The 55,939-nt window shown below is 63.5% G+C and carries 55 protein-coding genes and 1 pseudogene (2 of these 56 only partly in view); 41 read left to right on the top strand and 15 right to left on the bottom strand.

Features of this window, described 5'->3' with window-relative positions; genetic code table 11:
• The 7 genes from mscM to frdD form a co-directional block, all read left to right on the top strand.
• Positions 1–1,519, top strand: partial view of a miniconductance mechanosensitive channel MscM gene (gene mscM, locus AB5Y53_RS16700; protein ID WP_139700416.1) — the final stretch only. Its footprint begins 1,757 nt before the window's first position; only the last 1,519 of its 3,276 coding nucleotides appear in the window; its start codon lies off the left edge, out of view; it ends in the stop codon at positions 1,517–1,519.
• A 29-nt stretch (positions 1,520–1,548) separates the two neighbouring features.
• Positions 1,549–2,226 carry a glycerophosphodiester phosphodiesterase gene (locus tag AB5Y53_RS16695; RefSeq protein ID WP_368182621.1) on the top strand — a complete coding sequence of 226 codons (678 nt, stop codon included), beginning with the start codon at positions 1,549–1,551 and terminating at the stop codon, positions 2,224–2,226.
• 156 nt (positions 2,227–2,382) lie between these two features.
• Complete coding sequence (locus tag AB5Y53_RS16690) at positions 2,383–4,260, top strand: methyl-accepting chemotaxis protein (RefSeq protein ID WP_368182619.1); 1,878 nt, start codon at positions 2,383–2,385, stop codon at positions 4,258–4,260.
• Positions 4,261–4,774: 514 nt separating this feature from the next.
• Positions 4,775–6,559 (top strand): fumarate reductase (quinol) flavoprotein subunit, encoded by a 1,785-nt coding sequence (gene frdA / locus AB5Y53_RS16685; RefSeq protein ID WP_010673806.1) that lies wholly within the window; start codon positions 4,775–4,777, stop codon positions 6,557–6,559.
• Positions 6,552–7,286, top strand: a complete 735-nt coding sequence (locus AB5Y53_RS16680; RefSeq protein WP_042065016.1) for a succinate dehydrogenase/fumarate reductase iron-sulfur subunit — start codon at positions 6,552–6,554, stop codon at positions 7,284–7,286. The genes frdA and AB5Y53_RS16680 overlap by 8 nt, the downstream gene beginning before the upstream one ends.
• Positions 7,287–7,302: 16 nt before the next feature.
• Positions 7,303–7,701 (top strand): fumarate reductase, encoded by a 399-nt coding sequence (locus tag AB5Y53_RS16675; protein WP_049636550.1) that lies wholly within the window; start codon positions 7,303–7,305, stop codon positions 7,699–7,701.
• Between the two features lie 112 nt (positions 7,702–7,813).
• The gene (frdD, locus tag AB5Y53_RS16670; RefSeq protein WP_010673803.1) at positions 7,814–8,170 is read left to right on the top strand and encodes a fumarate reductase subunit FrdD; all 357 of its coding nucleotides are present in this window, start codon (positions 7,814–7,816) and stop codon (positions 8,168–8,170) included.
• A 109-nt stretch (positions 8,171–8,279) separates the two neighbouring features.
• Here frdD and AB5Y53_RS16665 read toward each other — a convergent pair whose 3' ends face one another.
• The gene (locus AB5Y53_RS16665) at positions 8,280–8,978 is read right to left on the bottom strand and encodes a hydrolase (RefSeq protein WP_368182617.1); all 699 of its coding nucleotides are present in this window, start codon (positions 8,976–8,978) and stop codon (positions 8,280–8,282) included.
• 93 nt (positions 8,979–9,071) lie between these two features.
• Between AB5Y53_RS16665 and AB5Y53_RS16660 the strand changes: the two genes are divergently transcribed.
• Entirely contained in the window at positions 9,072–9,713 is a 642-nt protein-coding gene (locus tag AB5Y53_RS16660) for a TetR/AcrR family transcriptional regulator (RefSeq protein WP_368182615.1), read from the top strand.
• Between the two features lie 10 nt (positions 9,714–9,723).
• On the opposite strand, the gene AB5Y53_RS16655 is transcribed toward AB5Y53_RS16660, so the two are convergent.
• On the bottom strand, positions 9,724–10,944 hold the full coding sequence (locus AB5Y53_RS16655) for a winged helix-turn-helix domain-containing protein (RefSeq protein WP_368182613.1): 1,221 nt from the start codon (positions 10,942–10,944) through the stop codon (positions 9,724–9,726).
• Positions 10,945–11,018: 74 nt separating this feature from the next.
• On the bottom strand, positions 11,019–11,660 hold the full coding sequence (locus AB5Y53_RS16650; protein ID WP_368182611.1) for a class I SAM-dependent methyltransferase: 642 nt from the start codon (positions 11,658–11,660) through the stop codon (positions 11,019–11,021).
• A 186-nt stretch (positions 11,661–11,846) separates the two neighbouring features.
• Between AB5Y53_RS16650 and AB5Y53_RS16645 the strand changes: the two genes are divergently transcribed.
• From AB5Y53_RS16645 to AB5Y53_RS16615, 7 genes are all read left to right on the top strand, one after another.
• Entirely contained in the window at positions 11,847–12,512 is a 666-nt protein-coding gene (locus AB5Y53_RS16645) for a thermostable hemolysin (protein ID WP_041215639.1), read from the top strand.
• Complete coding sequence (locus AB5Y53_RS16640) at positions 12,509–13,990, top strand: AMP-binding protein (RefSeq protein ID WP_368182609.1); 1,482 nt, start codon at positions 12,509–12,511, stop codon at positions 13,988–13,990. The genes AB5Y53_RS16645 and AB5Y53_RS16640 overlap by 4 nt, the downstream gene beginning before the upstream one ends.
• Positions 13,987–14,643, top strand: coding sequence for a TenA family transcriptional regulator (locus AB5Y53_RS16635; RefSeq protein WP_039039563.1), 657 nt, complete (start codon positions 13,987–13,989; stop codon positions 14,641–14,643). Before AB5Y53_RS16640 ends, AB5Y53_RS16635 begins: the two co-directional genes overlap by 4 nt.
• Positions 14,640–15,488 (top strand): SDR family oxidoreductase, encoded by an 849-nt coding sequence (locus AB5Y53_RS16630; protein WP_368182607.1) that lies wholly within the window; start codon positions 14,640–14,642, stop codon positions 15,486–15,488. The genes AB5Y53_RS16635 and AB5Y53_RS16630 overlap by 4 nt, the downstream gene beginning before the upstream one ends.
• 1 nt (position 15,489) lies before the next feature.
• Positions 15,490–16,137 (top strand): tetratricopeptide repeat protein, encoded by a 648-nt coding sequence (locus tag AB5Y53_RS16625; protein ID WP_109422251.1) that lies wholly within the window; start codon positions 15,490–15,492, stop codon positions 16,135–16,137.
• An 81-nt stretch (positions 16,138–16,218) separates the two neighbouring features.
• On the top strand, positions 16,219–16,911 hold the full coding sequence (locus AB5Y53_RS16620; RefSeq protein ID WP_368182605.1) for a response regulator: 693 nt from the start codon (positions 16,219–16,221) through the stop codon (positions 16,909–16,911).
• On the top strand, positions 16,908–18,347 hold the full coding sequence (locus tag AB5Y53_RS16615) for an ATP-binding protein (RefSeq protein ID WP_182954761.1): 1,440 nt from the start codon (positions 16,908–16,910) through the stop codon (positions 18,345–18,347). Before AB5Y53_RS16620 ends, AB5Y53_RS16615 begins: the two co-directional genes overlap by 4 nt.
• Positions 18,348–18,414: 67 nt before the next feature.
• On the opposite strand, the gene AB5Y53_RS16610 is transcribed toward AB5Y53_RS16615, so the two are convergent.
• Positions 18,415–18,894, bottom strand: coding sequence for an ATP-dependent zinc protease (locus tag AB5Y53_RS16610; RefSeq protein WP_368182886.1), 480 nt, complete (start codon positions 18,892–18,894; stop codon positions 18,415–18,417).
• 391 nt (positions 18,895–19,285) lie between these two features.
• On the opposite strand from AB5Y53_RS16610, the gene AB5Y53_RS16605 reads away from it, so the two are divergent.
• The 3 genes from AB5Y53_RS16605 (at position 19,286) to efp (ending at position 22,233) form a co-directional block, all read left to right on the top strand.
• Complete coding sequence (locus AB5Y53_RS16605) at positions 19,286–20,329, top strand: GMP reductase (protein ID WP_010673790.1); 1,044 nt, start codon at positions 19,286–19,288, stop codon at positions 20,327–20,329.
• A 95-nt stretch (positions 20,330–20,424) separates the two neighbouring features.
• On the top strand, positions 20,425–21,621 hold the full coding sequence (gene earP / locus AB5Y53_RS16600) for an elongation factor P maturation arginine rhamnosyltransferase EarP (RefSeq protein ID WP_368182603.1): 1,197 nt from the start codon (positions 20,425–20,427) through the stop codon (positions 21,619–21,621).
• A gap of 45 nt (positions 21,622–21,666) precedes the next feature.
• Complete coding sequence (gene efp / locus AB5Y53_RS16595; RefSeq protein WP_010673788.1) at positions 21,667–22,233, top strand: elongation factor P; 567 nt, start codon at positions 21,667–21,669, stop codon at positions 22,231–22,233.
• Between the two features lie 94 nt (positions 22,234–22,327).
• On the opposite strand, the gene AB5Y53_RS16590 is transcribed toward efp, so the two are convergent.
• Genes AB5Y53_RS16590 through AB5Y53_RS16575 form a run of 4 tightly spaced genes read right to left on the bottom strand, consistent with a single transcriptional unit; the run spans position 22,328 to position 25,649 of the window.
• On the bottom strand, positions 22,328–22,999 hold the full coding sequence (locus AB5Y53_RS16590) for a methionine ABC transporter permease (RefSeq protein WP_368182601.1): 672 nt from the start codon (positions 22,997–22,999) through the stop codon (positions 22,328–22,330).
• On the bottom strand, positions 22,984–23,778 hold the full coding sequence (locus AB5Y53_RS16585) for a methionine ABC transporter ATP-binding protein (RefSeq protein ID WP_010673786.1): 795 nt from the start codon (positions 23,776–23,778) through the stop codon (positions 22,984–22,986). The genes AB5Y53_RS16590 and AB5Y53_RS16585 overlap by 16 nt, the downstream gene beginning before the upstream one ends.
• A complete protein-coding gene (locus AB5Y53_RS16580; RefSeq protein WP_368182600.1) occupies positions 23,775–24,587 on the bottom strand; it encodes a MetQ/NlpA family ABC transporter substrate-binding protein in 813 nt (270 codons plus the stop codon). The genes AB5Y53_RS16585 and AB5Y53_RS16580 overlap by 4 nt, the downstream gene beginning before the upstream one ends.
• Before the next feature lie 21 nt (positions 24,588–24,608).
• A complete protein-coding gene (locus AB5Y53_RS16575; RefSeq protein WP_368182598.1) occupies positions 24,609–25,649 on the bottom strand; it encodes an isopenicillin N synthase family dioxygenase in 1,041 nt (346 codons plus the stop codon).
• Between the two features lie 309 nt (positions 25,650–25,958).
• On the opposite strand from AB5Y53_RS16575, the gene AB5Y53_RS16570 reads away from it, so the two are divergent.
• The gene (locus AB5Y53_RS16570) at positions 25,959–26,729 is read left to right on the top strand and encodes a DUF3530 family protein (protein ID WP_039041094.1); all 771 of its coding nucleotides are present in this window, start codon (positions 25,959–25,961) and stop codon (positions 26,727–26,729) included.
• Positions 26,730–26,850: 121 nt separating this feature from the next.
• A complete protein-coding gene (locus AB5Y53_RS16565) occupies positions 26,851–27,807 on the top strand; it encodes a D-2-hydroxyacid dehydrogenase (protein WP_368182597.1) in 957 nt (318 codons plus the stop codon).
• Positions 27,808–27,894: 87 nt separating this feature from the next.
• Here the strand turns inward: AB5Y53_RS16565 and AB5Y53_RS16560 are convergent, their stop codons facing one another.
• Together AB5Y53_RS16560 and AB5Y53_RS16555 are read right to left on the bottom strand one after the other, a co-directional pair.
• Positions 27,895–28,368 (bottom strand): YMGG-like glycine zipper-containing protein, encoded by a 474-nt coding sequence (locus AB5Y53_RS16560; protein WP_039041096.1) that lies wholly within the window; start codon positions 28,366–28,368, stop codon positions 27,895–27,897.
• Between the two features lie 240 nt (positions 28,369–28,608).
• Positions 28,609–30,153: a diguanylate cyclase gene (locus AB5Y53_RS16555; RefSeq protein ID WP_368182595.1), complete on the bottom strand. Its 1,545-nt coding sequence runs from the start codon at positions 30,151–30,153 to the stop codon at positions 28,609–28,611.
• Between the two features lie 290 nt (positions 30,154–30,443).
• On the opposite strand from AB5Y53_RS16555, the gene AB5Y53_RS16550 reads away from it, so the two are divergent.
• Together AB5Y53_RS16550 and AB5Y53_RS16545 are read left to right on the top strand one after the other, a co-directional pair.
• On the top strand, positions 30,444–31,046 hold the full coding sequence (locus AB5Y53_RS16550; RefSeq protein ID WP_368182594.1) for a nitroreductase family protein: 603 nt from the start codon (positions 30,444–30,446) through the stop codon (positions 31,044–31,046).
• 107 nt (positions 31,047–31,153) lie between these two features.
• Positions 31,154–32,614: a diguanylate cyclase gene (locus AB5Y53_RS16545; RefSeq protein WP_368182592.1), complete on the top strand. Its 1,461-nt coding sequence runs from the start codon at positions 31,154–31,156 to the stop codon at positions 32,612–32,614.
• A 21-nt stretch (positions 32,615–32,635) separates the two neighbouring features.
• Here AB5Y53_RS16545 and AB5Y53_RS16540 read toward each other — a convergent pair whose 3' ends face one another.
• Positions 32,636–33,307, bottom strand: coding sequence for an HAD-IA family hydrolase (locus AB5Y53_RS16540; protein ID WP_368182590.1), 672 nt, complete (start codon positions 33,305–33,307; stop codon positions 32,636–32,638).
• On the bottom strand, positions 33,304–33,528 hold the full coding sequence (locus AB5Y53_RS16535) for a hypothetical protein (protein ID WP_010673776.1): 225 nt from the start codon (positions 33,526–33,528) through the stop codon (positions 33,304–33,306). Before AB5Y53_RS16535 ends, AB5Y53_RS16540 begins: the two co-directional genes overlap by 4 nt.
• 114 nt (positions 33,529–33,642) lie before the next feature.
• Between AB5Y53_RS16535 and AB5Y53_RS16530 the strand changes: the two genes are divergently transcribed.
• Positions 33,643–34,524 (top strand): LysR family transcriptional regulator, encoded by an 882-nt coding sequence (locus tag AB5Y53_RS16530; protein ID WP_368182589.1) that lies wholly within the window; start codon positions 33,643–33,645, stop codon positions 34,522–34,524.
• 36 nt (positions 34,525–34,560) lie between these two features.
• Here AB5Y53_RS16530 and AB5Y53_RS16525 read toward each other — a convergent pair whose 3' ends face one another.
• Positions 34,561–35,136 carry a cysteine hydrolase family protein gene (locus tag AB5Y53_RS16525; RefSeq protein ID WP_042014506.1) on the bottom strand — a complete coding sequence of 192 codons (576 nt, stop codon included), beginning with the start codon at positions 35,134–35,136 and terminating at the stop codon, positions 34,561–34,563.
• 140 nt (positions 35,137–35,276) lie between these two features.
• Positions 35,277–36,440 carry an FAD-dependent monooxygenase gene (locus AB5Y53_RS16520; RefSeq protein WP_180911435.1) on the bottom strand — a complete coding sequence of 388 codons (1,164 nt, stop codon included), beginning with the start codon at positions 36,438–36,440 and terminating at the stop codon, positions 35,277–35,279.
• A gap of 224 nt (positions 36,441–36,664) precedes the next feature.
• Between AB5Y53_RS16520 and miaB the strand changes: the two genes are divergently transcribed.
• The 5 genes from miaB (at position 36,665) to lnt (ending at position 42,355) form a co-directional block, all read left to right on the top strand.
• Complete coding sequence (gene miaB / locus AB5Y53_RS16515) at positions 36,665–38,098, top strand: tRNA (N6-isopentenyl adenosine(37)-C2)-methylthiotransferase MiaB (RefSeq protein ID WP_201968651.1); 1,434 nt, start codon at positions 36,665–36,667, stop codon at positions 38,096–38,098.
• A gap of 50 nt (positions 38,099–38,148) precedes the next feature.
• Positions 38,149–39,207, top strand: a complete 1,059-nt coding sequence (locus AB5Y53_RS16510; RefSeq protein WP_010673771.1) for a PhoH family protein — start codon at positions 38,149–38,151, stop codon at positions 39,205–39,207.
• Positions 39,204–39,668: an rRNA maturation RNase YbeY gene (gene ybeY / locus AB5Y53_RS16505; protein WP_039041101.1), complete on the top strand. Its 465-nt coding sequence runs from the start codon at positions 39,204–39,206 to the stop codon at positions 39,666–39,668. Before AB5Y53_RS16510 ends, ybeY begins: the two co-directional genes overlap by 4 nt.
• Positions 39,669–39,763: 95 nt before the next feature.
• Positions 39,764–40,645, top strand: coding sequence for a CNNM family magnesium/cobalt transport protein CorC (gene corC / locus AB5Y53_RS16500; RefSeq protein ID WP_368182587.1), 882 nt, complete (start codon positions 39,764–39,766; stop codon positions 40,643–40,645).
• A gap of 180 nt (positions 40,646–40,825) precedes the next feature.
• On the top strand, positions 40,826–42,355 hold the full coding sequence (lnt, locus tag AB5Y53_RS16495) for an apolipoprotein N-acyltransferase (RefSeq protein WP_042014505.1): 1,530 nt from the start codon (positions 40,826–40,828) through the stop codon (positions 42,353–42,355).
• Positions 42,356–42,440: 85 nt separating this feature from the next.
• Here the strand turns inward: lnt and AB5Y53_RS16490 are convergent, their stop codons facing one another.
• Positions 42,441–42,929, bottom strand: coding sequence for a zinc ribbon-containing protein (locus AB5Y53_RS16490; protein WP_041215952.1), 489 nt, complete (start codon positions 42,927–42,929; stop codon positions 42,441–42,443).
• Between the two features lie 249 nt (positions 42,930–43,178).
• Here AB5Y53_RS16490 and leuS point away from each other — a divergent pair, with 249 nt between their 5' ends.
• The 13 genes and pseudogenes from leuS to ybeD all read left to right on the top strand — a co-directional run.
• Positions 43,179–45,755, top strand: coding sequence for a leucine--tRNA ligase (leuS, locus tag AB5Y53_RS16485; RefSeq protein ID WP_368182586.1), 2,577 nt, complete (start codon positions 43,179–43,181; stop codon positions 45,753–45,755).
• A 112-nt stretch (positions 45,756–45,867) separates the two neighbouring features.
• Entirely contained in the window at positions 45,868–46,350 is a 483-nt protein-coding gene (gene lptE / locus AB5Y53_RS16480) for an LPS assembly lipoprotein LptE (protein ID WP_043153202.1), read from the top strand.
• A 27-nt stretch (positions 46,351–46,377) separates the two neighbouring features.
• Positions 46,378–46,485, top strand: a pseudogene (locus AB5Y53_RS16475) (DNA polymerase III subunit delta); the annotation flags it as partial.
• A gap of 35 nt (positions 46,486–46,520) precedes the next feature.
• Entirely contained in the window at positions 46,521–47,555 is a 1,035-nt protein-coding gene (gene holA, locus AB5Y53_RS16470; protein ID WP_039041105.1) for a DNA polymerase III subunit delta, read from the top strand.
• Positions 47,549–48,202, top strand: coding sequence for a nicotinate-nucleotide adenylyltransferase (nadD, locus tag AB5Y53_RS16465; RefSeq protein ID WP_104455452.1), 654 nt, complete (start codon positions 47,549–47,551; stop codon positions 48,200–48,202). The genes holA and nadD overlap by 7 nt, the downstream gene beginning before the upstream one ends.
• Before the next feature lie 212 nt (positions 48,203–48,414).
• Positions 48,415–48,756, top strand: coding sequence for a ribosome silencing factor (gene rsfS / locus AB5Y53_RS16460; protein WP_010673762.1), 342 nt, complete (start codon positions 48,415–48,417; stop codon positions 48,754–48,756).
• A 21-nt stretch (positions 48,757–48,777) separates the two neighbouring features.
• Positions 48,778–49,245, top strand: a complete 468-nt coding sequence (gene rlmH, locus AB5Y53_RS16455; RefSeq protein WP_005298242.1) for a 23S rRNA (pseudouridine(1915)-N(3))-methyltransferase RlmH — start codon at positions 48,778–48,780, stop codon at positions 49,243–49,245.
• A gap of 64 nt (positions 49,246–49,309) precedes the next feature.
• Positions 49,310–51,223 carry a penicillin-binding protein 2 gene (mrdA, locus tag AB5Y53_RS16450; RefSeq protein ID WP_010673761.1) on the top strand — a complete coding sequence of 638 codons (1,914 nt, stop codon included), beginning with the start codon at positions 49,310–49,312 and terminating at the stop codon, positions 51,221–51,223.
• Complete coding sequence (rodA, locus tag AB5Y53_RS16445; RefSeq protein WP_010673760.1) at positions 51,220–52,323, top strand: rod shape-determining protein RodA; 1,104 nt, start codon at positions 51,220–51,222, stop codon at positions 52,321–52,323. Before mrdA ends, rodA begins: the two co-directional genes overlap by 4 nt.
• Positions 52,323–53,321, top strand: coding sequence for a lytic murein transglycosylase B (gene mltB, locus AB5Y53_RS16440; RefSeq protein ID WP_368182584.1), 999 nt, complete (start codon positions 52,323–52,325; stop codon positions 53,319–53,321). Before rodA ends, mltB begins: the two co-directional genes overlap by 1 nt.
• Entirely contained in the window at positions 53,263–54,186 is a 924-nt protein-coding gene (locus tag AB5Y53_RS16435) for a septal ring lytic transglycosylase RlpA family protein (RefSeq protein WP_368182582.1), read from the top strand. The genes mltB and AB5Y53_RS16435 overlap by 59 nt, the downstream gene beginning before the upstream one ends.
• Before the next feature lie 165 nt (positions 54,187–54,351).
• A complete protein-coding gene (locus AB5Y53_RS16430; RefSeq protein ID WP_010673757.1) occupies positions 54,352–55,581 on the top strand; it encodes a D-alanyl-D-alanine carboxypeptidase family protein in 1,230 nt (409 codons plus the stop codon).
• Positions 55,582–55,860: 279 nt separating this feature from the next.
• A protein-coding gene (gene ybeD, locus AB5Y53_RS16425; RefSeq protein WP_010673756.1) for a DUF493 family protein YbeD crosses the window boundary here: on the top strand, positions 55,861–55,939 show its start. It continues 185 nt past the right edge of the window; only the first 79 of its 264 coding nucleotides appear in the window; it begins with the start codon at positions 55,861–55,863; the stop codon falls past the right edge of the window.

Here is a 55,939-nt window from a genome sequence, read left to right as displayed (position 1 = left end):
GAAGGGGATCCTCATCCTCCACTTCCGCTGGCAGAAGGAGCGGGTGCAGCGAGTATGGGGACAATTTCGTACCCTGCTGCTGGTGCTGATCCCGAGCTTCTTCGTGCAGGGCATGGCGAGCAGCTATCAGGAGCACGCCTTCTACGACTCCCTGGGACGCCTCGCCTTCATCATCGGGGCCCTCTGGCTGCTGCTCTTCTTTGCCCGCCTCAACCGGGAAAAACTGCCCCTCACCTGGGGTCAGGCAGACATGACCAAGCCCCATCTGCTGCACCACTTCATCTGGAACAGCCTGATGCTGGCCCCGCTGCTGGCGGTGCTGGGCGCCCTGTTCGGCTACTTCTACACCTCCCGCACCCTGCTGCGCCAGCTGGAGCTGAGCCTGCTGGCGGGGCTCGGCTGCCTGCTCGTCTACTATCTGGCCCACCGCTGGATGCTGATCCAGCGCCGCCGACTCGCCTTCGATCGCGCCAAGCAGAAGCGGGCCGAGATCCTGGCGCAGCGGGAGCGGGAAGAGGACGATCTCAGCTCCGAGATCCCCGATGTGGTGGAGGAGCCCGAACTGGATCTGGATACCATCAGCGCCCAGTCCCTCGGCCTGGTGCGCACCCTGCTGATGCTGGGCTTCACCATGCTGGTGGTGGTGCAATGGTCGGATCTCAACTCGGCATTCAGCTTCCTCAGCAGCATCGAGGTGTGGCAGGTGAGCAGCAAGGTGGCCGGCATCGAGCAGCTCTCCGCCATCACCCTGCAGGATCTGATGCTGACCGTCTTCGCGTTTATCCTGACGGTGGTCACCGCCCGCAACCTGCCAGGGCTGATGGAGCTCACCCTGCTCCAGCACCTGAGCCTCTCCCCCGGCACCGGCTTCGCCCTCACCACGGTGAGCAAGTACCTGGTGCTGCTGATTGGCGCCCTCACCGGCTTCTCCATGCTCGGCATCGACTGGTCCAAAACCCAGTGGCTGGTGGCAGCACTCTCTGTGGGGCTGGGCTTCGGCTTGCAGGAGATCTTCGCCAACTTCGTCTCCGGTCTCATCATCCTGTTCGAAAAACCGATCCGCCTGGGTGACACCGTCACCATCCGGGATCTCACCGGCACCGTCACCAAGATCAAGACCCGCGCCACCACCATAGTGGACTGGGACAGGAAGGAAATCATCGTCCCCAACAAGGCCTTCATCACCGAGCAGTTCATCAACTGGTCCCTGTCCGATGCCATCACCCGGGTCCGCTTGCGCATTCGGATCGGCCTGACCCAGAATCCCAAGCAGGTACAGCAACTGCTGGAGCAGAGCGTGCGCGAATCCACCCTGGTGCTGGATACGCCCGCCCCGGAGGTGTTCCTCATCGAGTTCACCGACTCGGCCCTCATCTACGAGATCCGGCTCTACGTCAACAACATGGATCACAGGATGCCCATTACGCACGAGGTGCATTCCCTGATCCTGGAGAAACTCGGCCAGGTCGGCATGCATCTGCCACATCAGCAGATCGACATCCGGATGAGCCGGGGATGAAGCCCCCAAAGACGACAACAGGAGCCATCATGCAGATCATTGCCCATCGCGGTGCCAGCGGCCTGGCCCCGGAGAATACCCTCAAGGCGATGAGCCTGGCGCTGGATCTGGGTGCCAAAGCCATCGAGCTGGACGTGCAGTGGGCCGACGGAGAGCTCTGGGTCTTCCACGACCGGCGACTGGATCGCTGCACTAACGGCCAGGGTGTGCTGACCGGGCAATCCCGGGAGTACCTGGCGAGCCTGGATGCGGGGGACGGGGAGCGGATCCCGACCCTGTGGCAGGTGATGGCACTGGTGGCGGGGCGCTGCGAACTGCACATCGAGCTCAAGGGCGCCCACACCGCCGAGCCGGTGGCCGCCCTGACCAGGCGGGCCGAGGCCGAGCTTGGCTTTACCCAGGCGCACTGGATCGTTTCCTCCTTTCATCATCGCGAGCTGTTACGCTTCAAGGGACTGCGACCGGAAATCAGGATCGGCGCCCTCACGGCCAGCCTGCCCCTCGACGGCGCCGCCTTCGCCGAGACGCTGGGGGCCTGGTCACTGAACTGCGACGTGGATTTCGTCGACGAGACCCTGGTGGCGGATGCCCATCGCCGGGGGCTCAAGATCCTGGTCTATACAGTCGACGAAGTGAGTGATGGGAGCGCCCTCGCCAGCATGGGTGTCGATGGTATCTTCACCAACCGGCCAGATCGATTCAGCTGAGTATCGGCGCGGCCTGGCAGGCCACAAGGAGGTGAAAAGAATTGAAAAAATGCGGTGCACCGGGATACATAAAGTCCATAGCCAGCCGATACAGAGTTGGCTCATAACAATAACAAACACCATGGATCTCTGACTGACGCTCACAAGGATGTAAACATGAACCTATCCATCAAGAACAAGCTGGTCCTCTCCATCGGGGCCATCATTCTGGTCATCACCGGCCTGCAGGTCTGGTACAACACCTCCCAGTTGCGCAGTGAAACCCAGCGGCTGATCTGGAGCTTCATCGACGACAGCTCGGTCGCCAACGTCAAGGGGATCTCCCGCTGGCTCGACGCCCGCATCAATCTCGTCACCGCCACCAAGGAAGCCTTCGCCAAGGAAGACGAGCCCCTCAGCCACCTGGCCCAGTCCATGAATGCGGGCAACTTCGATCTCGTCTACGTGGGCACCAAGGATGGCCGGATGATCCAGAGCAAGCCGACCGATCTGCCGGCCGGCTATGATCCGCGCCAGCGCCCCTGGTACAAGGACGCCATGGCCGCCGGCAAGCTCGCCATCACGGCCCCCTATGCCGACATCACCACCGGCCAGCTCATCATCACCATCGCCGAGCCCTTCAGTCGCGGCAACACCGACGGCGTCATCGCCGGTGACGTCTCCATCGACGGTCTGGTGAAAGACGTGCTCGCCATGAACTCGGAAGGCACCTATGCCATTCTGGTGGACAGCAACGGCACCATCATCGCCCACCCGGACAAGGATCTGACCCTCAAACCCGCCACCGCCATCTCCCCGGAGCTGACGGCAGCCAAGGTCAACGAGCTAGCCCATGACAACACCATCTCCGAGATGGATATCAGCGGCAAGGCGAGCGTGTTCGACCTCACCGAGATCCCCAACACCAACTGGTATTTCGGCATCGTGGTGGACGAAGCGGTCGCCTACCAGTCCGTCTCCCGCATGGTCACCTCCGCCCTCATTCAGGGATTGCTGACCATCCTCATCGTGGCGAGCTTCTCCTATGTCGCCATCAACGGCTCCCTGGCGCCGCTGAAAACCCTGGGCGAGGCAATTGCCGATCTCTCCCGCGGCAACGGCGATCTCACCCGTCGCATCAAGATCGAGCGTGAAGACGAGGTCGGTACCGTCGCCAAGCACGTCAACACCTTCATCGAGCGCATCCACGTCATGGTGCAGGACATCTCCAACTCCTCCACCCAGCTCAACCAGCAGGCCAGGTCTTCCCACGACATGGCGGAGAAATCCAACCAGGGGCTGGCCCGCCAGCAAAACGAGATCTCCCAGATTGCGACCGCAGTGCACGAGATGTCCGCCACCGCCGTCGAAGTGGCCAGCAACGCCGAGCAGACCGCGGAAGCGGCCCGCAGCTCCTCCAGCAGTTGCGAGCACGGCAAGCAGGTGATTGCCCGCAACCAGCGCTCCATCACGGATCTCGCCACCCAGGTCAAGCAGGCCTCCGGCATCATTCAGGAACTGGAGAAGAACGCCCAGGAGATCAACACCATCCTCTCCACCATCCAGGGTATCGCCGAGCAGACCAACCTGCTGGCGCTCAACGCCGCCATCGAGGCCGCCCGGGCTGGCGAGCAGGGACGCGGCTTTGCCGTGGTGGCCGACGAGGTGCGGGTGCTTTCCCAGCGCACCCACAGCTCCACCGTCGAGATCCGCAGCATGATCGAGACCCTGCAGCGCAACACCCAGGGCGCCGTCAGTACCATGCACGAGGGTCAGTTGCTGGCCCAGAACAGCGTGGAAGATGCCAACGATGCGACCCAGGCGCTGGAGCAGATCACCACCTCCATCAACCAGATCTCCGACATGGCGACCCAGATCTCCAGCGCCGCCGAGGAACAGCGTGCCGTCACCGACGAAGTGAGCCGCAACATCCAGGCGGTCAAGGATGTCTCGGACGAGCTGGCAGTGGATGCAGACAGCTCCCGCAATCTGTCGGCCCAGCTTAAAAATATTTCAGGTGAATTGAATAATCAGGTCGGCATGTTCCGCATCTGATCGACCATGGGAAGAAAGGGGCCGTTCAGGCCCCTTTTTTATAAACCCTTTTTGTTTCAACGGTTATAATCCCCTTTCGAGACCCTCAACCCTGTGATCGACATCTCCTTTTGCCCATGTGTGGGAGACGGGCGCAGTCTGCCATGGCTATATTCACATTACTTTTTTGATGCCTAATCTCGATATGTCATCGTGATAATAGTTATCATTAAACTGTTTTGATAAAAAACTTAAAAACTTTATGGGTAATACCCAAAAAGAGAGGCATTTCTCATTTTTTTGAAAGAAAACTACGTATAATCTTGGAGTTAAAATCACCAGAGTAGCGAGTACGGCTGATCCAGATCACTGATGGATGGCGATAATGACGGCATTTTCATCCAAGGAATGGGGTGGTTTTAATAAAAACCACCGTTGCCAAGCACTAAAACAAAGCAGTTTGACTTGCATCAAGCCTGAATTTTTTTCATAGAGCAAAATCGTGCCCAGCAAATCTATCCCTAAGGAGGCAGATGTGGATATTATCAAGACCGATGTTGCCATCATCGGTGCCGGTGGCGGTGGCCTGCGTGCCGCAATCGCCATTGCAGAAGCCCACCCGGAGCTGGAAATCGCCCTGATTTCCAAGGTCTATCCGATGCGCAGCCACACAGTGGCCGCCGAAGGTGGCGCCGCAGGCGTCGTCCGCGATGACGACTCCCTGGAAAACCACTTCAACGACACCGTCTCCGGTGGTGACTGGTTGTGTGAGCAGGACGTAGTCGAGTACTTCGTCAACAACGCCACCAACGAGATGATCCAGCTGGAGCACTGGGGTTGCCCCTGGAGCCGCAAACCGGACGGCAAGGCCAACGTGCGCCGTTTCGGCGGGATGAAGATCCCCCGCACCTGGTTCGCCGCCGACAAGTCCGGCTTCCACATCCTGCACACCCTGTTCCAGACCTCCATCAAGTACCCGACCATCAAGCGCTTCGACGAGCACTTCTGTCTGGATCTCATCGTGGAAGATGGCCGTGTCCAGGGTGTCGTCACCTTTGACATCCAGAACGGCATCACCCGCTTCATCCAGGCCAAGTCCGTGGTGCTGGCCACCGGCGGCGCAGGTCGTGTCTATCGCTACAACACCAACGGCGGCATCGTCACCGGTGACGGCATGGCCCTGGCCTACCGCCACGGCGTACCGCTGCGGGACATGGAGTTCGTCCAGTATCACCCGACCGGTCTGCCGGGCACCGGCATCCTGATGACCGAAGGTTGTCGTGGTGAGGGTGGCATCCTGCTCAACAAGGATGGCTATCGCTACCTGCAAGATTACGGTCTGGGCCCGGAAACCCCGGTCGGCCAGCCGAAGAACAAGCACATGGAGCTGGGTCCGCGCGACCGTCTCTCCCAGGCCTTCTGGCAGGAGCAGCAAAAAGGCCGCGTGATCCAGGGCCCCATGGGCGACGTGGTTCACCTCGACCTGCGCCACCTTGGCGAGAAGTACCTGAAAGAGCGTCTGCCCTTCATCTGCGAACTGGCCAAGGCCTATGTGGGTGTGGATCCGGTAAAAGAGCCGATTCCGGTACGTCCGACCGCCCACTACACCATGGGTGGCATCGAAACCGACGGCAAGTGCGCCACTCGTCTGGCCGGTCTCTATGCCGCTGGCGAATGTGCCTCCGTCGGTCTGCACGGCGCCAACCGTCTGGGTTCCAACTCCCTGTCTGAGATCGTGGTCTTCGGCAAGGTGGCCGGTGAGCAGGCAGCCGAGTTTGCCGCCACCCAGCAACACGGCAACACCCAGGCGCTGGTCGCCAAGGCCGAGGCGCTCATCAAGCAGCACCTCTCCCTGCTCGACATTGACGGCACCGAAAACCCGGCGGATATCCGCAACGAACTGGGCATGTCCATGGAAGCCGGTGTCGGTATCTACCGTACCGAAGAGCTGATGCAGGGTACCATCGACAAGATCAACGAGCTGAAAGCCCGTTACAAGAAGATCAAGATCAACGACAAGTCCTCGGTCTTCAACACCGACCTGCTGTACGCCATCGAGCTGGGCTACATGCTGGACGTGGCGGAAGCCATGGCGCACTCCGCCATCAACCGCAAAGAGTCCCGCGGTTCCCACCAGCGTTTGGACGGTTACGAGGAGCGCGATGACGTCAACTTCCTCAAGCACACTCTCTCCTTCTACAACGGCGAAGGGGCCCCGACCATCGACTATTCCGATGTGAAGATCACTAAATCCCAACCGGCCAAGCGCGTGTACGGTTCCGAGGGTGAGAAACAAGACGAGGCTAAGAAGAATGGCTGAGATGATCGAAATTGAAATCCTGCGCTACCGTCCCGAGCAGGATAACGAGCCCTGGATGCAGACCTTCCAGGTGCCCTACCTCAAAGAGATGTCCCTGCTGGATGCGCTGCAATACATCAAGGATCATCTGGACTCCACCTTGAGCTTCCGCTGGTCCTGCCGGATGGCGATCTGCGGCTCCTGCGGCATGATGGTCAACGGCATTCCGAAACTCGGTTGCAAGACCTTCCTGCGCGACTACCTGCCTGGCAAGATGACTATCGAGCCGCTCAACAACTTCCCCATCGAGCGCGATCTGGTGGTCGACATGTCCGACTTCATCGAGAAGCTGGAGAGCATCAAGCCCTACATCATCCCGTCTGAGCCGCGCAGCCTGTGCGATGGCGAGTACACCCAGACGCCGGCTGACATGGCGAAGTATCACCAGTTCTCCATGTGCATCAACTGCGGTCTGTGCTACGCGGCCTGCCCGCAATATGGCATCAACAAGAAGTTCACCGGTCCGGCGGCCCTGGCACTGGCCTATCGCTACAACGCCGACAACCGCGACAGCGCGTCCAGGGAGCGGATGAAGATCATCAGCCAGGACGAGGGCGTCTGGGGCTGTACCTTCGTGGGCTACTGCTCCGAAGTGTGCCCGAAAGGCGTGGATCCGGCCGCCGCCATCCAGCTTGGCAAGGTCGAGAGCGCCAAGGACTACATGATCGCCATGTTCAAGCCGGATTGAGACCAGGAGTGAGACCATGAACAACACCCAGAGCAAACGTAAGCCTTACGTGCGCGAAATGAAGAAAGACTGGTGGCTGAAGAATGCCTTCTACACCGGTTACATGATCCGCGAAGGCACCAGCATCTTCGTCTCCATCTACGCCGTCGTGCTGATGTGGGGTCTGCTGCGCCTGGTACAGGGTCAGGAGGCATTCAATGGCTGGCTGGAATCCCTGCAGAGCCCCATTGCCATCCTGTTCCACGTCATCGCCCTGGCAGCCTGCCTGTTCCACGCCAAGACCTGGTTCGCCCTGGCCCCGAAAGCCATGCGCATCTTCCGTGGCGAAGACCTGGTGCCGGAGAAGCCGATCGTCATCGCCCAGTATGTGGCGCTGGCGGCGGTATCCCTGCTTGTCCTGATCATCGTGGCCTGAGGAGAAAACCATAAGACGTTCTGACGAACCCGGTTATTGGTGTCTGTTTGGTACCGGGCTCTCACTCAGAAACGTTGGCCACGATCACTCAATCATGATTTGAGGAAAAAATATGAGACGTTCTGACGAGCCAATTTACTGGGGTCTGTTTGGTGCGGGTGGCATGGTGGTTGCCATGCTGCTGCCGGTCATTGTCCTCATCACAGGTCTGCTGGTGCCCATGGGCATCATGGATGTGGAGACCATGAGTTACGAGCGCGTGCTGGCATTCGCCAGCTCCTGGTGGGGTGCCTGCATCCTGCTGGTGATCATCGCCCTGCCCGTCTGGCACGGCATGCACCGCATCTACCACGGCCTGCATGATCTGGGGATCCACACCACCAAGCTGCACCACTATGTGTTCTATGGCTTCGCCTTCCTGGTGTCCGCCATCACCGTCGGCCTGCTGATGGTGCTGGTGCTCCAGTAAGCACATCCTGACTGCATGACAAACCGGGCCCAGTGCCCGGTTTTTTTATGACCATCTTCCGCGGCTCATCTCCATCCGGCAGCTGGCCTGCGCACTCGTTCGGCATCCGTCACCAGAGCCTCGGTGCCGGCTCACGACCGTTTTCCGCGTAGTAGAGCGACGGCAGAAACTGCGCCAGATAGCTGAATTCGCTGTAGCAGTGGCGCATCAGGTTGAAGCCTATCTCGTCCGGCACCTCGTCAAACGGATTGGCGCAGGCCTTGCCCAGCAGAAAACGACTGCGCAGCACACAGCCATAGGGGGTATCGCGCGCCAGGTGCAGCATCTCGCCATCCAGCGGCGCACCGTTGTCATCCAGCGCTACCTCGTCGCCAAAGCCGATACGGGCGCAGATGGCGGCAGAGAGAGCCTGCGTCTCCCGCGCCTCGTGTAGCGATTGCGGGGCGAACACCTCTTCGGCGCCGTGGAACTTGAGGCGAGCTGCCACCGGCGGCAGCTCGGCAAGCCACTCTACCGCCTCTATGCTGGCTCCCACGAAGCGCTCCCCTTTTTTCCAGTGATGATCCCAGCCCCGGTGCTCGACGTGGTCGTGGGGGTGCCACCACCTGATGTGCTGGGTCGTCTCGAAGAAGGTGAACCACCAATCCAGCATGCGCCCCTTGCAGCCGTGCAGATCGGTGCGGATGGCGACCGTCAGCAGGCCGTCGGTGCTGCGGGTCAGACCCATTTCCAGGCGAAGGGGTTGCGGACTGAGCAACTCATTGATGTCATTGACGCCCCAGGGGGCAAACAGGGCAGAAGGATGCATGATATGACTCCCATAAATTTAGGAAACGATGTTCGTTTCTTAAATTACGCTATGCCTGTATGCTTAGTCTGTCAATGCTTTCCAGGAGCCCATATGTCGCACCAGAACGATGAAGAAACACGCTCACGAGGCCGTCCGGTCACCCCGGAAGCCGACCTTCGCGCCGCCCTCGCCGAGGCGACGCTGACCTTATTGCTCAAGGGAGGCTACAGCGCTGCGACCGTGGATGCGGTGGCCAAAGAGGCGGGGGTTGCCAAGAAGACCCTCTACCGCTTCGCCGCCAATCGCGACGAGCTAATAGCGCAGGCGGTGCGCAGCTGGACCGATGCCTTCCAGCCGGCCTTCGAGCAGGATGCCGCTCATCCAGGCGCGCTGGGGGAGATGCTGGAGCTGGGCTTGCAGGCCATAGCGGGACAGGTGCTGAGCGCACCGGCGGTGGGCATGTTCCGGCTGCTGCAGCATGAGTTCGCGGGGCGGGATGCCCTGCTGACGGCCTATCAGGAGAACGGTATTGCCCGTGGCAGAGCGACGCTGGCGGTGTGGCTACAGCGCCAGCAGCAACTGGGCTGGCTGCGGGAGCTGGACACCGGCCAAACCAGCGATCTGTTGCTGGCGATGACCATGGCGGAGCCGCTGCGCCAGATGGCGCTCGGCTTGCTGGCGCCGGGCAGCGACATTCGCGCGCGCATCGCCGCGGCCGTTGCGCTGGTGCTGCCCGGCTTGATGCGAGGGTAGGCGTCCTTCCTCAGCGTGCCACCTCCTGCCATTGAGCCTGCAAGGGCGCAGGGATGGCGCCGTAGCGCAGGGTCGGGGTCTGGTGCCACTCCGCCAGCTTATGGATGGCCTTGCCCAGATCCTGGGCCAGGGTCCGGGTCACCCTGATCCCGTCTTCCAGATAGAGGCTCTTGACCTCAAACACCCCCTCCTTGCGATGGGCCTTGGCGTCCATCCTGCCCACCAGCTTGCCGCGATGCAGCAACGGCAGCACGAAATAACCGTACTGGCGCTTGGGGGCCGGGGTATAGCACTCGATGCGATAGTCAAAGCCAAACAACTCGCTGGCCCGCTTGCGATCCCACACCAGCGGGTCAAAGGGCGAGAGCACGGCGGTGTGGCTCGCCTTGAGGGTGCCCGCCTGGGCCCGGACCAGCTCATCGGCCAGGGAGGCATGAACGAAGGCTCCGTGCTGCCACCCCTCCACTCGTACCGGCAACAGCTCCCCCTCGTCCGTCAGTTGGTGGAGCAGGGCGTCGTATTTCCCCCGTTTAAGGCGATAGTAATCCGCCACCCAGCCGGTCTTGACCAGCCCCAGCGCCCGGCAACTGGCTCGCACCATGTCCCGCCGGGCGAGATCAGGACTCGGCAGATCCCGCTCGTCATTCCACTCCGGCATGACCCGCTCGGCGAGATCGTAAACCCGCTGGAAATTGCGCCGTTCGCGCACCATCAGCTGACCTGCGGTAAACAGCACCTCCAGATGGCGCTTCTCCGGCTTCCAGTCCCACCAGCCGTTGCCCTTGCCCCCCTTGCGCTCGAAGTCTGCCGCCCGCACCGGGCCATCCTGGCGAATGCGCTCCACTATCTGCGCTATCTCGCCGCCGTGGGTCTTGAGCCACTGGGCGGAGAACTTCCAGCCCATGGCGGCGGGATCCAGCATGCGATGGCGCAGCAGCCGGTAATCTTCCCGGGGGACGAAACAGGCCTCATGAGCCCAGTATTCGAAGAGGTCACCATCGGCCAGCAGTTGTTCCAGCCAGCGCGGATCGTAGTGACCGAGACGGCTGAACAGCACCAGATAGGGGCTGCGGGCCACCACGGAGATGGTGTCTATCTGCAGCAACGCCATGCGGCGAATGCAGGCGAGCAGGTCGGCGGGGGTTGCTCTGGCGCGGCGCGGGGTCAGCAGCCCCTGGGCCGCCAGTTGCAGGTGGCGAGCGTCTTGCAATGAGAGGTGGGGGATCGACATGGAGATAGGGGCATCCGTTCCTGGGTATCAGGCCACCAGCATGCCCAACTCATGGCCAAATGAAAACGCCCGGCTCAGGGTTTGGTGAACACCGCCACATCCGCGTGGGGAAACTCGACCTCTGCCTGCCAGCGGACCGCCAGGGCACGGAACGAGGCCTCGGCGAAGAAGACGATGTGGGTGGGATCGTGGCGATAGCGCCAGGTCTTGAAGCGCTCGTCCCCCAGCACCCGCTGGGTCTGCAACACCAGCACCCCGCCGGGCTTGAGGCAGTCCCAGAGCGTGTCCAGCACGGCGCGGGGGGTGGCGATGTGCTCTATCACCTCGGTGCTGGTGATGAAGTCGTATTGCCTTGTCAGGCACTCTGGGTCGTCGGCATAGAACTTGTCGTAGCCCGCCATCTCGAAGCCCGCCTCCCGCCCCATGGCGATGAGGGCGGGCCCGGGGCCGCAGCCAAAATCGAGGCCGCTGGCAGGAGGCGACACCCGGGCCAGCACCTCGCCAAAGGCACGCATCAGAAAGGCCCGGTAGCGGGGATCGTCCACCCGGTTGTCGTGCCCGTCATAGACCGCCTTCTCGGCCCCCTCGTCCAGGTGGTCCGCCTCGTCCATCCAGACCAGCTCGCACGCTAGGCAGCGGTAATAGCCCTTGCCCGCCACCGGCAGGGCATGGCGCCGAGGGGAGAGACACAGGGGACAGTGAACAGGGGATGACATGGCAGCTCCTCGGGTGGCGACAGCGGGGCAGATTGCCTGCCACGCCCGCTGCTGGCAACTGTTTTGTCTGGAGCCCCCATCGACCCCCGTTCACCCCCGCCAGTTTTTTTCGTCTTTTTTTGCGCCTTAAGGGTTTCTTAAGTTTGCCCTTTTACTCTCATCCCATCGCAAGAGAAGGAGCCAACCATGACCATCGAGATCCAAGCCCCCTACCGGTTGATCCTGGCCGAATCCCCGCAGCAGGTCATGGCGCTGCAAACCTATATCCAGGCCGCCTACACCCTCGAGTTCAACGCCCGCATTCCCCATTTTCTGCCCTGCCTGCTCGGGCTCTACCGGGCAGATGGCGTGCTGGTCGGTGCCTGCGGCCTTAACCAGGCCTGCCATGGCGAACACGAGCAACCGCTCTATCTGGAGCAATATCTGGAGCAGCCTGTCGAAGCCGCCATCGAGACCCGTCTCGGGGTACGTCCGGCCCGCCACCGCATCATCGAAGTGGGCAATCTTGCTTGCAGCGAACCGGGTCACGCCCGCCTGATGTTTGCCGCGCTGTGTCGTCTGCTGTGTGACAACGCCCTGGACTACGTGGTGTTCACCGGCACAGCCAAGCTGCGCAACAGCTTTACCCGCCTGCGTCTCAACCCGGTGGAGCTGGCACTCGCAGAGGCCCATCAGGTGGGGGAGGATGCCAGCGCCTGGGGCGAATACTACCGCTGCCAGCCCAAGGTGATGGCAGGCGACATCAACCAGGGGCGCGAGGTGCTCGCACAGAGCAGCCTGCTGCTCAACCTGCTGGGGCCCATGCCCCGCCTTTTTAACCATGCCGACATCGACAGGAGGTGCGCGCAATGACGCTGTTCGACACCATCGCCCACCATGCCAGCCAGACCCCGCACCAGCCTGCGCTGCTAGGCAGCCAGGGTGAGCTGGATTACCAGAGCCTGTGGCAGCAGATCCAGCAACTGGCTGGAGTGCTGCAAGGGGCCGGCATCCGCCGCCTGGCCCTGCAACTCGACAACGGCCTGCCCTGGGCGCTGATCGATCTCGCCTGCACCTGGGCCGGCATCGTGGTCATCCCGGTTCCCCACTTCTTCAGTCCGGCGCAGCAGACGTGGCTGCTGGAAAGCAGCGGAGCAGACGCCCTGGTCGGCCCGGAGCACCAGGGGTGGCAAGCCGGCTCGCCCCTCGTGCTCATGGCAAGCAGACCCGATGAGCAGGCCGTGCCCCTGTGGCGCCGCATCCCGGCCCGCCTCCCCGAGCTGCCGGCGGGCACCGCCAAGATCACCTATACCTCGGGCACCACGGGGCAACCCAAGGGCGTCTGCCTGTCGCTGGAACAGATGACGGCGGTCTGCGGATCCCTTGCCCTGCGGGTGGCCCCTGCCCGGGTTGAGAAACACCTGACCCTGCTGCCCCTCACCACCTTGCTGGAGAACCTGACCGGCTTGTATGTACCGCTGCTGACCGGCGCCTGCAGCCGCATCCCTTCCCTGGGGGAACTCGGCTTCTCGGGCTCCAGCAAGCTGGATCCTGCGGCCCTGGCCCATGCACTGCTGCGCTGGCCCAGCCACAGCCTGGTGCTGGTACCCGAGTTGCTGCGCCTGCTGCTGGCCCTGTGCCTCAATACCCCTGCCCTGGCGACACAGCTCGGCACCCTGCGCTTCGTCGCCGTGGGCGGCGGCAAGGTCGCCCCCGAACTCATCGCTCACGCCCGTGCGGCGGGGCTGCCGGTCTATGAGGGATACGGTCTCTCCGAATGCGGCTCCGTGGTCGCCCTGAACGGCCCCCACGGGGATCGTCCCGGCAGCGTCGGCCTGCCCCTGCCCCACTGCCAGGTGACGATCGCCGTAGACGGCGAAGTCATGGTCAGCGGCAGCGCCATGCTGGGCTACCTGGGGGAAGAGGGCGAGACGGGCAGCCAAATCGCCACAGGGGATCTGGGTCGGATCGACGAGGAGGGCTATCTCCATATCACGGGGCGCAAGAAGAACGTGCAGATCACCGCCTTTGGCCGCAACTTCTCCCCGGAGTGGGTGGAAGCCCAGGCCCAGCTCTGCCCGGCCATCGCCCGCATCGTCATCTTCGGTGATGGTCAGCCCGCCAACGTGGCCCTTATCCAGCCGCTGCCGGGCAGCCAGTCCCAATTGCCAGAGCAGATTGCCCGGCTCAACCAGCAGTTGCCCGATTACGCCCGCATCCATCACTGGTTGCCGGTCGCCCTGGATCAGCTCCCTGGCCTGCTGACGGCCAACGGGCGCCCCCGTCGCAACGAGATTTATCACCATTTTTCCCGGCAGATCAGCCAATGCCTCACAGGAGAGACCTCATGAGCTTCTACCAGACCCTGCAACAAGCCACCGCCTGCGAGCGCGAACGCCTGTTCAACGCCCCCATCATCGAGGCCTGCCGCCGCGGCGACATCAGCCGTGACACCTACCTCGCCTTCCTGGCACAGGCCTACTACCACGTGCGCCACACGGTGCCGCTCCTGATGGCCACCGGCGGCAAGCTGGGGCAGGAGTACGAATGGGTGCGTGGCGCCATCAGGGAGTACATCGACGAGGAGTACGGCCATCAGGAGTGGATCCTGAACGACATCCGTGCCTGCGGCGGTGATGCCGAGGCGGTGCGCCACGGCCAGCCGGGCCTGCCCATCGAGTTGATGGTGGCCTTCCTCTACGACCAGATCCAGCGCGGCAACCCCATGGGCTTCTTCGGCATGGTGCAGGTGCTGGAAGGCACCAGCGTTGCCATCGCCCTGACCGTCGCCGACCAGCTCAAGAGCGGTCTGGGTCTGCCGCCCCAGGCCATGAGCTACCTGAGCTCCCACGGGGCCCTGGACCAGGAGCACCTCAAGTTCTTCGAATCCCTGATGAACCGGGTGGAAGATGCCGCCGATCAGGCCGCCATCATTCACGCCGCCAAGGTGGTCTACCGCCTCTATGGCGACATGCTCTATCAGCTCACGGGATCATGCCAATGAAGCTTGAAGGCAAACGCATACTGCTGACTGGCGCCAGTGGCGGCATTGGTGAAGCCCTGGCCCATGAACTGGCGGCCCAGGGTGCCCATCTGCTGCTGCACGGTCGTCGGGCCAGCGCCCTGGAGCGCCTGCGCCGGGAGCTGCCTCATCCGGATCGCCACCAGACGGTGACGGCCGATCTCGGCTCTCCCCATGAGCGGGCGCAGCTGCTGCAACATCCGGCCCTGGACGAGGGGCTGGACGTGCTCATCAACAGTGCGGGCTGCAACCAGTTCGCCTGGCTGGAAGATCAGAGCAGCGAGCAGGTGACACGCCAGTTGCTGCTCAACGTCGAGGCGCCCATCCAGCTCACCCGGGCCCTGCTGCCCCGGCTGCGCAAGCCCGCCATCATCATGAACATCGGCTCCAGCCTCGGGGCCATCGGTTTTGCCGGCTACAGCGTCTATTGCGCCAGCAAGTTCGCCATGCGCGGCTTCAGCGAGTCCCTGGGGCGGGAGCTGGAGGGAACCGGCATCAAGGTGCTGCACTTTGCCCCCCGCGCCACCCGCACCCACCTCAACTCCGAGGCGGCCTATGCCATGAATGCCGAGCTCGGCACCCGGACCGACAGCCCACAGGACGTGGCCGAGGAGGCCGTCATCGCCCTGTGCAACGAAACCCGCCGCCGCTGGCTCGGCTGGCCGGAAAAGCTCTTTGTGCGGCTCAACGGCCTGCTGCCCGCCTTGGTGGACATGGCCCTGGCCAAGCAGCGCCCGATCATCGAGCGCCACGCCCGCCGCACCGCCTCCCCTACCCCCGATCACAGGAGCGATCCCGCCTGTGCGACAAACGAGAAGGAACATTGAGATGAAGCACGCCACTTTCCGTCCCAGATTTGGTCACGGCCCCCTGTTGCTCGCCCTGGGAGGCCTGTTGGCAAGCGGTCTGGCCCAGGCCGCCGATGCCCTGCCCACCATTCAGCAGGAGTGGGCCCACTGCCAGTACCAGCAGACCGGCAACGCCAAGGAGAGCTGCCTGGAGAGCCTGAGTGCCAAGGCCGATGAGGCGAGTGCCAAGGAGGCATTTCGCACCGATCTGCTGATCTGGTCCGCCATCGTCAAGAGCACCTGGGCGGGGGCCAAGGGCGGCCTCGGCGCCCTTGGTCTGGTGAAGGAGGCCAAGGCCAAGCTCGAGATCGCCATCAAGCAGGATCCCAAGGCGCTGGAAGGCTCGGCCTACACCAGCCTGGGTTCCCTCTACTACCAGGTACCGGGCTGGCCGGTGGGCTTTGGTGACGACGAAAAGGCGGAGAAGCTGCTCAAGCAGGCGCTGGCCATCAATCCCACCGGCATCGACCCCAACTTCTTCTACGGCGACTTCCTGCTGGATCAGGGTGACAAGGCACAGGCGAAGGTCTATCTGGACAAGGCCCTGGCCGCCCCGGCGCGCCCTGGCCGCGAGGTGGCGGACGAGGGCCGCAGAATGGAAATTCGCGAGCGTCTCGCCAAGCTGTAAACACAAGCAGCACAGTGTGCTATTTCAACTCTGCCCACCAGCTTGCATACTGGTGGGCAGTGTCGTTTGAGGGAGAGAACAATGCGGATCCTGTTGGTGGAAGATGATGTGATGCTGGGAGACGGCATGGTGGATGCCCTGCGCAGCAGCGGCTACACGGTGGACTGGCTCCAGCAGGGGATGCCGGCCCTCTCGGCGCTCAAGAGCGAGGAGTTTGCCGCCCTTGTCCTGGATCTCAACCTGCCGGACATCGACGGCATCAGCCTGCTGCGCAAGTTGCGCCGGGAGGGGCAGATCCTGCCCGTGCTCATCCTGACCGCCCGTGATGCCCTGGACGACCGGGTGCTGGGGCTGGATGCAGGCTCCGACGACTACATGGTCAAACCCTTCGCCCTGCAGGAGCTCAACGCCCGGCTGCGCGCCCTGGTGCGGCGCAGCAAGGGGCAGGCCCAGGCGGTGCTGGAGTACGGGGAGCTGCAGCTCTTCCCCGCGTCACAGCAGGTCACCTATCGGGGCGAGCCGGTCAAGCTCACCCCCCACGAGTACAAGCTGTTGCAGGAGCTCATCACTCAAAGCGGCCGGGTATTGAGCCGGGATCAACTGCAACAGAGCCTCTACGGCTGGGACGAGGGGGCAGAGAGCAACGCGGTGGAGGTGCACATTCACCATCTGCGCAAGAAATTCTTCCCCGAGCTCATCCGCAACATTCGCGGCGTCGGTTACATCGTGCCCCAGCTCGACGTCCAGGGCGCAAGAGGAGCCTCCGCCCCATGAGCCGTGTCCGTTCCATCCGCCGTTTCCTGCTCTCCGGCATCCTGGCCCTGGTCAGCCTCAGCCTCGCCATCAGCGGCCTTATCGGCTACCTGCAGGCCAACCACGAGATGGAAGAGCTGTTTGATGCCCGTCTCGCCCAGTCCGCCCGCATCACCAACCAGTTGCTCAGCCGCTATCTCAAGCAGAGCGGCGAGCTGCCGCGCAACGGCACCGTGTACCAGGAGTGGGTGCAGGCCGTCCCCGAGACGCCCCACATCGAGAAGGGCGGCTTCTTCCAGTTCGGCCAGGACAACGAATTCACCCCCTATGGCCATGAATTCGAACACAACCTCTACTTCCAGTTGCTGAGCGAGCAGGGCGCCGTGCTGCTGCGCTCGCCCAATGCCCCGGCCCAACCGTTGACCACCCTGGAGCGGGGCTTCAACAGCGAGACCAAGGATCACCACGAGTGGCGCACCTTTACCCTCTACAACGAAGGTGAACAGACCTGGCTCATCGTGGCGGAGCGGGATGACGAACGCAGCGAGCTGGCCAGCAAGATGGCCACCCTCACCATGCTGCCCCTCTTCATCACCCTGCCCTTCCTGCTCGGTCTGCTGTGGTGGCTGATCACCCGGGGGCTGTCACCGCTGCACCAGCTGGCGCAAGCCATCGGCGAGCGTCATCCCGCCAACCTGAGCCCCCTCAATCTTGCCATCAAGGCCGAGGAGCTGACGCCGCTGGTGGGGGAGATCAACCGGCTGATGCACGCCCTCGCTGACACCCTTGATCGGGAGAAACAGTTCACCAACGAGGCCGCCCACGAGCTGCGCACGCCCCTCGCGGTGCTGCGCATCCACAGCGAGAACGCCATGACGGCCGAGGATGATCAGAGCCGGGAGCAGGCCCTGCGCAAGATGCTCCTGGCCCTCGATCGCAGCGACCGGCTGATCCGCCAGTTGCTGACCCAGGCCCGCATCGACAACCAGCAGAGCCCGGCCCTCACCGCCCTCCCCCTGTTCCCCCTGTTGCAGAGCACCCTGGCGACCCTGGCCCCCATCGCCCTGAAAAAGGATCAACAGCTGTCCCTGGAGGGCGCCGAACAGGTGCAGGTAATGGGACAGGCGATGTTGCTGGAGCTGATGTTCGGCAACCTCATCGACAATGCGCTGCGCTACACCCAGGTGGGCGGCGAGGTCGCCGTGGTGGTGAGCCAGGTGGGCAACCGGATCCGGGTGGATGTGCGGGACAACGGCCCCGGCATCCCCACCGCCGCCCTCTCCCGGTTGTGCGAGCGCTTCTTCCGGGTCAATCCCCAGCAGGGGGATGGCGTGGGCCTTGGCATGGCCATCGTCTCGCGCATCGCCCAGCTTCACGGAGCGGATCTCGACATTCACAACCGGCCTGAAGGGGGGCTCGAAGTGAGCGTGCTGCTGCCCGCCTCGCGCCAGGCATGACGGGTCAGCCTTTGCGCACGCCATGAAAAACGGGGGCCAGGCCCCCGTTTTTCATGGCAGCCCCACCCTAGTCGCAGGTGGGCTGTACCGTGAAGGTCCGGCTCGAATCCACCGGTCCCAGCTCCGCCAGCAGACGGCGTCCCAGCAGCACCGGGTAGAGCATCTTGCTGCGATCCCGCAGGGTGAACCACTCCTTGTAGACCTGGTCCCCGACGCAGACGGACATGGTCACCGTCGGGCGCTCCTCCATGCCGCCCGCCCCGCGCACCGTCACGCTGCGCTCCACCGGTCGCTCCACGCTCCGGCGCACCACCTTGTCGGTATTGGCATCGGTCAGCACCAGGTTGAAGCGCACCCAGGGCTTGCCATCCTTCTTGAAATGCTTCAGGTCGCGGGCATCCAGCGACGAAGTGAGGGCACCGGTATCGAGCTTCATCTTGACCGCCACTCCGTAGGGCATCAGCACCCCCTTCTCGATCCAGCCATAGCTGGTCTGGGCCGCCATCGCGCTGCCGCACAGCGCCCACATCATGGCCGCCGCCACCATTCTCTTGCCCATTTTGCTCTCTCGCCTTGTCAGTCTTGCGCCCAGATGTATCACAGCCAACTGCCGGGTCAACCGGATTCTGGCGTGCAGGGGAGCGGGCTCTGGACGCGGTGCCAACAGGCGACAATCCATGCCGGGCACGGCGCGTGAGTGGGGAATGCAGCAGGAAAACGAGGGGAGAACAGGGTGCTGGATGACGCTGGCGGCCATCCTCAGGTTGTGACGCCAAAGGCTACCACAGCGGTGCGTGAATTATCAGTCTTGTTCTGACGGGATTTTTGCCTACACTGCTGTAAACCGGAGGGCCTGAAAACCACCGGTTTTTTTGCGCCTGCCGAAAAGTTGCCACTGCAAAGTGAGCTCTCACACAAGGCTCAATAAGGAATTCGCAATGCGTATCGAAGAAGACTTGAAGCTCGGTTTCAAGGATGTCCTGTTTCGCCCCAAGCGCTCTACTCTCAAGAGCCGTTCCCAAGTCAGCCTGACCCGCCAGTTCACCTTCAAGCACACCCAGACCCGATGGCAGGGCGTGCCCGTCATCGCCGCCAACATGGATACCGTCGGCAGCTTCGCCATGGCGCGTACCCTGGCCAGCTTCGAGATGATGACGGCGGTGCACAAGCACTACAGCCTTGCGCAGTGGCAAACCTTCGTCAATGAGACCGACCCGGCCCTGCTGGGCCACGTAATGGTCTCCACCGGCACCTCGGAGGAGGACTTCACCAAGACCCGCCAGATCCTCGCGATGTCCAGCGCCCTGCGCTTCATCTGCGTGGACGTGGCCAACGGCTACTCCCAGCACTTCGTCGAGTTTCTGCGCAAGATCCGCGAGGCCTGCCCGAACCACGTCATCCTGGCGGGCAACGTGGTGACCGGCGAGATGGTGGAGGAGCTGATCCTCTCCGGCGCCGACATCGTCAAGGTGGGCATAGGCCCGGGCTCGGTCTGCACCACCCGGGTCAAGACCGGGGTCGGCTACCCGCAGCTCTCCGCCATCATCGAGTGTGCCGATGCGGCCCACGGCCTGGGTGGCCAGATCGTCGGTGACGGCGGCTGCACCTGCCCGGGGGATGTGGCCAAGGCGTTTGGCGGCGGTGCCGACTTTGTGATGCTGGGGGGCATGCTGGCCGCTCACGAAGAGTGCGGCGGTGAAATCGTCGAGGTCGATGGCGAGCCCTTCATGAAGTTCTACGGCATGAGCTCGGCCAGCGCCATGGACAAGCACGCCGGCGGCGTCGCCGAGTATCGCGCCTCCGAAGGCAAAACCGTGCTTCTGCCCTACCGCGGCCCGGTGGAGAACACGGTGCGCGACATCCTGGGGGGCGTGCGATCCACCTGCACCTACGTCGGCGCCAGCCAGCTGAAAGAGCTCACCAAACGCACCACCTTCATCCGGGTGCGCGAGCAGGAGAACAACGTCTACGGCAAGGAGTAACCTGCCACAGACCCCGTCACGCGCTGACGGTTAGAAGCCGACCAACCGGTGTGCTACCCTGCGCACCGGTTTTTTTGCATCTGGGATCCTGCGCCATGACAAGCCCTCTCCCCCCCTTCGACTGGGACATCTTCTGCTGCGTCGTCGACAACTTCGGTGACATCGGCGTCACCTGGCGACTCGCCCGCCAGCTCAAACAGGAAGGCGCGCTCCCGGCGCAGAAGAGTGAGGTGCAGGTGCGGCTCTGGGTGGACGATCTGGCTAGCTTCGCCCGCATCTGCCCGGCGCTCGACCCCGCACAGGACGGTCAGTGGGTCGATGGCATCTATGTCCAGCACTGGCACGAGCGCCTCCCCGCCGACATGACCCCGGCCAGGGTGGTCATCGAGGCGTTTGCCTGCGAGCTGCCCGCCCCCTTTATCGAACGCATGGCCGAGCAGACCACGCCCCCCTGCTGGATCAACCTGGAGTACCTCTCGGCCGAGAGCTGGGTCGAGGATTGCCATGGCCTCGCCTCGCCCCAGCAGGTCGGCAGCCGGCGCCTCGACAAGTACTTCTTCTTCCCGGGTTTCACGCAGAAAACGGGCGGCCTCTTGTGCGAGCGAGGCCTCATCGTCGAGCGCGAGCGCTGGCAACAGGATGAAGCGGGACTGACTGCCTACTGGGCCAGCCTCGGCCTGCCACCCCAACGAGAAGACGAGCTGCGGGTCAGCCTCTTCACCTACGAGAGCGAGGCGCTCAGGAGCCTGGTCGAGGGCTGGCGCCAGAGCGTCACCCCCGTCACCCTGCTGCTGCCGCTGGGGCGCTCCCTCGACGACGTGCTCATCGGCGCAGGGCTGGCAGAGGCCATTCCCGGTGCCCGGGCCGGAGATCTGCTCCAGGCGGGCAACCTCACCATCAAGCTGCTGCCGATGACCGATCAGAGGGGTTACGATCGCCTGCTGTGGAGCTGCGATCTCAACCTGGTGCGCGGGGAGGACTCCTTCGTGCGGGCCCAGTGGGCGGGGCGCCCCTTCCTCTGGCATATCTACCAGCAGGAAGAGGATGCCCACATGGTCAAGCTGGACGGTTTTCTCGACCACTACCTCTCCCCCTTGCCAGCGCCGGCCGGTCAGTGGCTGCGCCGCTTCAACCATGCCCTCAACCGGGGGGAACACACCGGTGAACTCTGGGCACAATGGCCGCAATACGCGGCCATATGGCAGCAACATGGGCGCACCTGGCCACAGAGGCTGCTGGCGGACGGGGATCTCGTCACGAGGTTGGTGAAATTTTTAGAAAGCCGTATATAATCTGGCAGTTTTTATCCGTCCGTTTCACGAACAGGAATTTTTTACATGAAAACCGCACAGGAAATCCGCGCTGGTAACGTAGTCATGATCGGCACCGAGCCGATGGTGGTCCAGAAGGCTGAATTCAACAAATCCGGCCGTAACTCCGCCGTGGTCAAGATGAAGCTGAAGGGTCTGCTGAACGGCAGCGCCACCGAGACCGTCTTCAAGGCCGACGACAAGCTGGAAGTCGTTCAGCTGGAGCGTAAAGAGTGCACCTACTCCTACTACTCCGACCCGCTGTATGTCTTCATGGACACCGAGTACAACCAGTACGACGTCGAGAAAGACAACCTGGGTGATGCCCTGAACTACCTGGTAGACGGCATGGAAGACCTCTGCGAAGTGACTTTCTACAACGAGAAAGCCATCTCCGTAGAACTGCCGACCACCATCGTGCGTGAAGTCGAGTACACCGAGCCGGCCGCCCGTGGCGACACCTCCGGTAAAGTGACCAAGCCTGCCCGCCTGAAGGGCACCTCCTACGAGCTGGCCGTTGCCGCCTTCGTGGAGATCGGTGACAAGATCGAAATCGACACCCGTACCGGTGAATTCAAGCGTCGCGTCAACTAAGTTGACCCCTTGATGTGATTGCAAAAAAAGCGAGCCCAGGCTCGCTTTTTTATTGGCTGGTACCTCACGGCCGGCCTGATGAGAAGCCGTGACCCTAGCGGCGATGGGCCAGTGCCCGCACCAGCCTGTCCCCCACCCCCTGTACCAGTTGCACCAGCAGCAGCAACATGACCACTGTCCCTGCCATCACCTTGTCATCAAAGCGCTGGTAGCCGTAGCGGATCGCCAGATCCCCGAGCCCGCCGCCACCGACCACCCCTGCCATGGAGGAGAAGCCAATGAGCATCACCACCGTCAGGGTGAGTCCGGCCAGCAGCGCCGGCAAGGCCTCGGGCAGCAGCGCCTTGACGACCACGTGCCAGCCGCTGCCCCCCATGGCGAGCACGGCTTCGACGCGCCCCTTGTCCACCTCATCGAGGGCGCTCTCCACCACCCGGGCAAAGAAGGGGAAGGCCCCCAGGGTGATGGGGACGATGGCGGCGGTGCTGCCCAGTGAGGTGCCGACCACCAGCCGGGTCAGGGGGATCAGGGCGATCAGGAGCACCACGAAGGGGAGCGACCGCCCGATGTTGATACCGATCCCCAGCACCATGTTGAGACGGTGCAAGGGCAGCACGCCCCCGGGACGGGTCACCACCAGCAGCACCCCGGTCGGCAACCCCAGCAGCAGGGTGAACACGGCCGCCACTCCCACCATGTAGAGTGTTTCGAGCGACCCCTGATACATCAGTTCGAGCAAGGCATCGGCACTCAGGCGACTCTGCATAAACGCACCTCCTCTGTGACTCCGTGACGCGCCATGAAACGCCGCAGGATCTCGGGATCCGGCAACAGGGCCTGCCGCACGCGGGAGTCGGGGTTGGCCAGCAGGGTGCCCAGAGCGCCGCTTTCCACCAGCTGACCCCGTTCAAGCAATGCCGCGTGATCGCAGATGGCCCTGACCACCTCCAGCTCGTGGGTGATGAGCACTATGGTGATCCCGAGGCGGCGGTTGATGTCGGCAAGCAGCGCCAGCACCGACTCCGTGGTCTCCGGATCCAGGGCACTGGTCGCCTCGTCACAGAGCAAGTGGCGCGGATTGGCGGCCAGGGCGCGGGCGATGCCCACTCGTTGCTTCTGCCCCCCCGACAACTGGGAGGGAAAGGCGCGACGGTGCTCGCCAAGCCCCACCAGTTCCAGCAGCTCGCTGACCCGGGCAGCCCGCTCCCGGCGCGCCACACCGGCGATTTCCAGCGGGACTGCCACGTTCTCCTCCACGCTGCGGGCGTGCAGCAGATTGAAGTGCTGGAAAATCATGCCGGTCCCCTGACGGTGGCGGCGCAAGGCCGCCCCCTCCAGGGCCGTGATGTCGCGGCCATCGAACAGGATGCGGCCCCGGCTTGGCCGCTCCAGCAGATTGAGGCAACGAATGAGTGTGCTCTTGCCCGCGCCGCTGCGCCCGAGAATGCCGTAGATGGCCCCATCCGGGATCTCGAGCGACACCCCCTCCAGAGCGGGTTGCCCGTGCCCCGGGTACTGCTTGCCGAGCCCCTCCAGCACTATCATGACTGCCGCCCGGCCACCGGGATCACCGACCCCTTGTAGCTCTTGCGAATGAAGTCGGCGATCGCCCTGGACTCCAGATCCCGCGCCAACTGGCGGATCCGCGGATCATCCTTGAGCGCCGGGGTGGTCACCAGGATGTTGGCGTAGGGATTGTTCTGGGCGCTCTCCAGCCCCAGGGCATCGCGAGCAGGCTCCAGCCCCGCCTCCAGGGCATAGTTGCCATTGATCACCGCCAGCTCCACGTCGTCGAGGGAGCGCGGCAGCTGCGGCGCCTCGATCTCCAGGATCTTGAGCGCCTTGGGGTTGGTGGCGATGTCGTGCACCGTCGCCAGATCCCGCGCCGGATCTTCATGGCCAGCCTTGAGGGTGATGAGCCCCTCGTGCTGCAACAGATAGAGGGCCCGGCTCAGGTTGGTGACATTGTTGGGCAGAGCGATCACCGCCTTTTCCGGTACCTCCCTCAGGTGCTTGAACTTCTTCGAATAGATGCCAAGAGGCTCCACGTGTACGGTCGCGGCCACCACCAGCTCGGTGCCGAGCGCCTTCTCCTGATCCCGCAGGTAAGGGACGTGCTGGAAGTAGTTGGCATCCACATCACCCGCCACCAACAGGGCATTGGCATTGATGCCGCCGCTAAGCTCGATCACCTGCAGATCCAGCGAAGGGTCCTGGCGTTTCACCTCGCCGAGGATATCCGCATGGGGCAGTGGATCCGCGGCAACCCGCAGCGCCTGGGCTGCCTGGGCGGAGAGAGAGAGTCCGAGGGCCAATACCAGGCCGCTCAGGGAAAACAGTCCGTGCTTGTTCATCTTGTGCTCCTTGCCATGCAATCAATGGGTGGTTTCGCCGACCGCCAGCGCCCGGGGCGCCGGCAACAGATCGGCATGGTGGCGCAATGCCACATCAGGGTGGGAACGCAGCCGCCCCTTGAGGTAGTTCCAGCCCACCTCCCGCAGCAGCGGATTGTGCGGGTCGGTGGCAGGCCCCCTGGCTTCACGGGCCAGAGCCTCGGGCAGCGGATAGACGGGCACCACGGCGTCGAGCTGGGCCCCCAGGAAGAAGGCGATGGAGAGACGCTCCTGCCCCGGCGCCGACGGCACCACCCGGTGCACGGTCGCCCGCAGGTAGCCGTTGCTGGCGAGCTCCAGCAGCTCACCGATGTTGACCACGAAGGTGCCGGGGAGCGGGAGCGCGTCGATCCAGTGATCCGGCGCCACCTCCACCTGCAGGCCGGGCTGGTCATCCTGCAGCAGGAAGCTCAGGAAGCCCGAATCCTTGTGGGGACCGACCCCCTGGGTGGCGCCCCGCTCACCGGGATAGCGGATCAGCTTGATATGTTCGTTGGGACGCTCTCCGTGCAAGGCATCGAAGGCATCTGGCGACAGTGCGAGCGCCTCGGCAAAAGCCCCGAGCAGGGTACGGGACATGCGGGTCATCTGCCCACGCCAGCGCGTCAGCACGGGTTGCAGTGTCGGCAGCGCCTCCGGCCACTGATTCGGCCCCTGCAACCGCCACCAGGGCGGGTCGCCCGCCGCGCGCAGCAAGGCAGGGCGATCGGCACCGATATCAAACTGCTCTCGCCAGTCGGGTTGACCCCGGGTCAGCTCTGCCCCCGGTCGGTTGTAGCCACGAAAATGGGGAGAGTGGATCATGGCGACCTGCAGCTTGGCCGCCAGAGGCAGCGCAAAGAAGGCCCGCGACAGCTGCTGTACCTCCTGTTGCAGCTCGGGATCGATGCCGTGGCCGGTCAGGTAGAAAAATCCCGTCTCTCTCGCGGCATCGCGCAACGATGCCAGAAAATCGGCCCGAGCGTCGGGCGAGGCATCCAGCTGCCTCAGGTCGAGGATGGGCAAGTGAACCAAGGTGCTCATGGCGATAACGCTCCCTGTCGATGGAAAGTGAGGGTGAATCTCTCGTTCTGACGAGACAGGGGGGAGAATTCTCCGCCTGCGGCCAGTGACGACATGCCCCGGCCCCCTGTCTGCCTGCCCTTACTGAACCATGTATGGGTCACAGGATGGAACAATCAAAACCGGGAATGCTTTGCCATTTGGAACAATCCTGGCCCCGTGTCCGGCCCGCCGGTCAGACCCTCTTCGCCACCGCCGATGCCGATGTGCGCCCTTGCCCTAAAGAAACCCCCGGCGAGGCCGCTATGAGGGAGTGCTGGAGGATCCCCCATGACATTTCGCCCCTATCTGCTGCTGACCCTGCTTGCTTTTGCCGCCCACGGCGCCGGGCAGGCACCGTCAGGCGCCGCCCCGGATCCAGCCCCCCTGGTTCCCCCCGACTACTGGCAGAGCAGCGACTGGCAGGGAATACCCGACAGCACCAGGGTGGACAAGCAACAGGTACTGTTTGCCAAGCACGACAGCGACAACTACGTGGGTCTGGTCATCCTGCTGCCCGACTGGCAGCGCAGCGGCCAGCTGTGGCAACTGACCCGGGAGCTGGGGCGCCTCGGTTTCGATACCCTGCTGCTGCTCCCCTCGCCGCAGCAGACCGAGCTCGACCCCGCCGCCGAGAAGAAACAGCAGGTCATCGACGATTTTCGCAAGCAGTTTGCCTCCCGCATCAGCAAGCTGGGGGATGCCAAGCTGCAGGAGGGGGGCTTCAAGCTGCTGCTGGCCCAGGGTACCAGCGCCGCCTGGGCCGCCAACCTCATCGCCAGCGAGCAGTTGCCCGCCCCCGATGCCCTGGTGCTGCTCGACGGCTTCTTCCCCAACCAGCTGAGCAACCAGACCCTCGCCAAGCAGATAGCCCAGGGCAGCATCCCTACCCTGGATCTCTATCAGGAGGAGGGAGGACGCTGGCCCCTGCTGGCGGCCGAAGCCCGCAGAAGCGAGAGCCGCCGCAGCCACAAGCTCAACTACCGCCCCTATGCCCTGATGGATCTGGAGGAGACGCCGGGCCGCATCCAGGGCTGGCTGACGCACCTGGGCTGGATCTGAGTCCCTCCGAGGCACAGCCACCCGCCTTTTGCCTTCCCCATCGGACTTGACCCGATGCCACCGCGCTGGTCAGCCGCCCTCCATGTTTGGCATCATGTCCGAACCAATGGCAGGAGGCTTCATGCAGCAAATCGTGTTTCTCGACAGCGACACCCTGGACACCGGCATCAATCTGCGCCGCCCCGATTTTCCCCATCACTGGCAAAGCTACCCGACCACGGCACCGGATCAGGTGGTGGAGCGGCTCAAGTGCGCCAGCATCGCCATCATCAACAAGGTGCGCATCGGGGCCGATGAACTGGTCCAGCTGCCCGAACTGCGCCTGATCGCCCTGGCCGCCACCGGCAGCGACAACCTGGATCTGGAGGCGTGCCGCGCCGCCAATGTCGCCGTGTGCAATATCCGCAACTACTCGGGCCCTTCCGTCCCCGAGCACGCCATGGCCCTGATGCTCGCCCTGTCGCGCAACCTGTTCGCCTGGCGCCAGTCCCTGCTGGAGGGGCGCTGGCAACAAAGCGGCCAGTTCTGCTTCTTCGACCACCCCATCACGGATCTGCATGGCAAGCGCCTCGGGATCATCGGCAAGGGAACCCTGGGACAGGCGCTGGGACAGCGGGCCAACGCCATCGGGATGGAGGTTTACTATGCCCAGAGCCAGGTCGGCTCCCCGGGGGATGACGACAGGCTGCCCCTGGATGCCCTGTTGCAAAGTTCGGATGTGATCAGCCTGCACTGCCCGCTCACCCCCTACACCCGCCATCTCATCGGGGAGCGGGAGCTGGCCCTGATGAAACCGGGTGCCCTGCTCATCAACGTGGGCCGTGGCGGCCTGGTGGACGAGCAGGCGCTGCTCGAAGCCCTCGGCAACGGCCGTCTGGGGGGCGCCGGCTTCGATGTGGCGAGCGTCGAGCCGCCGCCTCCGGATCACCCCCTGATGCAGGCCCTGCGTTACCCCAATTTCATCCTGACTCCCCACGTGGCCTGGGCCAGCGAAGAGTCGATGCAGCGCCTCGCGGATCAGCTCATCGACAACATCAACGCCTTCTCCCTTGGCAGGCGCCAGCACCGGCTGGTGTAAGAGGCCGCTCGCCACCCCTCACGGGCCGACAGCGGGATCAAAAAAAGGGGCCAAAGGCCCCTTTTTGTCGATCAGCTTGCCGCGGCATCAGTCGTCATGCCATCTGTGCTTGCGGTGCTTTTTGTGTTTCTTGTGGTGCTTGTGATAGCGCCTGTCATCGTAATAGCGATCGCCGCGGCTCTCGTGACCATCCCCGGTCCTGGCTCCGATGGCGGAGCCACCTGCACCACCGATACCGGCGCCGATCAGCTGGCCCGTGCTGCCACCGACGCTCTTGCCGATGGCTGCCCCGCCCAGGGCACCGACGGCGCCGCCGAGCGCAGCTTCGTTCTTGTTGCCCCTATTGGCCGTGGCCGCACCACCAGCCGCGCCCCCCAGGGCGGCCCCCACCAGGGCGCCGGTGTCGCCACCCAGCTCCTTGCCGATCATGGTGCCCGCCACCCCGCCGGCTCCGCCGCCGAGAATGGTATTGAGGGTCTCGGATGCCTGCACCTGTCCTGTGCCCAACAGCAACGCCCCCAGCAGCGCCAGTGCGCTCATGCCAAACGGTTTCATTTTCATGGGGTACTCCTGTCAAACCTGATGATTGATTATTTTCCCTGCACTATACAAAGCCCCCTGACCTGCGCCACTGCCGCAAGGGGCACCTCACGGCCAGCCCTCCCTGTCTCCGGTTCGCGACACGATGCAAGAAAGCAGGCTAACCACCTGAAACCACATCAAAAAAAAAGGTCACACGAGAAATCATCCCCGTCATGACCCTTTTCCCGGCCCAAAGGCCCTTTTTTGCAGCAATCACCGTCAGACAGATACTGTCACAACCTCCCCGTCAACGGGCGACGACGCCGCCAGATGCCAGCAATCCCGCCCCTGGTGCTTGCTCTCGTACAGGCAGGCATCCGCCCGCTCGAGCAGCGTCAGGGCATCATCCGGATAGCGCGCTCCGCCGGCGCTCAGGGTGATGGCGTCGGCGAACTCCCGCCATTTCAGAGCCTTCACCCGACCGAGCAGGTGGGTCAGGCGGCATTCCACCTCCGCCTGCTCCCAGGGCAGCAAGGCCGCAAATTCATCGCCCCCGATGCGGTAGACCTGCTCATCCCCCAGGGTTCTCGCCATGATGGTGGCCACCCGAAACAGCACCGCATCCCCCACACCGTGTCCCCAGCTGTCGTTGACGCGCTTGAAGTTGTCCACATCGAACAGCACCAGCCAGTAGGGCCTCCCCGCCTGCTCCAGCCCGGCCCGCTGCTGATCGAAGGCTCGCCGGTTCAGGATGCCGGTGAGAGGGTCGTGGAGCAGGGCATCCTGCCCTTGCAGCAGGCTGTTTCGCACCTGTTCTATCTCCCCCAGGCTGCCGTGCACGAACCAGGTTCGCTGACGCCGCTGGATCTCCTTTCGCGCCTCATCCTGGATGAGGCCGCTGAGCGAGCCCTGCACCAGCGCCTGCTCCTGGCGAAAGATCCGCACCAGAAACCACAGGCTGCACAGCCAGATGCAGAGCAATGCCAGGGCGGGCAGCACCACCATCAGCAGGGTGTCTTGCAGGTTTTCATGAAAATGGGAGGGGGGGAGATAGACGTTGAGATCCCACTCCATCCCCTCCAGAGCGTGTTGCAGGTGGCGACCTGCCCAGAACCCGTCCAGGCCGGCCGCCTGCGTCTCCCGCTCTAGGCGGGGCGGCAACAGCGACAAATTGTGCCCCACCACCAGCTTGCCGCCCTTGCGCTCGGTGATGTAGAGGGCCACCGGATCCTCACCCACCGCCCGGTGCAACGCCCTCTGCAAGGCGCTGAACGACATGTCCACCATCAGCAGTCCAAGCAGTTGCCCCTCATGATCCTTGACCCGCTTGATGAGGGTCAGTACCTGCCGGACCGAATCGAACTCCGGGTAGGGACCGAACCAGACGAGATCATCGCCCTCGCCGGACAGGGTCTGGTACCAGGGCCGCGCCTGTGCCCGGTAGCCCTCTGGTTGCTGCCAGTCGGGATAGCTGTCGAGCCGATGGGTGCGCGCGTTGTAGAAATAGAGGAAATGGGCGTCGTACTTGAACTGATGAGCAATGGCCCAGATGGGATTGATGGCCGATGCCCCGGCAGCGATGGCCTGCTTGTCCAGGGACGCCTCCAGCACGCCAAGCTGGCGGCGGTTGTCCTGCGCCATGTCCTGGAGCAGGGTGGCGTCGAGGGCGGCCAGCATGTGACCGTAACCCGCCACTGTCTTGTCGATGCTGCTCAGGTAGCTGGCTGCCGCCAGCAACAGAGTGGCGATCAGCACCAGCCCTCCCAGGAGAAACGACAGCGGAGTCAGTATGTAATAGCGTTCCTTGATCAGCGCCGCCGTCATGCCACCCTCTATAAAATGTCATATTGGATGAATTTTATAGATTAAAAATCTGCAAAAGATATTGATTGAAGTCATTAACATCCACTGCTAATGATAAAAAAGATATCAAGGTGTCTCACGGCCATATTCACATCCGTCATGTGAATATCCATAAAAAGTAGAAACAGTCATTACTCGTCGTTGACGGTTTATTGCCCGCAAGGTGATATAGTCGATGGCTCGAGAAATCGGAGCCAGATGACCTTTGTCGGCAACGCTGGCGGTGATGATTCATCAACCAAGGAGATGTTATGAGCAGTCCGTTTATCGAACAGATCAAAGCACGTCGTACCATCTATGCCCTGGGCAACCGGGTGACCCACTCTGAGGCCCAGCTGACCGCCCTCATCAAGGATGCCGTCAAGCACAGCCCCTCTTCGTTCAACTCCCAGAGTTCCCGCGCCGTCATCCTGTTCGGCGAGCAGCACCACAAGCTGTGGGACATCGTCAAGGCGGAGCTCAAGAAGATAGTGCCGCCGGAGGCCTATCCCCAGAGTGAAGCCAAGATCAACGGCAGCTTCCGCGCCGGGGCTGGCACCGTGATCTTCTTCGAAGACACCGCCGTCATCGAGGATCTTCAGCAGAAATTCGCTCTCTATGCCGACAACTTCCCCATCTGGTCCGAACATGCCACCGGGATCGCCCAGTTCGCGGTCTGGACCACCCTGGCCCAGGAGGGCATCGGCGCCTCCCTGCAACACTACAACCCGCTCATCGACGATGCGGTGCGCAAGGAGTGGGACCTGCCCGCCAGCTGGCTGCTTCGTGCCCAGATGCCTTTTGGCAGCATAGAGCAACCTGCCGGCGACAAGACCTTCATCGACGACGACGTGCGTTTCCGGGTCTTCAAGTAAGCCTTCACGCCCCCTCCACCAGGGGGCGTTTTCTTCTCTCCCCCTCGTTCACCCTTGTCACGTGCCAGCCATACTCTGAACAAACGCTCTCTTGTCAGGAGGTCCCCATGGGGGACATCGCACGCCAACGTACCTCATGCACATTGACGCCCTTGTCCGCTCTGTTGTGTGTCGCCGCCCTGGTACTGCTGTTCTCGCTGATCGGCATCTTCACCCGCCCCCCCAACCTGCTGGCGGCCTTCTGGCCTGCCAATGCGGTCCTGCTCGGCTGCATGGTGCGCTATCCACGCCTGGCCACACCGGCGGGCTGGGCCGGCGGCATACTGGGCTTTTTTCTCGCCGCCCTCTTCACCGGCGAGCCCCTGTTCAAAACCATCCTGCTGACCTGCGGCAACCTGGCCGGCATCGGCGTCGGGTATCTGCTGATGCATCGGCTCGCGCCTGCCGACAAGCTCCTCAGGCGCCCCACCTCCCTCGTGCTCCTGTTGCGAAACACCCTGGCCGCCTCCCTCGCCGCCGGCGTGGTCGGCGCCATCATCAATCCCATCCTGTCTCTGGGCCCCCCGCTCTACGGGCTGGGCTTCTGGTTTGCCAGCGAGCTGGTGAACTACATGACCATACTGCCGGTGCTCCTGACACTGCCTCCCCATGACAGCGTGCCCCCCTGGCGCACCCTCCTTTACCGCACCGAGTTCTCCTGGGCCAGATTGATGCCGCTGCTGAGCCTGGTGGCCTCCCTGCTGCTCACCCTGCTCGTCGAGGGGCCGGGATCCATCGCCTTCCCGGTACCGGCGCTGCTCTGGTGCGCCGTCACCTACTCCGTCTTCGCCACCAGCCTGCTGACCCTGAGTTACAGCACCCTGATCCTGATCGCCCTCTCAAACGGCCACCTCGTCATCAATCACGATGTCCAGACCCAGTACTGGATGTTCTCCGTCCGGATAGGGGTCATGTTGATCGCTCTCACCCCCCTGACCGCCGCCAGCATCATGGCGGCCCGCAACAGCCTGCTGCGGGAGATGAAACACCTGGCCCACCACGATCACCTGACCGGTGCGCTGAACCGGGCCGGCTTCTGGTCGGCCGCCAATGAACTGCTCCAGCACCTCACGGTGCAGCGCTACCCTGTGGCGATCTGCATGCTGGACATCGATCATTTCAAACGCATCAATGATCGTCACGGTCACGAAGAGGGGGACAACCAGTTGAGCGGCTTCGCGGCCCGGGTGCGCGACCAGCTTCGACCGGGGGATCTCTTTTGTCGCCTGGGGGGAGAGGAGTTCGTGGCCATCTGGCCCGGCCTCAGCGAGGAGCAGGCCATGGCGGTGGCCGAGCGGCTGCGAAAAATCGTCGCGCAGCCAGGGGAAGAAAAGGGAGCCGAGCCCGCCGTCTGCATCACGGTCAGCATCGGTATCGCCTCCCAGAGAGAGGGCCCCTTCAATCTGGACGAGCTGCTCTCTCGCGCCGATCAGGCGCTCTATCTGGCCAAGCACAATGGCCGCAACCGGGTGGAACGTTATTCGGCCGAGCAGGCTTCCCCCAGCATCGGGCAATCTTGCGGCGCCTGAATGGCGTGCCCCTTGTCGTCATCATCCTGCCTCTGCCAGCAGCGGGGCGGGCAGATGAAGATGGAGCCCGTCCGGTGCCACCTCGATCTCGATCCCGCGCCAGTCCCGCAGCCAGCCCTTGAGCCTGTCGTCATACCGCCTTGTTCCCCCCATCTGCACCACCTGGCAACCCGCCTGCAGGGCGCTGGCGATGCCCGCTGGCGCATCCTCGAACACCAGGCAATCGGCCGGAGCCAGTCCCAACCGGCTGGCAGCCAGCAAATAAGGCTCGGGATCCGGCTTGCCCCGTACCACATCACCGGCACACACCAGGAGACGGGGCAGCGGCAATCCGGCGTGCAGCAGCCGGTGCTCTGCCACCCTCCGGCTTGCGGAAGTCACCAGCGCCCAGCGCGTCGACGGCAGCTGTTCGAGCCGTCGCCGGGCACCGTCCAGGGGCATCGGCGCCGCAGCGTATTCCATCTCCAGATCGTCGAGCAGGGCCACCTCCACTGCCATGTCCAGCTGGGGGGCCAGGGCCCCTATCACCTCCCGTGAGCGCACGCCGTGACACACGGCGAGCACGGGAGCGGGATCCAGCCCATGGTGCTGACACCAGCGCCGCCACACGACTTCCACGTCGCCGGTGGAGTGGACCAGGGTCCCGTCCATGTCCAGCAGCAGGGCCGCGGCCTTCACGCGCACCGCGCTCACAGGGCTCTCCCCGCCAGCGCATCGGCGAAGACCTGCCGCTGGGCAGCGGCCTCGTAACAGGCGAGCGCCTGCTCCGCATTGCTGGCCCACACCGGCAAGGGGGCGACGACGAACCCCTGCTGCAACAGACTGGTCAGCAGCTCCCCGGTCTCCGGTGCGGCCAGCGGCTGAGCCATCACCAGGCTCCCCTTGATCAAAAACAGATAGCGTTCGCTCGACATGACATGACTCCTTGTGGCTGAACCGCGGGCAAGCAGGCCCGTTTCGAGACCATTAGAACAAGGAGATTAGATAATTTATAATCAATAAATCGCCACATTTGATAACCAAATGGAATGAGATTCGACCTGAGACAATTGCAGGCCTTCGTCATGTTGGCCGAGAGTGCCAACTACCGGGAGGCGGCCAGCCGGCTTTTTGTGACGCAACCGGCCCTGACCAAGCAGATCCAGGGGCTGGAGCAGGCCCTCGGCAGCACCCTGTTCAACCGGGGCCGCCACGGGGCCGAGCTGACCGCCATCGGCCTCCAGTTGCTGCCCCAGGCCAGGGCTCTGGTGGATCACGGCAAGGGATTCGAGCGGCATGCCCTGGCGCTGGCAAGCGGTGCCGCCGGACGCCTCAACATCGGGTTCGGGCTCTCCAGCTTCGCACTGGCCCCCTCCCTGGTGGCCCGTTTCAAGCAGCAGGCCCCCGACGTGCTGGTTCACCTGCGGGACACCACCTCCGCCATCCAGCAGGAGCACTTGCTGGCGGGTAGGCTGCAACTGGGCTTCATGCGACGGCCTGATGCGCCGCAGCTGAGGGAACACAGGCTGCTGACGGACAGACTGGTGCTGGCCGTCCCCACCCGGGTGGCAGGGCCGGACTTCGACCTGGAGCGGGCGCTGATCCGCGATCCCTTGCTGCAGATGGTGGGCCATCGCTGCCCGGGTCTCAGCCAGCAGATCGTCCGCTTCCTCGGTGCCAACCGGCTGACCGGTCTCATCCAGGAGGCGGAAGACATCCAGACCCTGGTGGCCCTGGTGGCCGCCGGTATCGGCAACGCCATCCTGCCGCGCAGCGTGGGGTTCATCGCGGGCAAGGAGGTGACCCTCTACCCCCTCTCCGGCCCCTGGTCGGAATGGGAAATCAGCCTGGTGTGGAACCCGGAATTTGCCGATCCCATCCGGGATCGCTTCCTCGCCATGGTGAGAGAAACGCACCCCGAGCCCGCATGAGGTGCATGAGATGCCTGCAGGAGAGGATGGCCGGGCTCAGTCCCGCTCCGCCAGCTCCGCGACCTTGATGATCTCGGCAATGCGACCGAGCATGCGCAGGGAAGCCTGGTGTTCTGCGGCATCCGCCGCCGCACAGGCATCCTCCAGGATGGTGATGGCGTAGTCCCGATCGTGACCATCTCGCACTGCCCCCTGAATGGCCCAGCTGGTACTCACGCCGCACACATAGAGATGCTCGATGCGATTGGCCCGTAGCGCAGGCTCCAGCGCCGTGCCGTAGAAGGGGCTGACTCTGGGTTTGGTCAGCACCAGATCCCCGGGTTGCACATCGAGCTCCGGGTGAAAGTCGGTGCCGCTGTCCGCCAGGGAGAGGGCCCCGAACTGCCGGGCACGGCCAAACATGGGGGAGCCCTTGGGTTGCAGCAGATAGCCCTCGTCAAACCCCACCTTGATGAGCACCACCAGCCAGCCGTGAGCGCGGGCATGAGCCAGCGCTTGGTTGGCGTGCGCAATGGCGTCCTGCTCGATCACCTGGGCCGCCGAGGCGGCGATGCGCCCGTCCGGGTGGGCGATGTCGTTGATGAAATCGATCACCAGCAATGCCTTGTTCATGGTGTACTCCCCCCTTGCCTGAGGCCGTTTTGCCCCTGCGCCGCCAGGATCACTCCTCGCGGCCATATAAAAAACCGGCTGGCACCATCACACGGATTGATATGCCACCCGATTGGCACCTGGCAGTGCCACGCACTGCCTCATACCAGCCCAAGCGCATAGCGTAGCGCCATCTCTTTGAGGGGGCCCGCCTTGTCCGCCAGATTCAGCGCCAGGTTGCGGGCAAGCCTGAGGGGGCCTATCTCGTTGCTGAAGACCCCGTAGAAGAGATCCATCCCCGACTGCATCAGCAGGTTGTCAGGGCGGCGTCGCCCCTCGTAACGCCTGGCCAGCGCCAGCTCATGCCACTGTGCCCCCGCCTTGCCGAGCAACCCGGCCCAGCAGGCCACGTCCTTGAAACCGAGGTTGACCCCCTGCCCCGCCAGCGGGTTGATGGTGTGGGCCGCATCCCCGAGCAGCACCACTCGCCCGGCGTGATAGTCGTTGGCGTGGCGGCGCACCAGGGGGAAGCTCCCCTTGGCCGTCACGGTGAAACCGCCAAGGCGGCTCGGGAAGTGGCGGCGCACCTCGACGGCCAGGGCCTCGTTGCTCATGGCGGCCAGCGCCCGGATGCGGGCCGGGCTGTCATACCAGACCAGGGAGCCATGGCGGCCCGGCAGCGGCAGGAAGGCGCGCGGGCCGCTCGGGGTGAACTGCTGCCAGGTGATGTCTTCCTGGGCAAAATCGGTGTCGATGTTGATCAGCATGCAGTGCTGGCGGTACTCGAAACGCGACACCCCGATGCCGGCCAGTCGCCGGGTGTGGGATTCGGCACCATCGCAGGCCAGCACCCAGCGCGCCTGCAGCTCGGTGCCGTCATCCAGGGTCAGCACGGCGTCATCCGCACTCTGGCGCAGACTCGTCACCGCCGCCGGGGTATGGGTCTGGATGGTCGGGAAATCCTCCATCCTTTTCAGCAGGGCGAGCTGGATCAGCCGGTTCTCGATGATGTAGCCGAGCTGGGGCAGCCCGAGATCCACCGCGTCGAAGCGGGTAGCGAAGCCGTCCAGCTCCCAGGTCTCCAGCCGGCGATAGGGGCACAGCCGCATCTGCTGCAGATATTGCCAGGCACCGGCCCGGGTCAGCAGCGCCACCGAGGCCTGACTGATGGCGGAAACCCGCAGATCCAGCGGCTGCTCGGGGGCATAGGGCTCGGGCAACCGGGTCTCGATGACCCGCACCGAGAGCCCCTCTGCCGCCAGCAGGCAGGCGGTGGCGGCACCCACCATGCCGGCGCCGACGATGGCAATATCACACTGTTCCATAACTTGATTCCTGCAAGGAGTCCCCGCGATAAGGGGCAAGGGCCGAACCGAATGGGGCATGATAACGCAAGGAGGCGGCAGAAACAGTGAGGGGGATGCGCAATTGCCGACGACAAGCCGGCCCTGATGGCGACGGGCGGCCCCAGACTGGTCAGCACCGGGATTGCGGAGTAAAATGGCCGGTCCTTTGACCCTGCCGATTTCAAAACCAGTCACGAGAAGCAATGAGCAAGAAACTTCATATCAAGACCTGGGGCTGCCAGATGAACGAGTACGACTCGTCCAAGATGGCGGACCTGCTGGATGCCAGCAATGGCTACACGCTTACCGAGGAGCCGGAAGAGGCAGATGTGCTGCTGCTCAACACCTGTTCCATCCGCGAGAAGGCCCAGGAGAAGGTGTTCCACCAGCTCGGTCGATGGAAGAAGCTCAAGGCGAAAAAACCGGGGCTGGTGATCGGGGTGGGCGGCTGCGTCGCCTCCCAGGAAGGGGAGAACCTGCGCAGCCGGGCGCCCTATGTGGACATCGTCTTCGGACCCCAGACCCTGCACCGCCTGCCGACCATGATCAAGCAGGTGCAGGAGGGGCGCGGTGCCCAGGTGGACATCGCCTTCCCCGAAATCGAGAAGTTCGACAACCTGCCCGAACCCCGTGCCGAGGGGGCGACCGCCTTCGTTTCCATCATGGAAGGCTGCTCCAAGTACTGCTCCTTCTGCGTGGTGCCCTACACCCGTGGCGAGGAGGTGAGCCGACCGCTGGATGACGTGCTCTATGAAATCGCCCAGCTCGCCCAGCAAGGGGTGCGCGAAGTGAACCTGCTCGGCCAGAACGTCAACGCCTACCGGGGGCCGACCTTCGACGGGGAGGTCTGCACCTTCGCCGAACTGCTGCGCCTGGTGGCTGCCATCGACGGCATCGACCGCATTCGCTACACCACCAGCCACCCGGTCGAGTTCACCGACGACATCATCGAGGTCTATCGTGATACCCCCGAGGTGGTCAGCTTCCTGCACTTGCCCATCCAGAGCGGCTCGGATCGCATCCTGACCATGATGAAGCGCCCGCACACCGTGCTGGAGTACAAGTCCAAGATCCGCCGCCTGCGCGCCGTGCGTCCCGACATCACCATGAGCTCCGACTTCATCGTCGGCTTCCCGAACGAGACGGACGAAGACTTCGAGGCCACCATGAAACTCATCGAGGAGATCAACTTCGACATGAGCTTCAGCTTCATCTACAGCCCGCGCCCCGGCACCCCGGCCGCGGACCTGCCCGATGACGTCGACATGGAAGTGAAGAAGGCCCGTCTGACCCGACTGCAAAACCGCATCAATCACCAGTCCATGCTCATAGGCCGCTCCATGCTGGGCTCGGTGCAGCGCATCCTGGTGGAGGGGCCCTCCAAGATGGATCCCATGCAGCTCAGTGGCCGTACCGAGAACAACCGGGTGGTCAACTTCGAGGGGCCGCACCGCCTCATCGGCGGCTTCGCCGACGTGGAGATCACCGACGTACGCCCCTACTCCCTGCGCGGCCGCTTCATCCGCGGCGAGGACGAAATGAACCTGCGCATCGCCACAGCCCCGAGCGAGATCCTCGCCCGTCGTCCTGACAACGTGCCCGATGATCTGGGCGTTGCGGCCTTCAGACCCCATTGATGACTCTCTCCCCCGCCCCGTGGCGGGGGAACAACCGATAAGAGGACACCTTGAGCCGACACATCTCCACCCTGAATCTGCATCTGGAACCCGCCGACAACCAGCGCCTCGCCAGCCTGTGCGGACCCTTTGACGACAACCTCAAGCAGCTGGAGCGACGTCTCGGCATCGAGATAAGCTACCGGGACAACCACTTCCAAGTGATCGGCAAGCAGGCCCAGGTGGAGGCGGCTGCCGTCATCCTCAAGCACCTCTATGTGGAAACCCAGCCCCTCAAGGGGAGCAAGGTGAGCGACATCACCCCCGAGATGGTGCACCTGGCGGTGCAGGAGTCCCGCGTGCTGGAGCAGGACGACGAACCCGCCCCTTCCCTGCCGTATGGCAAGGAGGTCACGGTCAAGACCAAGCGCGGTCTCATCAAGCCCCGCAGCCCGAACCAGGCCCAGTACATCGCCAATATCGTGCGCCACGACATCAGCTTCGGCATCGGGCCCGCCGGGACCGGCAAGACCTATCTCGCCGTGGCCGCCGCCGTGGATGCCCTGGAGCGCCAGGAGATCCGCCGCATCCTGCTGACCCGCCCGGCGGTGGAAGCCGGTGAGAAGCTCGGCTTCTTGCCCGGCGATCTTTCCCAGAAGGTGGACCCCTACCTGCGCCCCCTCTACGACGCCCTGTTCGAGATGCTGGGCTTCGAGCGGGTGGAGAAGCTGATGGAGCGCAACGTCATCGAGGTGGCGCCGCTCGCCTACATGCGCGGCCGCACCCTCAACGACGCCTTCATCATCCTGGACGAGGCCCAGAACACCACCACGGAACAGATGAAGATGTTCCTGACCCGCATCGGCTTCAACTCCAAAGCGGTGGTGACCGGCGACATCACCCAGGTGGACTTGCCTCGCAGCACCAAATCCGGTCTGCGCCACGCCCTGGAAGTGTTGCAGGGGGTCGATGGCCTCTCCTTCAACTTCTTCGAGTCCAAGGACGTGGTGCGCCATCCCGTGGTGGCCCGCATCGTGCAGGCCTACGAGGCATTCGATGCCCAGCAGGCGGCCGAGAAGAGCGCAGCCACTCCCCGCAACGAGAACACCAGCAAAGAGAGTGCCCAATGAGCGTGACCCTGGATCTGCAACTGGCCTGCGCCAGCCCGGACGGCCTGCCGACCGAGGCCCAGCTGCAAGGCTGGCTCGACGGCACCATTCTGGGCTTCCAGCCCGAGGCCGAGGTGACGGTGCGCCTGGTGGACGAGGCGGAGAGCCGCGAGCTCAACCACACCTATCGCGGCAAGGACAAGCCCACCAACGTGCTCTCCTTCCCCTTCGAGGCGCCACCGGGTCTCGAGCTGCCCCTGCTCGGGGATCTGGTGATCTGCCGCCAGGTGGTCGAGGCCGAAGCCGTCGAACAGGGCAAGCCCCTGATGGCCCACTGGGCTCACATGGTTGTGCATGGCAGTCTGCATCTGCTAGGTTATGACCATATCGAGGACGAGGAAGCCGAGGAGATGGAGCAGCTCGAGCGCGACATCATGCAGGAACTGGGCTTCGCCGATCCTTATCTGAACGACGAAGAGTAACGAACCGGATGGTCATCGTCTTGAAACAGCCGATGCCCATCCTCATATAGCCACAACGATTTCAAGTGTGTTCATACGAGTAACCAAGAGAGAAAATGACCGACGATCACCCTAGTACCGGCTCGCCGAAGAAAACCTGGCTCGACAAACTCAGCCAACTCTTCCAGGGCGAGCCAAAAGACCGCAATGATCTGGTAGAGGTCATCGCCGATGCCGAAGAGCGGGACCTCATCGATCAGGACACCAAGGACATGATCGAGGGCGTGCTCGAAATTGCCGAGCTGCGCGTGCGTGACATCATGATCCCCCGCTCCCAGATGGTGACCATCGAGAAGTCCCAGCCGGTGGACGAGTTCCTGCCGGTCATCATCGAATCCGGCCACTCCCGCTTCCCGGTGATCAACGAAGACAAGGATCACGTGGAGGGCATCTTGCTCGCCAAGGATCTGTTGCCGTTCGGTTTTGGCGGCCAGCATGCCAGCGAGCCGCTCCATCTGGAGAAGATCCTGCGTCCCACGGTGATCGTGCCCGAGAGCAAGCGGGTCGATCGCCTGCTCAAGGAGTTCCGGGAAGAGCGCTACCACATGGCCATCGTGGTGGACGAATTTGGCGGTGTCTCTGGCCTCGTGACCATCGAGGACATTCTGGAGCTCATCGTCGGCGAGATTGACGACGAGTTCGACGACATCGAGGACGAGCCGGAAGAGATCCGCCGCATCAGCAAGCGGGTCTTCTCGGTGAGCGCGCTGACCGAGATCGAGGACTTCAACGACTTCTTCGGCACCCAATTCAGCGATGAAGAGGTGGACACCGTCGGTGGTCTGGTGATGCACGCCTTCAGCCACCTGCCCAAGAAGGGTGAAGAGATCGAACTCGACGGCTACCTGTTCAAGGTGATGCACGCCGATCGCCGTCGCCTGCAACAGTTGCAGGTGAAGATCCCCGAGCATCATGCGGCGGCGCAGCCGGAGTCCTGATCCCGCCCAGCACCACGCACATCCCGCGCCCCTCTCGTCAGGGGCGCTTTTTTTGCCTCTCTCCCGCCGCGCGACCGCCCCTGGACCCACGCCGACCGCGAGGCTCGCCGTTGACCCGGTTTGCGGTTAAGATGTCGGCCATTGTGTTTCCATTCAGTCCAATTCGAGCCCCGATCCCCCGTGAAATCGAAACTCCTGACCAGCCTGTTTGCCATTGCCAGCGGCGCCATCGCCGTGTTGGCCTTCTCCCCTTTCGGCTACTGGCCCCTGGTGATCCCCTCCCTGCTCGGCCTTTACGCCCTGCTGGACAAGGCCACCCCCAAACAGGCAGCCTGGCGCGGCTTCGGCTACGCCATGGGTCTGTTCCTGCCCGGGCAGTGGTGGATCCACGTCAGCATGACGGAGTTTGGCGGCATTCCGCTGCCGGCCGCCTTCGTGCTGCTGGCCGGGCTCTGCGCCTATCTCTCCCTCTACCCGACCCTGGCTTGCTGGCTCTTCGCCCGCTTCTTTGCCGGCCGCCACTGGAGCCGCTGGCTGCTCGCCTTCCCGGCGCTCTGGCTGATGGCCGACTGGCTGCGGGGCTGGGTGATGACCGGCTACCCCTGGCTCTGGTTCGGCTACACCCAGATAGACGGCCCCCTCAAGGGCTTCGCTCCCCTTCTCGGGGTGCAGGGCATCACCCTCGCCCTGCTGCTCACCGCCTCCGCCCTCTGGCTGGTATGGCAGCACCGCAAGCCGGCCTGGCTGCTGCTCCCCGTCGCCCTGGTGGGCGCCGCCCAGGGGCTGATGCAGCTCAACTGGGTGACCCGGGGTGAGCCGGTCAAGGTCGCGCTGGTGCAGGGCAACATCGAGCAGTCCCTCAAGTGGGATCCGGAGGCCCTGGTGCCGACCGTGCGCAAGTATCAGGATCTCAGCCGCGAGAACCAGGATGCCGACATCATCGTCTGGCCGGAGTCCGCCATCCCGGCCATTGAGAAGGAGATGGGTACCTATCTGGAGAGCCTGGACAAGGCGATGAAGGTGAACGACACCGGCCTGCTGGCGGGGATCATCCATTACGATCTGAAACAGCAGCGCTTCTTCAATACCGTGCTCGGCATGGGGGTGCAGGATGCTGAGGGCAAGGAGTCCTACTACTACGAGCACAAGAACCGCTACTACAAGTACCACCTGCTGCCCATCGGCGAGTTCGTGCCCTTTGAAGATCTGCTGCGTCCCATCGCCCCCTTCTTCAACCTGCCCATGTCCTCCTTCAGCCGGGGTGACGAGGTGCAGCCGAACCTGATCGCCAAGGGGCTCAAGTTTGCAGCCGCCATCTGTTACGAGATCATCTTCCCGGACGAGGTGCGCCGCAACGTGCAGCCGGATACCGACTTTCTGCTGACCGTCTCCAACGACGCCTGGTTCGGCACCAGCATCGGCCCCTGGCAGCACATGGAGATCGCCCGCATGCGCGCCCTCGAGCTGGCCCGCCCGCTGCTGCGCGACACCAACACCGGCATCACCATCGTCACCGAGATAGACGGCAGCATCATCGCCCAGATCCCGCAGTTCGAGGCTGGAGTATTGCGTGCCGAGGTACGCCCCGCCCACGGCCAGACCCCCTATCTGCGTTTTGGCAGCTGGCCCATGTATGGCCTGGCCGCCGCCCTGCTGGGGCTGGCCCTGTGGCTGCGCCCCCGTGCCCACCCCTGGGCACGCAAGGGCTAAGACCACACAACGCCGATAAACAAAAGAGGCGCCCTTGGGCGCCTCTTTTTATGGTTTGGCTTATGGCTTGGCACAGTCTGGTGGCTCAAGGAGACAGCGGCTCGCGATGATACTCATCGGCCCCGCACTCGGGGCAGGTGCCAAGCTGCTCCGGGTGCAGCACGGTATGGCGCCACTCGCAGTGATCGCACACCAGCACCCCGAGTCCCACCCAGTCCCCCGCCCGGTAGACCCCCTTGTGTTCCAGCTCGTCCGCCAACTCCTGCCACTCCACCTGGGTGCGGTCGGTCACGTCTGCCAGCCAGGACCAGGCGGTGTCCTTGAGCGCCAGCATGAAGGCCGACTCCTCCACCTGCTCATCCTTGCGCCCTTCGTCATAGTTGCCCAGATCCCGCTTCACATACTCGGCGATCAGCGCCAGCTCGTCCTGGGTCAGATCCCCGGCCGCCTCCAGATATGCCTGCACCTTGGCGATCATCCGGTTGAGGCGCTCTCCCTGAAACGCTTCCGTCTCTTCCCACTGCTTCTTGAGCTGGGCGATAAAGGCTTCATACCCTTGTCGACGTTTGTCCATGGCCATCACTCCTCTGCTGAATCCCGATCGAGCCAGACCCTGACCGCGGGCTCGGCGGATACGGGCGGCGGTTGCCATTCTCACTTCGTTGCGACTCTCGCGGCTCTTGCGGCGCTAAATCCTCGCGGGTACCGGACCTGGCCCGAGACCGGGCGGATGCTGGCGGTTGTTGCCGCCGCAGGATATGGGTATTCTATCGGGATTTCCCAGCCGTTTTATCTATTCATTTCACAGATCCGGATGTCACCAATGCAAGAGCAATACGTTCCCCAATCCATAGAACCAGCAGTGCAGAAGCACTGGGATGCCAAGAAAACCTTCAAGGCGGTGGAGAAAGTAGACAAGGAAAAGTTCTACTGCCTCTCCATGTTCCCCTATCCGTCTGGTCGTCTACACATGGGGCACGTTCGCAACTACACCATAGGTGATGTGATCTCCCGTTATCAACGGCTCAATGGCAAGAACGTGCTGCAACCCATCGGTTGGGACGCCTTCGGCCTGCCGGCAGAAAACGCCGCCATCAAGAACAACACGGCGCCGGCGCCCTGGACTTACGAAAACATCGAATACATGAAGAACCAGCTGAAGATGCTGGGTCTGGGTTATGACTGGGATCGGGAGCTGGCCACCTGCAAGCCGGACTACTATCGCTGGGAGCAGTGGTTCTTCACCAAGCTCTACGAGAAGGGTTTGGTCTACAAGAAGACCTCCTCCGTCAACTGGTGCCCGAACGACATGACGGTGCTGGCCAACGAGCAGGTAGTGGACAACTGCTGCTGGCGCTGTGACACCCCGGTGGAGCAGAAAGAGATCCCCCAGTGGTTCATCAAGATCACCGACTACGCCGAAGAGCTGTTGAACGACATCGACAATCTGGAAGGCTGGCCGGAAATGGTCAAGACCATGCAGCGCAACTGGATTGGCCGCTCCGAAGGGGTCAACATCAGCTTCAATATCGACGGTCAGGCCGAGCACCTCGAGGTCTACACCACCCGTCCGGACACCTTCATGGGTGTGACCTATGTGGGCATCGCCGCCGGTCACCCGCTGGCGCTGCAAGCAGCCCAGAACAATCCGGAGCTGGCCGCCTTCATCGAAGAGTGCAAGAACACCAAGGTGGCCGAAGCTGAACTGGCCACCATGGAGAAGAAGGGCATGGCCACCGGTCTCTACGCCATTCACCCGCTGGATGGCCGCAAGGTGCCGGTCTGGGTCGCCAACTTCGTGCTGATGAACTATGGCACCGGCGCCGTGATGGCAGTACCGGGTCACGACCTGCGTGACCACGAATTCGCCACCAAGTACGGCCTCGAGATCAAGGCGGTGATCAAGCCGGTTGATGGCGACGTCGACGTGAGCGAAGCGGCTTATACCGAGAAGGGCGTGCTGTTCAACTCCGGCGAGTTCGACGGTCTCGACTTCCAGGGTGCCTTCGATGCCATCGCCAACAAGCTGGAAGGGCTCGGCAAGGGCAAACGCACCGTCAACTACCGTCTGCGCGACTGGGGGGTTTCCCGTCAGCGCTACTGGGGCGCCCCCATCCCGATGCTGACCCTGGCGGACGGTACCGTGGTGCCGACCCCGGAAGATCAACTGCCGGTACTGCTGCCGGAAGACGTGGTGATGGACGGTATCCAGAGCCCCATCAAGGCCGATGCCGAGTGGGCCAAGACCACCTACAACGGCCAGGAAGCGTTCCGCGAGACCGATACCTTCGACACCTTCATGGAGTCTTCCTGGTACTACGCCCGCTACTGCTCCCCGGACTACGACAAGGGCATGCTGGATCCGGCGGCTGCCAACCACTGGCTGCCGGTGGATCAATACATCGGCGGCATCGAGCACGCCTGTATGCACCTGCTCTATGCCCGCTTCTTCCACAAGCTGCTGCGTGATGCGGGCCTGGTGAACAGCGACGAGCCGTTCAAGCGCCTGCTCTGCCAGGGCATGGTGCTGGCTGACGCCTTCTACTACAAGGATGAGAAGGGCGGCAACGTCTGGGTCAGCCCCCTCGACGTCAAGGTGGAACGTGACGACAAGGGTCGCATCACCAAGGCGGTCGACCTCGAAGGCCGTGAAGTGATGCACTCCGGCATGACCAAGATGTCCAAGTCCAAAAACAACGGCATCGACCCGCAGCTGATGGTGGAGCGTTACGGCGCCGATACCGTCCGTCTGTTCATGATGTTCGCCTCCCCGGCCGAGATGACCCTGGAATGGTCCGACTCCGGCGTGGAAGGTGCCCAGCGCTTCCTGCGTCGCCTGTGGCGCATCACCTTCGAGCACGTATCCGGTGGCGCCGTTGCCGCACTGGACGTCGCCGCCCTCACCAGCGACCAGAAAGCCGTGCGCCGCGAGCTGCACAAGACCATCGCCAAGGTGAGCGACGATGTGGGTCGCCGTCAGACCTTCAACACCGCCATCGCTGCCATCATGGAGCTGATGAACAACCTGGCCAAACTGGGCAGCGACGCTCAGGATCGCGCCCTGATGCAGGAAGCGCTGGAAGCGGTCGTGGTCATGCTCTACCCCATCACCCCGCACATCGGCTTCGAGCTGTGGAAGATGCTGGGCAAGGAAGGGGACATCGATGTCGCGGCCTGGCCGGTGGCTGATGAAGCGGCCATGGTCGAGACCGAGAAGCTGGTGGTGGTGCAGATCAACGGCAAGATGCGCGGCAAACTGACCGTGCCGGCCGAGATAAGCCAGGCCGACGTCGAGAAGCTGGCCATGGCCGATGCGTCCGTACAGAAGTTCACCGACGGTCTGACCGTGCGCAAAGTCGTGTACGTGCCGGGCAAGCTGCTCAACATCGTGGCCAACTGATGACGCCTCCCCTGGCGGCGGCCGACGGTCTGGGCCAGGGGCTGACGACACACGGATGATGACGGCGGGCCCTGCGCCCGCCGCTCTTCCCTTCATGCAAAGAGGATTTTTTATGGGCACCATCTTCACGCGCTGGATGGCCATCGTGCTGGCAGGACTGCTGCTGCAGGCCTGCGGTTTTCAGATGCGGGGCACCGCCATTCCCCCCGAGCTGATGACCATGAAAGTGGTCGGTGACAACAAGAGCGACTTCTACCGACTGGTCACCACCCGTCTCAAGGCCGCTGGCGTCGAACTCGCCGACAAGGAGGGCATCCCGGTGCTGACCCTGGCCGGGGTTCGTAGCCGCAGCCAGGTCGCCTCCGTCGACTCCATCGGCCAGGACCGCGAATACCTGCTCAGTTACAGCACCCAGTTCACCGTGGTCATGCCGGGCAAACCGACCCAGGTCTTCCCCATCACCTTCAACCGCAGCTTCCTGAACAAGCCGGATGCGGCACTCGCCTCCTCCCGCGAGCAGGAGCAGCTGGGCAAGGAGATGCAGGAGCAGGCCGCCAACCTGGTTATTCGCCAGCTCAGTCAGGTCAAGTTCTGATGCGCGTATCTTGATGAGAGGGTGTTGATGAGAGTCTATCCCGAGCAGTTTGCGGATCACCTCAAGGCAGGGTTCAAGCCCTGCTATCTCATTTTTGGGGACGATCTCCTGTTCAAAAATGAGCAAGCCATCGACCGTGCATCCTTCCCCCTCAACCAGGCCAGGTTCTGATGCGGATTTACCCTGAACAACTCGCGGATCATCTCAAGGCAGGGCTCAAGCCCTGCTATCTCATTTTTGGGGACGAGCCCCTGCTCAAGCTGGAAGCCGTCGACGCCGTGCGTCAGGTGGCACGCAAACAGGGCTTCGATGAGCGCCACAGCTTCGTGGTGGAACAGGGGCTGGACTGGAACCAGGTCTACGATGCCTGCCAGGCCATGAGCCTGTTCTCGGCCCGCCAGATCATCGAGCTGGAGCTGCCCGCCAAGATCGACAAGGATCTCGCCGCCCGCATCAGCGACATTGGCAAGCAGCTCCACCCCGACCTGCTGCTGGTGCTCTCGGGCCCCCGCCTCAACCAGACCCAGATGAAGGCGGCCTGGTTCGACAAGCTGAGCCAGAGCGGCACCTATGTGCCGGTCAACCACCCCGAACCCCGCTTCTTCCCGCGCTGGATGAGCGCCCGCTTTCAGCGCTTCGGCCTCAAGGCGCTGCCGGATGCGGTCAACTTCATGTGCCACGCCTACGAGGGCAACCTGCTGGCCGCGAGCCAAGAGATCGAGAAGCTGACCCTGCTCTCGCCGCCCCAGCCCATCAGCGTCGCCTATCTGCAGGAGACCATCATCCGCCACGCCCACTTCACCCCCTTCCAGCTCGTCGATACCCTGCTGGAAGGAAAGGTGAACCGGGCCCAGCGCATCCTGCTGGCCCTGCGCGCCGAGGGCACCGAACCCGGCATGCTGGCTTGGACCCTGTGCCGCGAACTGGAGCAGCTCACCGAGCTGGCGCTGGCCGCCCGCGCCGGACAGCCCCTGGTGGAGCATTTCAGCCGCCTGCGCATCTGGCAGAGTCGCCAGCAGCTCATCCAGCAGGCGCTGACCCGGCTTCCCTTCCCCAAGATCCGGCAGCTCTGGCAACTGATGGCCCAGCTGGACCATGCCCAGCGCCATTTCGACACCGAGCAGGCCTGGCTGATGCTGCAAACCATCGCCCTCGGCTTTCGTGACGGTACCCCGCTCCCCCTGCTGGAGACGGAATCATGCTGACACCGCCCATCGGGATCCTCGGCGGCACCTTCGATCCCATTCACATCGGCCACCTGAGGCCCGCCATCGAGGCCCGGGACGCCCTGGGTCTGGCCGAGGTGCGCCTGCTCCCGAACCATATCCCGCCCCACCGGGCCAATCCGCTCTGTTCCAGCGAGCAGCGTCTCGCCATGGTCGCGCTGGCTGCGGCGGACAACCCGGGATTCGTGGTGGATGAGCGGGAGCTCAGGCGCGACACTCCCTCCTGGACCATCGACACCCTTGTCGAATTGAGGAGCGAGCTGCCGGACACCCCGCTCTGCTTTTTGATGGGGATGGATTCCCTGCTCGGCCTGCCGGGCTGGCACCGCTGGCAGGAGTTGCTCGATTACGCCCATCTAGTGGTGAGCTGCCGCCCAGGCTGGCAACCGGATTATCCCGTCCAGGTTGCCGAGCTGCTGGCCCGCCACCAGACCCGGGACATTCAGGATCTCCATCGCCAGCGCCACGGTCATGTCTGGCTTTGTGACAATCTGCCGGTCGAGCTGTCGGCCACACGCCTGCGTGCCCTGCTCGCGGCAGGCCAGGATCCCAAATACCTGCTGCCCAACCCGGTCGCCGACTATATCCGGCGCCACGGGCTCTACCGCTCATCGGCAACGCAGTAAACGGCGCCACGCAGGCGGGTCAGCCGACACGTCCGGGCGCACCGGGCCCGGCCCTGACTATTGCCAGGCCGGGTTGCACACTATAGTGATCGTCAAGGGGCCCCTCCCCCACGGGACGGCTCCCCCGGCGACACTCCCTTTGCCAGGCTGGGAAACGGGAGTGACCATGATATAATCCGCCGCCCTCTGGCGCCGGAAGATAGGAGAAGACATTGCAAGGCCAAGAATTGCTCGCCTTTATCGTCGACAAGATCGATGACATGAAAGGCCGCGACATCATCACCCTCGATGTGCGCGGCAAATCCAGCATCACGGACACCATGATCATCTGCTCCGGCAACTCCAATCGTCACGTCAGTGCCATCGCCCACAACCTCGCCAGCGAGGCCCGTCATGCGGGGCTCGACCTGCTGAGCGTGGAAGGGGAACTCACCGGTGAGTGGGTGCTGGTGGACATGGGGTCGGTCATCGTCCACGTGATGCAGGATGAGTACCGCGACTTCTACCAGCTGGAAAAACTCTGGAGCGGCGCCGCCCAGGTCAATTCGCAATAAAGGGCGACAGCGTAACCAAAGATGAAGATCCAGTTGATTGCCGTGGGCACCAAGATGCCTGCCTGGGTAGAGCATGGCTTCGAAGAGTACCGTCGCCGCTTCCCCAAAGACATGCCGTTCGAGCTGGTCGAGATCGGCGCAGGCAAGCGCGGCAAGAATGCCGACATTCCCCGCATCCTGCAAAAGGAAGGGGAAGCCATGCTGGCCGCCGCCGGCCGCTCCCGCATCGTGACCCTGGACATTCCGGGCAAGCCCTGGACCACGGAGCAGCTCGCCGTGCAACTGGAAGCCTGGAAGCTGGATGGCCGGGACGTGGCGCTGCTGGTGGGTGGCCCGGAGGGGCTTTCCCCCGAGTGCAAGGCTGCCGCGGAACAGAGCTGGTCGCTCTCGCCCCTGACCCTGCCCCATCCCCTGGTGCGGGTACTGGTGGCCGAGAGCCTCTATCGCGCCTGGAGCATCACCACCAATCACCCTTATCACAGAGAGTGACCCATGCCGACCCTGAGCATGCATTTCTCCTCTCTCACCCGCACGTCAGCCACAAGGTAACGGCATGCTGAAGAATCGCATTGAAATGCGCGATCACAGTGCCGAGGGACGTCTGTTCTTCCGGCGCACCCTGGTCGCCTACATCGGCATGGTCACCCTCATGCTGGTGCTGCTGGCTAACCTCTACTACCTGCAAGTAGAGTCTTACGAAACTTATCAGACCCGATCCAACGACAACCGCATCCGTGTGGTACCGGTGGCGCCGCCCCGTGGCCTCATCTACGACGCCAACGGTGTCCTGCTGGCGGAAAACCGCCCTGTCTACAGCCTGGAGATCGTGCCCGAAGAGACCGAGAACCTGGAGAAGACCGCGGACGACCTCATCACCCTGCTGGCCCTGCCGGAGGGGACCAAGGAGAAGTTCCTGGCCGAGGTCAAACGTCAGCGCCGCTTCAAGCCCGTGCCCCTGTTCGAGAAGCTGACCGAATACCAGGTCGCCCTCTTCTCGGTCAACCAGCACAACTACCCGGGGGCCAGCATCGAGGCCTACCTCAAGCGCTACTACCCGTTCGGCGATACCCTGACCCATGCCCTGGGCTACGTGGCCAAGATCAACACCCGTGACGTGGAGCGCCTCGAGAAGGAGGAGAAGCTCGCCAACTATGCCGCCACCAAGGACATCGGCAAACAGGGGGTGGAGAAGTACTACGAGGATCAGCTGCACGGCGTGGCGGGTTATCAGGAGGTCGAGGTGAACAACCGCGGCCGGGTAGTGCGCACCCTGAAATTCCAGCCCCCCGAGCCCGGCAAGGACATCTACCTCAACATCGACATCCGCCTGCAGTTGAAAGCCCAGGAGCTGCTGGCCGGCCGCCGGGGCGCCATCGTGATGATGGAGCCCAACACCGGCGCCATCCTGGCCATGGAGTCGAGCCCGAGCTACGACCCCAACCTGTTCGTGACCGGCATCTCCAGCGCCAACTACTCGGCGCTGCTCAACGATCCCGCCCGGCCGCTGGTCAACCGCACCACCCAGGGCATCTATGCCCCCGCCTCCACCGTCAAGCCCATGATGGCGGTGATGGGGCTCAACGAGGGGGCGATCACCCCCAATTACCGCTACTTCGGCGGGCCCAGCTTCTCCATCCCGGGCACCACCAAGAAGTTCCGGGACTGGCGCCGCTGGGGCCACGGCTGGCTCGACGTCTATCGTGCCATCGAAGTATCGGCGGATACCTATTTCTACGATCTCGCCTACCGGGTCGGCATCGACAAGATCAACAGCTACATGACCAAGTTCGGCTTCGGCCAGTACAGCGGCGTGGACCTCTATGAAGAGACCCGGGGCGTCATGCCCTCCCGGGACTGGAAGATGGCCCGCTGGCGTCAACCCTGGTACCAGGGGGACACCATCTCCATCGGCATCGGCCAGGGCTACTGGAGCGCCACCCCGATCCAGCTCGCCAAGGCCATCAGCATCCTGACCCAGAACGGTCACGACGTGACGCCGCACCTGCTCAAGAGCACCGCCTCCTCCGATGGCGTGGTCAACGCCCCCATCAACCCGAACGTGGCCATCGCCGCCAAGAGCGATACCTACTGGCAGGTGGCCAAGGACGGCATGTGGCGCGTCATCAACGGCCACGAAGGGACGGGGCGCCGCGCCTTCGCCAATACCCCCTACAAGGCGGCGGGCAAGTCCGGCACCGCCCAGGTGGTGGGCCTGAAAGAGAACCAGGTCTACAACGCGGCCACCACCAAGGTGGAGCACCGCGACAACGCCCTGTTCGTCGCCTTCGCCCCCTTCGAGGCACCCAAGGCGGTGGTCGCCCTGGTGCTGGAGAACGCCGGGGGCGGCAGCGCCATGGCGGCACCGGTCGCCCGCCACATGCTGGATGCCTATCTGCTGCCGCCGGAACCCCAGTTGCCACCGGCACCGGAAAAGCCGTCCCAACCGAGTGAGGTCGTTTCCCAATGAGTAATTCTGCCCGCCAGCAGAGCATCTGGTACAAGCTGCACATCGACCTGCCGCTGCTGCTCGGCCTGCTGACCCTGATGGCCCTCTCCATGGTGGTGCTCTACTCCGCCTCGGGCCAGGATCTCGACTCCATCGTGCGCCAGCTGGTGCGCGGCGCCCTGGCCTTCGGTCTGATGATCGGCATGGCACAGCTGCCGCCCTCCCTCTATGCCCGCTGGTCGGTGCCCCTGTTTGCGGTGGTGGTGCTGCTGCTCATCGCGGTGGACGTGTTCGGCCATATCGGAAAGGGGGCCCAGCGCTGGCTCGATCTCGGCTTCATGAAGTTCCAGCCCTCCGAGGTGATGAAACTCTCCATGCCCATCATGGTGGCCGCCTGGCTCAGCCGGCACTCCCTGCCGCCAAAGTTCAGCCATGTGATGATCGCCCTGGTGATGGTGCTGCTGCCCACCCTGCTGATCGCGGCCCAACCCGATCTCGGCACCTCCATCCTGGTGGCCGCTTCCGGCTTCTTCGTCATCTTCCTGGCGGGGATCAGCTGGTGGCTCATCGGGCTCGCGGTCTTGCTCATCTGCGCCTTCATGCCGGTACTCTGGTTCTTCCTGATGCACGACTACCAGCGCCAGCGGGTGCTGATGCTGCTGGACCCGGAGAAGGACCCGCTCGGTCGCGGCTATCACATCATCCAGTCCAAGATTGCGATCGGCTCCGGCGGCGTGTTCGGCAAGGGGTGGCTGCAAGGCACCCAGTCCCAGCTCGAATTCCTGCCAGAGCGCCACACCGACTTCATTTTCGCCGTATTCAGCGAGGAGTTCGGTCTGGTGGGAGTGGCCCTCTTGCTGGTCATCTACCTCTACATCATCAGCCGCTGCCTGTTTATCTCCATGCAGGCCCAGAACAGCTTCGAACGCCTGCTGGGGGGCGCCCTGACCCTGACCTTCTTCGTCTATGTGTTCGTCAACATGGGCATGGTAAGCGGCATCCTGCCGGTGGTAGGGGTGCCCCTGCCACTGGTGAGCTACGGCGGCACCTCCATGGTGACCTTGATGGCGGGCTTCGGCGTTCTGATGTCCATCCAGACCCACAGGCGGCTGCTCGCCTGATGCGGCTCGGCTGGCTGGCTCTATCTCTGTGCACCCTGACGGCGGGTGCTGCCGTCTCGCCGGCCCGGCTCAGCCTGCTGGCCGAGCAGCAGCAGGTGCCGCTGGCAGAATTGCAGGCCGCCGCCGCCCAGGCCAGCCTGCGCCAGGAGGTGCTGGACACCATCCGCCGCCCCTGGGAAGCCAAGCCCTGGCACCGCTACCGGCCGCTGTTCGTCACCCCGGAGCGCATCCGGGACGGAGTGGGATTCTGGCAGCGCCATGCCGCCACCCTGGCACGGGCCGAGCAGACCTACCAGGTCCCCGCCTCCCTCATCGTCGCCATCATCGGCATCGAGACCTTTTACGGTCGACAGATGGGCCGCCATCCGGTGCTCGACAGCCTTTACACCCTGGGATTCCACTACCCCGAACGGGCGGATTTCTTCGCCAAGGAGTTTGCCCAGCTGGTGCTGCTTGCCCGGGAAGAGAAGTGGCCGCTCACCGCCCTCAAGGGCTCCTATGCCGGCGCCATGGGCATGGGCCAGTTCATGCCCTCCAGCTACCGCCACTACGCGGTCGACTTCGACGGAGACGGCAAGCGGGATCTCTTCGCCAACCCGGCAGATGCCATCGGCAGCGTGGCCAACTACTTCGCCCTGCACCACTGGCGCTGGGGCGAGCCGGTGGTGGAGCCCGCCTTGATCGGATTGGCGCCAGTAGGTACCCTGCTTGCACCCGAGCCCGAGCTCAGACACCGCTGGGCAGAGCTGGCCGCTGCGGGCATTGAAGTCGCCACACCGCCGTCACCCGAGACGCCGGTAAAACTGCTGGCGATGGAGCAGGCCGAAGGACCGGAATACTGGGTCGCGCGCCACAATTTTTACGTGATCACCCGCTACAATCGCAGCCCTCTCTATGCGATGGCGGTGCATCAACTCAGTCAAGCAATCCAGGACGCTTATGCATTACAGCCACAAACTTCTTCCCCTCAGCCTGACCTTGTTGCTGGCCGCCTGTAGCAGCCAACCCGAACCCCAGCCGCTGCCGCCAGAGCCCGTCCCCCAGGAGAAGCCCCAGGTCATCGAAATCCCCCAGGCGACCGGCGCCATTCCCCGCCCCGAACCCATGAGCGAGAGCGGCAACCGGGACTACTGGATCGGCAAGCAGAAGTTTGAGGTGTGGCGCGACATCAAGCACTACAGCGAGGAAGGCACTGCCAGCTGGCTCTCCCGGGATCTGGACGGCAACAAGACTGCCAACGGCGACGTGCAGGACAGCACCCTGTTCAGCGCCGCCCACCGCAACCTGCCCCTGCCAAGCTACGTGCGGGTCACCAATCTGGACAACGGTCTGGAGACCATAGTTCGCGTCAATGATCGCGGCCCCTTCGGCAGCGATCGCCTCATCGATCTCTCCCACGCCGCCGCCGCGCAGCTGGAGATGGTGGAAGGGGGTGAGGCCCGGGTGCGCCTCGAACTCATCACCGATCAGCCGGATCAGATGGTGGAGATGGTCCCCATGACCCCGATGACGCCCATGGAGCCTGCGGCGCCAGCCGTCAATTCCTTCGTCAACGAGGCGCCGGCCCCCACGGCACCGGCCAAGGCCGCGCCTGCTCCTGCCACCACGGCGACCACCACCGTCTCCCCTCCCAAGGCCGGTGCGACCCAGGGCAAGATGATCCAGGTGCTTGCCAGCGGCTCGCAGGCGCGGGCCGAGGCCATGGGCAAGGTGATGACCCAGCGCTATGGCGTGCCGTACCAGGTGGTGGCGCACGGCGCCGTCTTCCGCGTCCTGCTCGGACCCGTGGCCAGCGACAAGCAGGCCCCCCTGCTCGAGCAGATCCGCCAGGGTGGGTTGGAGCAGGCCTTCATCGTGCCCTGATGCCCGCCCCGACCTCGCGCCGGGATACGACGCGAGGTCGGGGGCCATCCCATAAAATCCCGTCCAGGTCGCATCTCGGACTATGACCGACACGCACATCTGGTATAGTGGGGCCCGCTTTTTTTCAACTTGGGTACATCCCATCCAGGCACCAGGAATTTCAAGATGTCCAAATTTGCCCGCTCCGTTATTCTGGCCTCCCTGTTAAGCGCCACCGCTCAGGCCAACCAGCCTGTTCCGACCCCGGATTCGGCCCTGCCGAGTGCCCAGCCGGTCCCCACTTTGAACAGCGCCCCCATGGTGGTGCCTGCCGCGCCCGAGATCTCCGCCAAGGCCCACATTCTGATCGACTACTTCTCCGGCCAGGTGCTGGCCGAGCAGAACGCCGACGAGCGTCTGCCCCCCGCCAGCCTGACCAAGATGATGACCTCCTACATCGTCGGCGACGAGCTGCACAAGGGGAACATCAAGGGCACCGACATGGTGACCATCAGCCAGAACGCCTGGTCCAAGAACTACTCCGACTCCTCCAAGATGTTCATCGAGGTGGGCAAGCAGGTCTCCGTCGATGATCTGAACAAGGGCATCATCATCCAGTCCGGCAACGACGCCTGCGTCGCCATGGCCGAGCACCTGGCAGGCAGCACCGACTCCTTCGCCAGCCTGATGAACGCCTGGGCCGCCAAGCTCGGCATGAAGGACTCCCAGTTCAAGAACCCCCACGGCCTGGATGAAGAGGGCCACTACAGTACCGCCCGCGACATGGCCCGCCTGGGTCAGGCCCTGATCCACGATCAGCCGGAGGAGTACAAGATCTACTCCCAGAAGTCCTTCGTGTTCAACGGCATCACCCAGCACAACCGCAACCGCCTGCTGTGGGACCAATCCCTGCAGGTTGACGGCATCAAGACAGGTCACGTCAGCCAGGTCGGCTACAACCTGGTCTCTTCCGCCACCAACAACGAAGGCATGCGCCTGATCGCCGTGGTCATGGGGGCCAACAGCGAGGCCTCCCGCGCCGCCGAGAGCAAGAAGCTGCTCACCTACGGCTTCCGCTTCTTCCAGAGCCTGACCCCCTACAAGGCGGGCACCGAACTGGTCACCCAGAAGATCTGGATGGGCGACAAGCCGGAAGTGAAGCTGGGGGTCGACAAGGACGTCTCCGTGCTGGTCACCCGTGGCCAGGGCAACAACCTCAAGGCGGACTTCCAGCTGGAGAGCGAGCTGAAGGCGCCCCTGGCCAAGGGCCAGCGCGTCGGTACCGTGTACCTCAAGCAAGGGGACAAGGAGATCAAGCAGGTTCCCCTGGTTGCCCTGGAAGAGGTGCAGGAAGGTGGCCTGATGAGCCGCCTGTGGGATTACCTGGTCATGCTGGTCTCCAGCTGGTTCAAGTAACAGACCCTTCCTCAAGCAGCGGCGCCAACAGGCGCCGCTGCTGTCTTTTGCGGTCTGTCCAGTCAATAACCCTGTAATCTGCAGGTTCCGCCGACTGACGATTTGTGGTAAAAAGCAGCATTTCCACGTCTTGCCGCACCGCCGGGTCTTGATCCCGAGGCGGCTCATGCCCATATAGACTGGGAACTGTCCCCTGGGGGCAGATGAGGGGACCGTTTCGGCGGCCCTCAAAGACGTAAAGATGACGTCGCTTCCCGGCGACCCAGAAAGGTGAAGTAGATGAATACCAAGTTTGATGAACTGCTGGAGTTCCCCTGCAAGTTCCCGTTCAAGGTGCTTGGCGTGGCCGATCCCGCCC

This window comes from Aeromonas sp. R7-5, assembly GCF_040908015.1.
GTDB lineage: Bacteria > Pseudomonadota > Gammaproteobacteria > Enterobacterales > Aeromonadaceae > Aeromonas > Aeromonas caviae.
This window is presented reverse-complemented; position numbering and strand designations above follow the sequence as displayed.

Excerpts from the sequence above, each read along its gene's own strand:
- AB5Y53_RS16695 (WP_368182621.1), top strand. The coding sequence starts at position 1,549 with ATGCAGATCATTGCCCATCGCGGTGCCAGCGGCCTGGCCCCGGAGAAT.
- AB5Y53_RS16690 (WP_368182619.1), top strand. The coding sequence starts at position 2,383 with ATGAACCTATCCATCAAGAACAAGCTGGTCCTCTCCATCGGGGCCATC.
- AB5Y53_RS16680 (WP_042065016.1), top strand. The coding sequence starts at position 6,552 with ATGGCTGAGATGATCGAAATTGAAATCCTGCGCTACCGTCCCGAGCAG.
- AB5Y53_RS16675 (WP_049636550.1), top strand. The coding sequence starts at position 7,303 with ATGAACAACACCCAGAGCAAACGTAAGCCTTACGTGCGCGAAATGAAG.
- frdD (WP_010673803.1), top strand. The coding sequence starts at position 7,814 with ATGAGACGTTCTGACGAGCCAATTTACTGGGGTCTGTTTGGTGCGGGT.
- AB5Y53_RS16665 (WP_368182617.1), bottom strand. The coding sequence starts at position 8,978 with ATGCATCCTTCTGCCCTGTTTGCCCCCTGGGGCGTCAATGACATCAAT.
- AB5Y53_RS16660 (WP_368182615.1), top strand. The coding sequence starts at position 9,072 with ATGTCGCACCAGAACGATGAAGAAACACGCTCACGAGGCCGTCCGGTC.
- AB5Y53_RS16655 (WP_368182613.1), bottom strand. The coding sequence starts at position 10,944 with ATGTCGATCCCCCACCTCTCATTGCAAGACGCTCGCCACCTGCAACTG.
- AB5Y53_RS16650 (WP_368182611.1), bottom strand. The coding sequence starts at position 11,660 with ATGTCATCCCCTGTTCACTGTCCCCTGTGTCTCTCCCCTCGGCGCCAT.
- AB5Y53_RS16645 (WP_041215639.1), top strand. The coding sequence starts at position 11,847 with ATGACCATCGAGATCCAAGCCCCCTACCGGTTGATCCTGGCCGAATCC.
- AB5Y53_RS16640 (WP_368182609.1), top strand. The coding sequence starts at position 12,509 with ATGACGCTGTTCGACACCATCGCCCACCATGCCAGCCAGACCCCGCAC.
- AB5Y53_RS16635 (WP_039039563.1), top strand. The coding sequence starts at position 13,987 with ATGAGCTTCTACCAGACCCTGCAACAAGCCACCGCCTGCGAGCGCGAA.
- AB5Y53_RS16630 (WP_368182607.1), top strand. The coding sequence starts at position 14,640 with ATGAAGCTTGAAGGCAAACGCATACTGCTGACTGGCGCCAGTGGCGGC.
- AB5Y53_RS16625 (WP_109422251.1), top strand. The coding sequence starts at position 15,490 with ATGAAGCACGCCACTTTCCGTCCCAGATTTGGTCACGGCCCCCTGTTG.
- AB5Y53_RS16620 (WP_368182605.1), top strand. The coding sequence starts at position 16,219 with ATGCGGATCCTGTTGGTGGAAGATGATGTGATGCTGGGAGACGGCATG.
- AB5Y53_RS16615 (WP_182954761.1), top strand. The coding sequence starts at position 16,908 with ATGAGCCGTGTCCGTTCCATCCGCCGTTTCCTGCTCTCCGGCATCCTG.
- AB5Y53_RS16610 (WP_368182886.1), bottom strand. The coding sequence starts at position 18,894 with ATGGTGGCGGCGGCCATGATGTGGGCGCTGTGCGGCAGCGCGATGGCG.
- AB5Y53_RS16605 (WP_010673790.1), top strand. The coding sequence starts at position 19,286 with ATGCGTATCGAAGAAGACTTGAAGCTCGGTTTCAAGGATGTCCTGTTT.
- earP (WP_368182603.1), top strand. The coding sequence starts at position 20,425 with ATGACAAGCCCTCTCCCCCCCTTCGACTGGGACATCTTCTGCTGCGTC.
- efp (WP_010673788.1), top strand. The coding sequence starts at position 21,667 with ATGAAAACCGCACAGGAAATCCGCGCTGGTAACGTAGTCATGATCGGC.
- AB5Y53_RS16590 (WP_368182601.1), bottom strand. The coding sequence starts at position 22,999 with ATGCAGAGTCGCCTGAGTGCCGATGCCTTGCTCGAACTGATGTATCAG.
- AB5Y53_RS16585 (WP_010673786.1), bottom strand. The coding sequence starts at position 23,778 with ATGATAGTGCTGGAGGGGCTCGGCAAGCAGTACCCGGGGCACGGGCAA.
- AB5Y53_RS16580 (WP_368182600.1), bottom strand. The coding sequence starts at position 24,587 with ATGAACAAGCACGGACTGTTTTCCCTGAGCGGCCTGGTATTGGCCCTC.
- AB5Y53_RS16575 (WP_368182598.1), bottom strand. The coding sequence starts at position 25,649 with ATGAGCACCTTGGTTCACTTGCCCATCCTCGACCTGAGGCAGCTGGAT.
- AB5Y53_RS16570 (WP_039041094.1), top strand. The coding sequence starts at position 25,959 with ATGACATTTCGCCCCTATCTGCTGCTGACCCTGCTTGCTTTTGCCGCC.
- AB5Y53_RS16565 (WP_368182597.1), top strand. The coding sequence starts at position 26,851 with ATGCAGCAAATCGTGTTTCTCGACAGCGACACCCTGGACACCGGCATC.
- AB5Y53_RS16560 (WP_039041096.1), bottom strand. The coding sequence starts at position 28,368 with ATGAAAATGAAACCGTTTGGCATGAGCGCACTGGCGCTGCTGGGGGCG.
- AB5Y53_RS16555 (WP_368182595.1), bottom strand. The coding sequence starts at position 30,153 with ATGACGGCGGCGCTGATCAAGGAACGCTATTACATACTGACTCCGCTG.
- AB5Y53_RS16550 (WP_368182594.1), top strand. The coding sequence starts at position 30,444 with ATGAGCAGTCCGTTTATCGAACAGATCAAAGCACGTCGTACCATCTAT.
- AB5Y53_RS16545 (WP_368182592.1), top strand. The coding sequence starts at position 31,154 with ATGGGGGACATCGCACGCCAACGTACCTCATGCACATTGACGCCCTTG.
- AB5Y53_RS16535 (WP_010673776.1), bottom strand. The coding sequence starts at position 33,528 with ATGTCGAGCGAACGCTATCTGTTTTTGATCAAGGGGAGCCTGGTGATG.
- AB5Y53_RS16530 (WP_368182589.1), top strand. The coding sequence starts at position 33,643 with ATGAGATTCGACCTGAGACAATTGCAGGCCTTCGTCATGTTGGCCGAG.
- AB5Y53_RS16525 (WP_042014506.1), bottom strand. The coding sequence starts at position 35,136 with ATGAACAAGGCATTGCTGGTGATCGATTTCATCAACGACATCGCCCAC.
- AB5Y53_RS16520 (WP_180911435.1), bottom strand. The coding sequence starts at position 36,440 with ATGGAACAGTGTGATATTGCCATCGTCGGCGCCGGCATGGTGGGTGCC.
- miaB (WP_201968651.1), top strand. The coding sequence starts at position 36,665 with ATGAGCAAGAAACTTCATATCAAGACCTGGGGCTGCCAGATGAACGAG.
- ybeY (WP_039041101.1), top strand. The coding sequence starts at position 39,204 with ATGAGCGTGACCCTGGATCTGCAACTGGCCTGCGCCAGCCCGGACGGC.
- corC (WP_368182587.1), top strand. The coding sequence starts at position 39,764 with ATGACCGACGATCACCCTAGTACCGGCTCGCCGAAGAAAACCTGGCTC.
- AB5Y53_RS16490 (WP_041215952.1), bottom strand. The coding sequence starts at position 42,929 with ATGGACAAACGTCGACAAGGGTATGAAGCCTTTATCGCCCAGCTCAAG.
- leuS (WP_368182586.1), top strand. The coding sequence starts at position 43,179 with ATGCAAGAGCAATACGTTCCCCAATCCATAGAACCAGCAGTGCAGAAG.
- lptE (WP_043153202.1), top strand. The coding sequence starts at position 45,868 with ATGGGCACCATCTTCACGCGCTGGATGGCCATCGTGCTGGCAGGACTG.
- holA (WP_039041105.1), top strand. The coding sequence starts at position 46,521 with ATGCGGATTTACCCTGAACAACTCGCGGATCATCTCAAGGCAGGGCTC.
- nadD (WP_104455452.1), top strand. The coding sequence starts at position 47,549 with ATGCTGACACCGCCCATCGGGATCCTCGGCGGCACCTTCGATCCCATT.
- rlmH (WP_005298242.1), top strand. The coding sequence starts at position 48,778 with ATGAAGATCCAGTTGATTGCCGTGGGCACCAAGATGCCTGCCTGGGTA.
- mrdA (WP_010673761.1), top strand. The coding sequence starts at position 49,310 with ATGCTGAAGAATCGCATTGAAATGCGCGATCACAGTGCCGAGGGACGT.
- rodA (WP_010673760.1), top strand. The coding sequence starts at position 51,220 with ATGAGTAATTCTGCCCGCCAGCAGAGCATCTGGTACAAGCTGCACATC.
- mltB (WP_368182584.1), top strand. The coding sequence starts at position 52,323 with ATGCGGCTCGGCTGGCTGGCTCTATCTCTGTGCACCCTGACGGCGGGT.
- AB5Y53_RS16435 (WP_368182582.1), top strand. The coding sequence starts at position 53,263 with ATGCATTACAGCCACAAACTTCTTCCCCTCAGCCTGACCTTGTTGCTG.
- AB5Y53_RS16430 (WP_010673757.1), top strand. The coding sequence starts at position 54,352 with ATGTCCAAATTTGCCCGCTCCGTTATTCTGGCCTCCCTGTTAAGCGCC.